The organism is Lactobacillus sp. UMNPBX4 (assembly GCF_002554115.1).
GTDB classification, from domain to species: Bacteria; Bacillota; Bacilli; order Lactobacillales; family Lactobacillaceae; genus Lactobacillus; species Lactobacillus gallinarum.
The window spans coordinates 1-57,671 of the sequence record NZ_PCZF01000003.1; the positions used below are offsets into that span (position 1 = coordinate 1).

The following is a 57,671-nucleotide window of genomic DNA, read 5'->3' on the forward strand; positions in this document are numbered from 1 at the left end:
TTCAATATACAGAATTTAATTTTCAAAAGTGTTCAATTTGAAATTGCAATTTTCGTTAACTGAAAAATAAAGAGTTCATTTTTTCACATTAGCTTATAATTGAGTATGTAAAGAATAAAAAACGAGGCAAGAAAAATGGATGAAACACCAATTTTTAAAATTACTAAATTAAATATTGCAGAAAATGATCGCGATGAATATATTCGCAAGGCTGAAAAGTATATGCGCGATTCTATCCCAGCTGAAGAAGGAACTTTAGTAATTGGTAGCGCTCATGATGATGCTAAGGGTGAAGACAATTACAAGATCGAATTATTCCGTAACAAGGAAGCTGAAGACGTGCACATCGCATCAATGTCAGCAGTAGATTTTGAAGAAACTGTAGATAGCATTAGCACTGACAAGAAGATCATCAACTTAAAGCCAGAAGTAATCACTACTCATGCACAAAAGGCTTTGAACAGCTATGCAGATAATTTCGTTATGCGTCTGGTAACTGTTGAAGTTAAAGAGAAAGATGCTGAAAAGTTCTCACATTCAGTTAAGAAGGAAATGACTACCAGCATTGCATCTGAACCAGGTATGGAAATTATGATGTCAGGTACTAACAAGGATAATCCTAACGAATGGAACTTTGTTGAAGTTTATGCAAACGATGACGCATATGATAAGCATGTACAAAGTCCTCAATATAAGGAATATATTGAAGAAACTGATGGTATGGTTATTAGAAGAGATGTTAAGACTCTTGTACGTGATGCATTGGCAACTCAAGGTGCAATTGTGTTAGATTAATTTTGAAAAAGGGATGCTGCCGTAAGGTGGTATTTTTTTGTAGGGTAAAATATGACAGAAACAATTATTTTTGCTCACCGAGGCTTGCCGGTGAAGTTTGCAGAAAATTCTTTAGAAGGGTTTCGCTATGCAGCAAAGCATGGTGCAGAAGGCGTTGAGTTTGACGTGCATATGACTAAAGATAAAGTCCCCGTAGTTATGCATGACGAAGAGATTGATCGGACAACTGATGGTAGTGGCTATATCAAGGATTATACGTTGAATGAGATCAGGAAGTTTCATCTGAAAAATGGTGAGCCTGTACCTATGTTGAGAGAACTTTTTGAAATTTTGCAGGATAAAGATTTGTACATTAACTTAGAGTTCAAGACTAATAAGATTCACGATAAGGGAATCGAAGCTATTGTTTTGGCATTGGTAAAAGAGTATCGCTTCGTGCATCCCATTATCTTTTCGTCTTTTAATTATCAAACGTTAAAAAACTGCCAGCAAATCGATCCGCATCAGCAATATTGCTTTTTAACCAAAGTTCCGGTTATTTTTCCACAAAGATTTGTTAGAAAAAATCATTTTGCGGCAATTCATCCACATTGGTACTTGCCAAGCAAAATTACACAGCGCATTTGGACTGTGGATAATCCTAAATTGGCTAAAAAATATATGAAACGCGGCGTAGCAGGCATTTTTACCAACAATTTTGAATTAATGAATTAGTTGAAAAAAGATTATTGAAGTATAATGAAAAAGAAAGTGAAAAAAAGAGGTGATAAAAGTGGCAACTATGAAGGATGTTGCTCAAAGAGCAGGGGTAGGAGTAGGTACGGTTTCTCGTGTGATTAATCATGTGCCAGGAGTTAAAGAAAGTACTCTAGTTAAGGTTAATCAAGCAATTAAAGAATTAAATTATATTCCAGATGAATATGCTAGAGGATTGAAGACCAATTCCTCAAGAACCATAGCTCTTATTTTGCCTTCAGTTTGGCATCCATTTTTCTCAGAATTCGCTTATTATGTAGAAAAACGTTTAGATAATGAAGACTATAAAATATTATTATGTAATTCTAACGGTAATCCAGCAGAAGAAGCAAAACATATTAAGATGCTGAAGCAAAATAAAATTGATGCAATTATTGCGATTACCTACAGTGATATTGGTCAATATATTTATTCCAATATTCCATTCGTTAGTTTAGACCGTTATTTTGATAAAAAAGTATCTTATGTTACATCGGATAATTATGAAGGCGGAAAATTAGCTGCTAAAGAATTGCTAGAGCATGGTGCTAGAAACTTAGCTTATGTTGGTAGTCATAGTAAATATCTTAATGGGACTATGCTAAGAAGAGATGGTTTTAGAGATTATCTCGAGGATATGGGAATTGATTATAAAGAGATCTTTTTGCAAGAACCTGTAAAAGACTTTACACCGTATCTTTTAGAGATGTTAAAAGATAATCCAGAAATTGATGGAATTTTTTGTCATACTGATTCATTATTGTTGAAATTAAGAAAAATTTTAAATCAATATGGATATAGAGTTCCTGAAGATATTCAATTAATAGGATTTGATGGGATGAATTTGTCCTCAGATCTTCCATTAGGGATATCTACAATTGCCCAACCTGTTGAGCAATTGGTCAATGGTGCAGTTGACTTAGTTTTACGCAAAATTGCGGATCCTAGTTTGAAAAATGAAGCTAAAATGTACCCAGTAAGATATGTTGATGGAAATACCACAAAATAACTGTTGACAAGTTATGAAAGCGGTATTATTATTTAAATGTAAGTTGAAACGTTTCCAAAAAAAGAAATGAAAATAGTTTTGTGCTAATGATTATTTTTTAAGGCAAAATAGAAACGTTTCAATTAATTAGAATTATGTTAGAGATAAGAAGCGTTTTATTTTTTTGAATAGAATTGAAACGTTTCAAAGGAGAGATACTATGGAAAAGTGGAAATTAGGAGTTGCAACAGTTGCCGCTATTGCAGCACTAGTTTTAGCAGGATGTAGCAATAACCAAGGGAGCAGCAACAGTAAGAACGTGACAATGTGGGTACACGTTTCAAATACTGACCCTGAAGGTAAGGCTCTTCAAAAGAATGTTAATGACTTTAATAAAGAAAACAAACACGGCTATAAAGCCAAAGTTCAATTTATTCCACGTTCTGGTTCAGGTGGTGGTTATGAAGATAAAGTTAATGCCGCTTTGAACTCCGGAAGTTTGCCAGATGTTTTAACTTTGGATGGTCCTAACACTGCTGCTTATGCTCATTCAAAGATTATTCAACCAATTGATAAATATATTACTAACAAGAAAGATATCTTACCAACCATTATTAAACAAGGTACTTATAAAGGTAAGTTATATGCTGCTGGCTATTCAGAATCAAGCATCGGCATCTATTACAACAAGAAGATGTTCAAAGAGGCTGGGATTAAAGATTCAGAAATTGCTACTTTACAGCATCCATGGACTTGGACTCAATTTAAAGATATTTGTAAGAGACTTAAAAATCACTTCCATGAACCAGCAATTAATATGAACTTGAATGACCACTCAGAAATGGCTCTTTATTCATTAGCACCATTTGTATGGTCAGCTGGTGGTAGCATTACTAATCCTGCTGGCACTAAGGCAGTTGGCTACTTTAATTCCAAGCAAACTACTTCAGCCTTCCAATTAATTCAAGACATGGTTAAGGATGGTTACACTACTATTTCACCAAAGGATAAAGGTTTTGAAACTGGCAAATATGCCATGATGATGACTGGTACTTGGGAAGTTCAAACTTTGCAAAACCAATACAAGAATTTGCAATGGGGCGTAATGCCATATCCTGTATCTCCAGCTACTCATAAGCAAGTTTCACCAACAGGCTCATGGCAATACGCAATGTCTTCTACAGCTAAGAACAAGAAGGCAGCTGGTGCTTTGATTAACTTCTTAATGAGTAAGAAGTGTATGTACCGCACCGATATGGCTAACACTGTTTTGCCAGCACGTAAGAGTGTATCTAAGATGATGATGCCTAAAGTTAATGAACAAATGAGATTCTTCATTAAGCAAAACCAAACTACGGGTCATGCTCGTCCAGTTTTAGTTAACTACCCACAAGTAACTAGAACATTTGCTGATACTGTTCAAAATGTAACTTTGTACAAGAAGAATCCTAATGTACAAAAGGTAATGAACGAACAAGCTAAAGTTATTCAAAAGTACCTTGAGAAATAGAGAAGTAAAGGGGAATCTTTATGCAAGTTAAAGGTATAAAGAGACAAATTGGGTGGCTGTACGTTTTCCCAGCTATTCTAATTTTACTAACATTTTTAATCATCCCATTTTTGATGTCATTTAGTTATTCTTTTACGAACTATAATATTTTGACACCATGGGCTAAGCAATATGTAGGTTTTACAAATTACATTAATACTTTTAAAGATCCTGTCTTTTTACAAAGTTTAAAAAATATTGCACAATTCGTTATCTTTATTATGCCGATTCAAGTTGGTGCGGCTTTAGGATTAGCTTTAATTGTTAATAAAAAGCGTCCCGGAAATACATTCTTTAAGATTTCATTCTTTGCACCACAAGTTGTATCTTTGACTGTTGTCTCAATTCTTTGGATGTATATTCTTAATCCTGACCAAGGCTTGTTAAATGGTATTTTGGGTATTTTTCACATTAAACCACAGCCATTTTTAACTTCACCTAAGCAAGCTATGTTTGCCATCATTGGGGTATCTGCTTGGCAGGGTGCTGGTTATCAGATGTTAATCTTTTTAGCAGGATTACAAAATATTCCAGATTCACTTTATGAAGCAGCTGAATTGGATGGAGCAAATAGTTGGCAAAGATTTTTACATATCACTTTGCCAATGCTTAAACCTACTTCAATGATGATCTTAACGACGACTTTCATTAGTGCTTTCAACTTGATGATTCAACCAATGATCATGACCCAAGGTGGCCCACAAAATGCAACTATGACACCAATCTATTACATTTATCGTACTGGGTTTACTGATCGTCAATTAGGCTATGCAAGTGCAATGAGTGTAATTTACGGCATTATCATTATTATCTTTACTATTATTCAAAGAAAGATCACAAACGCCGGAGGTGACGAGAATGCATAAATTTATGACACGTAGAAGATTTCACGTGATCTGGACTACAGTGTTAATTACAATTTTAGCTTTATTCTTCTTGTTCCCATTGGTTTGGATGATCGTTTCTTCAATGAAACCTGAATCTCAAATTTATGCCAACATCAGTAACTTTAAGGCATTCTTGCCTTCAGGTCATATTTCTGATTGGGGCAAAGCTTATGTAAGCATCTTCCATAGATTTCCAGTAATGAGATACATTTTAAACAGTGTATTTTATGCAACAAGTGTAACGATAGGTTCAATTGTAGTAAATGCTTTAGCTGGTTATGGTTTCGCAAAATTCAACTTTACAGGACGCAAACTACTCTTTGGTTTATTAATTGCATTATTGGTTATCCCAGGTACTACACTTTTAATTCAGCAATTCCAAATTGCTAAAACTATTGGTATTTTGAATACGCCTTTGGCAGTTATTTTGCCAGGTATGTCTAGTCCATTCTATATTTACATGTTTAGAAATGCTTTCGCAGCAATTCCAGATAGTATTACAGAAGCTGCTGAACTAGATGGGGCAAGTAATCTAAGAATTTTCTGGAATATCCTTTTGCCAATGACGCTTCCTACAGTTGCAACAGTTGGAACACTATCATTCATAGGTAGTTGGAACGACTATGTATGGCCATTAATGGTTTTGACCAATTCTGATCAATTTCCATTGCAAGTAGCTATTACAAATATTAACAGCACGAACCCAGTTTACATGAATCAAGTTATGGCTATTTTGACCATTTCTACTGTTCCTTTGGTTTTAGTTTATATCTTCTTCCAAAAGTACCTTACTCAAGGAATGGGTTCTGCAGGTAATGGTGATAAATAATGAAAGAAAATTCTTACTTATATGAAAAAATAAGAAAAATTGATAATGATGAATTGCGGCCACTTTTTCATTTCACTGCTCCAGTGGGTTGGATCAATGATCCTAATGGATTGATTCATTATAAGAATTACTGTCAACTATATTATCAATATAATCCTTATGCCCCACATTGGGACAACATGCATTGGGGACACGCTCGCAGCAAGGATGGTCTTCATTGGGAAGACATGCCAATTGCTATGAAACCTGATCATGAATATGACAAAACCGGTGTTTTTTCAGGTTCAGCTATTGAAAAAGATGGCAAGTTATATGTTCTTTATACAGGACATGTAGATGAAAATGGTCAAATTACGGAAACTCAATGTGTAGCTGTTTCGGATGATGGTGTTGATTTTAAGAAATATGAAAATAACCCAGTAATGACGGTAGCAGATTTGCCTGGAGAAACAGACGATAGCAACTTCCGTGATCCTAAGGTCTTTAAGCACGGTGACAAGTATTATTGTGTGGTTGCCGCAGCACTTGAAAAACATGGTAGCTTAGTTTTATTTGAATCAGATGATTTGCTTCATTGGTCATTTAAATCTGTTTTGCTTCAAGGTGAAGAATACGGCATTATGACCGAATGTCCCGATTACTTTAATATTAATGGTCAAGATTATTTAGCCTTTAGTGTAATTTTAGGCGATGGCAGAAATAGTGTTGTTTATCTTGCTAAGGGACATATGGATTGGCAAAACTTTAAGTTTAAGTTAGAAGAACAACATCGTTTAGATGATAGCGATGACTTCTATGCTTCTCAAAGCTTTGTAGATGAAAAAGACAATCGAATTATTATTCCTTGGTTGAGAAGTGCTGATCATGTTAACTATCTTGAAGAATCCGGTCATCTTTGGAACGGTATGATGGGGATCCCAAGAATGCTGACTACAATTAATGGTCAATTAATCCAAAAACCAATTGGAACAATAAATGATATGTCATTATCTGACAGTCAAGATATTGATTTAGGCAGTTATAAATTAACTGAAGAAATTCCTATTGATCATAGTTTGATATTAAAAGGCGATAATGGTGAGATTCACATTACTCGCAAAAAAGAAGATCAATATGTAATTGAAATTCATTCACCTGTATTTATTAAAACTGTTTCATGGCATCCAGATAATCATAAATTGACATTGGTGATTGATAATTCGAGCTTTGAACTCTTTAGTCAAAGTAAGACTTTAAGTATTGTTACTTTTGTTGCTGGAATAAAACAAGCAATGCTTAAAAAGGTAAATTAGCAAGGAAATGAAAAATGACAGAAGTAGATTTAAACCATATTTATAAAAAATATGATGGCAATGACAAGTATTCTGTAAATGACTTTGATTTGCACATCAAAGATAAGGAATTTATCGTTTTTGTCGGTCCTTCAGGTTGTGGTAAATCAACAACATTAAGAATGATTGCCGGTTTGGAAGATATTACCGAAGGTACGCTTGAGATTGATCATAAAGTCATGAATGATGTTGCTCCAAAGAACAGAGATATTGCGATGGTTTTCCAGAACTACGCTTTGTATCCACATATGACTATTTATGACAACATGGCCTTTGGATTAAAGCTTAGACATTATTCTAAGGAAGATATTGATAAAAAAGTAAAGCACGCAGCTGAAATTTTGGGTTTGACTAGCTATTTAAAGAAGAAACCCGCAGCTCTTTCAGGTGGTCAACGTCAGCGTGTTGCTTTGGGACGTTCAATTGTGCGGGATGCACCAATCTTCTTGATGGATGAGCCTCTTTCAAACCTTGATGCGAAGTTGCGTGTATCAATGCGTGCTGAAATCGCTAAGCTACATCAACGTTTAGGAACAACGACTATTTATGTAACACACGATCAAACCGAAGCGATGACTTTAGCTGACCGAGTAGTGGTTATGTCTGTAGGTAAGGTGCAACAGATCGGTACGCCATTAGAAGTTTATAACAAACCAAAGAACATGTTTGTAGCAGGTTTCATTGGCTCTCCACAGATGAATTTCTTCAATGTTCACTATAAAGATGGCCGAATTTCGGATGGTAAGGGTTTGAATATTGGCATTCCCGAAGGTAAGGCCAAAATGCTTGATGACCAAGGCTATAATGACAAAGATATTGTATTTGGTATTAGACCAGAGGATATTCATTCAGAACAAGCCTTCTTGGAAACTTGGCCAGATGCAGTAATCGATTCTACAGTAGTAGTTTCTGAATTATTAGGTGCTACAATTCAACTGTATCAAAAAGTTGACGGAACAGAATTCGTAGCAGATGTAAATTCACGTGATTACCACAAGCCAGGTGATCATGTAAAGATGGGCTTTGATGTTAACAAGGCACACTTCTTCGATAAAGATTCAACTATGGCCATTTATAATAATTAAAACTTTCCCCCTCTCTTTATAAATCGGCTTTTTCCTCAATGATCAAAAATAATTTTAAGGTTCGATCTTATTTTGAAAGATTGAGCCTTTTCTTGTAAATAGCAAAGGAATAAAAGATGAAGTTACAAAATAAAGCAATGTTGATTACTTATCCAGATAGTTTAGGACACAATCTTCAAGATTTATCTGATGTCATGGATAAATATTTTAAAAAGGCAATTGGTGGAATTCATTTATTACCAATTTTTCCTTCAAATGGTGATCGTGGCTTTTCACCAACGAGATATGATGTGGTTGATCCTAAATTTGGTACATGGCAAAATGTGGAAAAGTTAGGTCAACAATATTATTTAATGTTTGATTTTATGATCAATCATTTATCAAAACATTCTGAGTATTTCCAAGACTTTCAAAAGAAGCATAACGAAAGCAAGTATAGTGATTTGTTTTTAAGCTGGGACAAGTTTTGGCCAATAGGTCGTCCTACTCAAAGGGATGTGGACTTGATCTATAAACGAAAAGATAAAGCACCATACCAAGAAATAAAATTTGTAGATGACAGTCAAGAAAAAATGTGGAATACATTTGGCCCTGATCAAATGGACTTGGATGTTCGAACTAAAGTTACTCAAAACTTTATTAAGGAAAATTTGCAGAATCTTGCTAAGCATGGGGCAAGTTTGATTAGACTAGATGCTTTTGCATATGCGATTAAAAAGCTAGATACTAACGATTTCTTTGTAGAGCCAGAAATTTGGACATTGCTTAATCAGGTAAAAGATTATTTGAAAGACACTCCAGCCACTATCTTCCCGGAAATTCATGAGCATTACACGATGCCATTTAAAGTTGCTAAGCATGGCTACTTTATCTATGATTTTGCCCTTCCAATGGTTCTCCTGTATTCACTTTACAGTGGTGATAGTACGCAACTAGCTAAGTGGCTAAAGAAGTGTCCAATGAAACAATTTACTACTCTAGACACGCATGATGGCTTAGGAGTGGTTGACGCTAAAGATGTTTTAACGGATGAACAAATTGATTACACTACCAAGAAGCTTTATCAAATTGGGGCTAATGTTAAGAAAAAGTATTCTAGTGCTGAATATCATAATTTGGATATTTATCAAATTAATACGACATACTATTCTGCTCTAGGAAATGATGATCGAAGATATTTCTTAGCTCGATTACTACAAGTCTTTGCACCTGGTATTCCACAGATTTATTATGTCGGGTTATTAGCCGGACAAAATGACATCAAATTGTTGGAAAAAACAAAAGAAGGCAGAGATATTAATCGGCATTACTATGAATTAGATGAGATTAAGAAGGAAGTTCAAAGACCAGTAGTTAAGTCATTGATTAAACTTTTGGAATTCCGTAATTCGGCTGCTGCATTTGATTTGAATGGTTCAATCAAGATTAAAACGCCAAGCGATCATGAGATCATTATTACTAGAACTAATAAGGAAAACACCTCTGTTGCACGTGCATATGTTGATTTGAAAGAATTGAAATATCAAGTAAAACTGGATGAACAAGTTTTCATTTTCTAAGTAGAAAGCAAAAGAGCAGGTTGTTAATAACCTGCTCTTTTTTAGAAGATTAAAGAATTACTTCATTTATTGAGGTAAACCAAAAGCCCGCTATTAATTCATCCAAAAGTTAAACAGCGAGCTTTAAATGACAATTTTGTAATTTAGGTTTTCCGCTTTAATCATGGTCGGTATACCCCGGCGTGTTGTTCCAGCAACACGTCTTTTTTATTCCTCGTCGTTATAGCATGAAAGCCAAAATAAAACTATTTCTCTGCTAAAATAATCATTATCATTGTGTTGAAGGAGAAAATATGGCTGAAAAAATTAGTGTACACCGATTGCATATTCTAACAGCAATGTTCGTGCTAATTGCTTTCATGTTGGGATGCAACGAATTTATGGTAGTGGGCAACTTATCTTTGATTGCCAAATCTTATCATGAATCCCTTAGTCAAATATCATGGTTAGTTTCAACTTTTGCTTGGACTTATGCTATTGTGACGCCACTATTAGCGTTGTTTACAAATAAAATTCATAAGTATTATTTGCTGATAGCTCTTTTGTTGATCTTTTTAATAGGGACAATCTTGAGCTCATGCGCACCCAATATTGGCTGGTTGCTATTATCTAGAGTAACTACTGCTTCAGTGGCAGGGATGATTGAATCGCTTCTCTCCGTAATTGTTTACCAATTGTCGCATAATCAAAAGCAACGCTCGATGACGATTGCGTGGATTTATACCGGCTTTAGTATTGCCTCCGTAGTTGGCGTGCCACTCGGTACCGTAATTGCAGATCATTGGCGCTGGCAAGATGCCTTTATTATGTGTGCGGTGATTACCGCCGTGGCAACGATCGTTGCTTTTACAATTTTGCCTAAAAATCTGCAGGCTGGTGAAGGCAATTATCGAGATCAGACTCAAATCTTCAAAGATAAAACGATTTGGTATGGCATTATTTTCGTTATCTGTGGAGCGGCAACTCTTTATGGCTACTATACTTATATTCGTCCACTGGTTCACCAACAATTGAAGTTTGATTTAAGTACTTTGAGTTTGATCTTGCTTTTGCTTGGCGTTGTCGATATTTTTGCTAATCAAGTGGCAGGCAGGATAGCAGCTGGGAATGGTTTTAAGAAGCTGCGCTTTGTTTATGTATTAAATCTGATATTGTTAGCCATTTTCGGTATTATGTTGCAGAATCAGGTGACTGGGATTACCTGGATCTTTATCCTTGGTTTTACTGTAGCGATTTTTGGTTCAACTGCACAAGTTTTCTTCTTAAATGAAGCAACAAAAAAATATCCAGCCGCAATTAACTTAGCTTCAACGCTAAATGCAATTTTCTATAATGTAGGGATTGCCTTATCATCGATGACGGCAGGGCAGGTGCTAAAGCATAGCAGTCTTACAAATTTAAATTGGAATTCATTTACTTACTGTGTGGTAGCGACTGTGATGTGCTTTATTTTGGCTAAAAAGTTAGAATAATTACGATTATACTAATTACGATTAGTATAATCGTAATTAGATAAAGGGCTTTTATATTAAAAAATAAAATATCAAGAAAAAGTAAAATTTCCCCTTGCATTTTATTTTTGATTCCCCTATACTATTAATTGTTGAGCGGTTGAGAGATCGTTCAAATAGAACCAATCAAGTAAAAGGTTTGAAGATTGGGTTATAGCCAAGTGGTAAGGCAATGGTTTTTGGTACCATCATGCGCTGGTTCGAATCCAGCTAACCCAATAGAGTTATGGTTGTCTTAATATCAATGCTGTAAAACGTTGATGTTAAGGCATTTTTTATTTTCTGAATTGTTTTCAAACTTCATGAAATTATTGTTTTTAGCAATATTTTTAGCAATATAGGGAGTTGCGGACGGGTTTATTTAAGGCTGTTAAAATTGGTATAGCGTAGCAACATCGGCTCGCTTTTTTCATGTAAGAAATTGGCTAGAATGCTATAATACTAGGTATCATCATTATGTTAATAATTTAAATTGTCTGAATGTTGTTACAGTTTGTAGCAACATTTTTATTTTTCACTGCTGAATTTTCAGCCGTGAGATTCGACTGCCTAATTTTTAGCAGTCGGATTAGATTCCCTCAAAATTGTGGGGATGTCCTTTTTAGCATCTTAAATTTGTTAGTGGGTCGACTTAATAAAACCCGAAAAATTATTCTCATATTCAAGTAATTGTAAATACTGGTGGATTAATATTTTTAAACAAAAAGAAGCCCCACAAGTTGTATAGTTGTTGAGCGTAGTTTGTTAATATTATTTATAGATTTATGTCAGGCTTTAACAGGTTATGCATCCCTCAATGAATAGAATGTTTAAAATTTATAGCCTGTTTATCGTTTTTAAGTAGTTCATGTGTAATCATACGTGGACTATTTTATTTTGCTTAAATGAGCTTAAATTGATTTTTAGGATTAACATTTAATTTGATGATGCTAACTTTTGCTAACGTCTTAAAAGTAAAGCTGTAATTAATTTGATTGAGGTAAAAATATTTATGTCGAATAAAGAGATAGAAACAATTAAGACAAGTGATTACTTGAAAAATACTTTTAATGAATTAATTGCTATTTCTGGTAGATGCTACACTGAATTACTACCAGAAAACTTTACTAAGTTAAAACCATATCCTAAAAGTTGGAATAAACTAATAAGAGATGCTGAAAGATTGACATATATCACGGTTAAAGCAATGTATGAAATTGAAGATAGACCCAGAACACCATATAGAACTATCTTGGTTTCTTGCTATGTAAAAGGAATGTGGAATTATGAGGTACAGCATTTAATCGGATATTCGAAAAGTCGATACCAAATTTTCAAAAAGCAAGCTATAAAAGAATTTACGATTAGGTTTAATAGCAATATGACAAGATGCACGGATTTACCCCAAATTATATTAATTAATTGAGGCTAGAATTAAACACTAAAAAACAACAGCCGTATATTTAAATACAGCTGTTGCCAGTTAAATTAATTCGAATTAGTTTTACTTAGATAGTTTGGTAGATTGTTAGCTAGATCTTTAATAGATATTGTTTTGCCTTGCTGAATCAAATAATTAATAGCACTTTCAAAGTCATATAAGGTTAATCCGCTTTCTAGTTGCTTTTTTATTAAAGGTATTTGATCAAAAGAGATAATATAATTTTTAGTGGTGTAGCGTCTCAATATTTGCTGTAATACTTTACACTGATAGCCAATATTAAAACCATCATATGCAATATAATTAATCTCTTCTTTAACAGATTGAGCATCTTTATTATTAGATGTTTGATCTGTTTTTACTTTGGATGCTGAATTGTATGGAGTTATCTCTTTGCCCTTTTCTGAACCACTTTTCACAGTAATATTATATTTTTGTGTTTTAGGTGGGTGAGAAGTGCTTTGTTCAGCATCTAATTTATTTAATTCATAAATATCTTTTAAGCTTTCAGGTATAACAGAATTGACGCCCACTAAATCTTTATTAGAAGAAGACGAATGAAAATGAGTCTCTTTATTAATATTAATTAATACTTTATTAGTTGCTCGTTTTTGTCCTAGCTGGCTTCTCATTTTTGTCATAGGTGGCTTCTCATTTTTGTCATAGGTGGCTTCTCGTTTTTGTCCTACCTTTTGAAGTTTTCCACAGTCAATAGGTGGTAAATTAACTTCAATTCCTACACCCGTAATTGAGTTGAATATAATATAATTCTTTGATGCTAATTCTTTAATAGCACGCCCAATCGTTTTAGGTGTTTTGTTCAATTCCTTTGCTATATCTGTTTTAGAAACAATAAAGATAGGGCTAATATCGGGTATCTTTCTATCCTTATTAATTTTTGTTTGCTTTTGACTTCTAGAATAGAGCGAACCGTAGACCAGTAAAGCGTTTTGAGATAAATTTTTATTACGTATTATTGAAATTGGAATAAGAATATATTTTTTCTCGTTTACTTGTGCTACTTTGATGCTACGACCTTTGTAGTTAGCTTTTTGCTTGCTACTTATTAGTTTTGATCTTTTTAGATCATGCATTGAGCGTTGAATAGATGCAATAGACCTATTAAGCCGTTTAGCTAGTTCATTATCTGTAATATCGCACTTATGATATTTAGAATATAGTCCATTCAATTCTCCATATACCAATAAAGTAAGCTTAGACAGTTTATATTTTTGAATTAAAGCAAGTGGGATTTTTAAATTAGGATTAGTCATAATTCACCACTTCTCTTAGTAAAAAAACATCCTTGTTAGGGATGTTTTGATATACGTGTCAACAGCCTTAAATAAGCTCGTCCGCAATATTTCTTATTCAATCTGTTATAATTTGTTCTGTAAAAATTATTGCAATGGTTTTTACTTATTGCCTTTAACTACGCCAATAGTTAAAGGCTTTTTTGTTTGGTGTTTTGGTTTTTGTGACGGCATCTCATGATCTTTGAGCCATTGAGTTATTGACTGTTTACCATAGAGCTTGCGTCCGCCAATAACCGCCACGGGCATTCCTAATTTAGCCCAATAGCCTATCGTAGATTCAGCAACGCCAAAATATTTTGCTATGTCTTTACGATTTAAGTATGGTCGGGTATTAGTTACTTGCTGAATACCGTCTTTAACAATGGAAAATACCAGCGTTTTAATTTCTGCTGTTTGTTTATCATCTAATTTGACTTGCATGGTTTAAACTCCTTTTCTTAAAAATCTAGGCTTTCTAAGTAAGATTAAAAAGCATTGAGGTAAAGACACATAACCGCCCACGCTGTCGAGTTCTGCAAACTCTATTCTTATAGGCTTTATATGCAATCTATGTAAAATTCGTTTAATCATGATTTTCTTCTTTCTCGTTAACGCAATAATTGAAAACTTCACTTTGATCTTGTAAGCTTTCAGCACAAAAAATTAAATATTGCTTCAATTCATTTGAATTAATAGCTTGCTCTTTTTTATCGGAACTTGGCTTTAAATTAGCGGGACAGGTTACAACGTCCATGATTGTTTTAGCAATACTAGACGTAAATTCGCTGTTTTTCTTGAAGAAATCAGATAAAACCACATCATTCTTAGCTAATTGCTTCATAGAACCAGCGTATAAGGCTAATTCGAGTGAAGTCCCTTTAATTCTGTCATCATCTAAATTGAAATTTGATTCTTTTGTTTGTTGCATCTTTAGGCTTCCTTTTTATTAGATATAATGGCTATTTGTTGAGCCATTGGAGTATTTTCCATAGCTTTTAAAACTTGACCACGGCGTATATATTCCATTTGAGCGGTTTTTATGTATTCCGCGTATTCTTTTGGAGTTTTGAAACGATAATAGCCATTGTTAGTAGTACTACCAACGTCAAAATGTTTAAGCCGTAGCTTTCTAACTATGCTGATAACTGTACGTTTGTTTATATGCAAGATATTAGCAAGATATGAACCCTGTACGGCGTTCTCTTTACCAACGGGGAGAAGATCATATAATTTCTTTTCTTGCTTTGTGAGTGTGGCTTGTTGGCTAGGGAACGTTAAACCATTAAAATTTAAAGCTGTTTGCATGAAATTCATGTTATTCACCTCTTTTCTATTGGGATGCATCCCAGAAGCTAGGGCACTTGTTGAGCGCTCTTTTTATTTAATTAACTGTTACGTATTGGTCAATAATCCAGTCATTAACTTTCTTTACAGTAGTTGAAGTTAAATTTTGAGAATCATTATGAAGAATACGACTAATGGTAAAACGACTTGTACCTACTTCATTAGCTAATTCATCAATGGTCAAATTTCTTTCACCACGTTTGCGTTTTAGAGCAAGTACTTGTTTTGAACTTAGTTTCATGGCTTCAACCTCCTTATACAACCATAGTTGTTTTCAAAAAAGAAGTATATCACAACCAGTGTTGTTCAACAACCGCTGTTGTTTATTTTTGATAAAAAGTATAATATTCTTGATATATAAAGAAAGAGGTGAAAGCTTTGAATAGAATAAAAAAATTAAGAGAACGGCAAAATATAGGACAAAAAGAATTAGCCCAAAAGATTGGCGTTACACAACAAGCTATTAGTTTATATGAAAAGGGACAACGTAAACCTAAATTTGAGACATATATAAAATTAGCTAAATTTTTTAATGTGCCAGTTACTTATATCACGGGTATGTCTGATGTTAAAGATATGAAAGTTTATGATAATTTCGAGAATTGGTTAGAGCATGTAGCTGTAGAGTATTCGGATTCAAAAGGCGCAAAGGTTGCTCGTAATGAAGCGATGGCGTTAGCAAGAGAAATTACACTTAAACAATTTGACGCGTTGTTTAAAGCCGTGGAATATAGTGATTCGGTTACAAATGAAAAAGAATTAGAGAAATTACGCGATAAAATATCTAGCTCTTCTGAAATGTCTGATGTTGTTTTCTTAACTGGTAGTACATTTCAATTAGCTCTTAAAGCAAAAACAGGGGACGGCAAGGCACAAAAAGCATATAACCAAATTAATAAAATTATTAATAATTATTTTGGATACGATGATGAAGAAGAAATATATGAAATTCAGGGTAAAGATAATAAATAGTTGAAATTATATTACGTATTCAAAAATTATTCATCATGTTAACAGCTTTAAATAAGCTCGTCCGCAACAAGGCAATTTAAAGAGGTTATTAACATGAATGATGATATTAAGGTATACACCACACCTAGTGGCAATAAACGTTATAAATTCACTATCTATCTTGGTAGGGATGCAAGGACTGGTAGACCACGCCAAATAAGAAAGCAAGGGTACAAAACCGAAAAACAAGCTAAAAAAGACTTCTTACAAATTCAAGTTCAAATTGCCAACGGTGAGTATTCACCAGACAAACAGCAACGCTTGAAGTTTAAAGAAGTCTATGAAAAATGGCTTGATATTTATTCTAATGGCATCAAAGAAAGTACATTAGCTACCACAATACGAATTATTGAGGGGCATGTTTTACCAGATATAGGCAAGTATTACATTGATAGTATCAATATGCTTGAATGTCAGAAAGCCGTTAACAAATGGTACAAAGATGCACCACGAACATATAAAAAGTATATCCGCTATGCTAATAGGATATTCCATTATGCTATGCACCTTGAATTAATTGATAGTAGTCCAATGGATAAAGTCATGAGACCACGGGTAAAGCCTAGAAAGAAATATATCGACTTTTACACTAAAGACGAATTAAACAAATATCTTGAAGTAGCATATAAGTTTGGCATTGAAGCTTATACGTTGTTTTATGTTTTGGCGTATACAGGCTTGCGTAAAGGTGAGGCTCTAACGCTTGAATGGAAAGATATTGACTTTAAAAATAAAACTTTGAGTGTACAGCGCACTTTATCAAAGGGCATTAAAGACCGCCTATTAATTCAAACGCCAAAAACAATAAATAGTATCAGAACTATCTCATTAACTGCTGATACTGTGAAAGTTTTGAAGGAGTGGCAAGCGGAACAACGCAAGGAAGTTAATGTAATTAGCATTAAAGGTGGCGGCATCAATCAGGATAATTTTATTTTTAATGGCATGATTGATAACTACCCCGACAACATTCCACTTTCTTACACCACCGTTAGCACATGGAACAGCAAAATAGCCAAAAAAGCTAAGTTACGGCATATAAGAATCCATGATTTTAGGCATACTCACGCTTCTTTGTTGTTTGATGCTGGTATTTCTATGCAAGATATAAAAGACCGTTTAGGGCACGCCTCAATTAAAACCACAATGGATATTTACACGCACCTACCAAAGAAGAGACGTGAAAAAACAATGAATAAGTTTTCGGATTATATGGAATCGTAAGTTTTAAGATTATAATTTTTTGTAGCAATATTAATTGGAGTTTTTTGGAGTTTTTCAGGAATAAAAACCCGTTGAAAACATCAATTTGTAGCAATATTTGTAACAATATCATTTTGCTAATTGTGGCATCCCTTGATATTAGGGCACGTGGAGCGTTGGGAGTATGATCCCAGCTAACCCAATAAGTCAGATCAGGCAGTGAGCCTGATCTTTTTTTGTGCAAAAAATAAAGGCGAAGCCATTTATATACGACTGGCTGTAAATGCTTTTCTTTACATATGTATCATGCATTAATAAATTGTGTGCATATATGACCAAACTATTGAACTCCTTTAGTTATGAAATTACGATAATGGTGTTTTAAATGATTAAGTAATTCTAGTGGGAGTTAAGAAATGAGAAAAAGATATAGATATGGTGTTTTTATTGTCAGCACTATTTTGGCTGCGCACCTTTGGCAATGAATAATAATGTTGTTAAAGCTGATGCTATGGAAAAACCAGCTCAAAGTAATAATGCCAAAGGCGGTCAACAAGGTGCCACTGGTGAAGCTAATGGTACCCAAGGTGATCAACAACAAGGTAAGAGTACTAATGGTGTTGGTGAACAACAAAATGGTACTCAAACAGCTGGCAGCACAAGTGGTAAAACCCAAACTCCAGCGAATTCAGGCACTGGTACTGCGACTGACGAAAAAACACCATAAGGTGATTCAACCACTAACCCCGTAGCAAAACCCGATTCTGAAAATTCAGCAGTTAAAGTGCAACATGCTGGTACAAAGGAGGATGCTCATCAAATTACCGAAAGCCATGATAATTTAGATCCTCAAAAAGAAATTGATATTGATGCCACCAATTCAACCGAGTGGGATGCAGTAAAATATATAAAAGACAAATACGGTAAAAACATCCATATTAAAATTGATGATAGTGACGTAGAGTATGATTTTATTCAAGTAGTTGCTGTGCCTAGACAATTGGATTCAAACAAGTGGTATAGTTGGACACCTGTAGATAATCAATTTGGTAGTAAGGGTAATCAAGGTGATCCAATTAATCATGCAAAAAAGCTAATGGGTGGCGATCTCCCTGATGATATTGCTAATAGGGTAGTAGATGATAAAACTACTGGTAAATTAATTGAACAAACCGATGAATATGGTAATTTACCCACTATTGTAAGTGCTAAAAATGCGGATGGAAAAATTTTTAATTGGGTAGAGATAGATTTACACCCGCATTTAAATTCGTGGTTTCTAAAGGTGCTAAAGAAGTAGTCCCTATCTCTATGATTCAAGGTAGAAAACGCAATTCAATAAACGGCGAATTAGTAATTGATCCTACTGACCCAAGTTATCGTGAAGAAGTTTCTCCAACTACTCCAGCTGATATTTATAATCACCATAATACGGTGACTGTAGATCCAAACCAAAAGCAAAAAGATACAATTAATATCACTGATGATCCAGCTGCAACAGACAATCCATCAGCTTGGAAGGAGCCTACTGGTACAGATGATGGTGCTGGCTTTGATCTCACTCCAGCTGGAACTACTAGCATTAAAACCTCTAATGTTTCAAACACAACTGAAGTTCCGGAAAAAACAACTATCAATTCTGTATTTGTTCCTGATGACACAAAGATCAATGTAACTAATTTGAACAAGTTGATTTTCGTACACAATACCTTCATTTATGATGAAAATGGTCATGTTGTTCAAGAAGACGGTGCATATCAAATTAAGACTCAAGGTCAAAAAGTCAAGATTCTTGATAATGGACGTGTGTACAAATTTAACGGTCAAGAATATTACAAGATCGATTCAGGTGATCCAGATCATCCATACTATGTAAGAACAAGTTCTGTAGGTAAGGCCCCTAAGAAACAAGCCGTTGTAATGCGCGGTACTCTTAAGAGTTACAGAATTAATGTTTACAGTAAGAATGGTAAAATTATCGGTACTTGGAAGAAAGCAAAATAAGCTCAAACTAAAAAATAAATTCTAACCACAAATCAAAAGAGCATCTACTGCCAATTTCGCAATAGGTGCTCTTTTCGTTTTTAAGTATCAAATATTTCATGTTATAATCTGTATGTGAAAAGAAGCCAACGGATTGCAGCCGATGACTTCAATCGTAGTTTTAGATAACTGTATGCTTAGCTAATCCTTGTGATTAGCTTTTTTTGTTATTGCGTAGGCTATAGCCAAATTAATAGCTAATTTAACCAGAGTACCTAGAACGATGCTGATTGCAATAGCTCAAGCTAACACAGAGCACTAACCCTTCAGACTATCCAATTATGCATAACTCTCACCTCCGTAGTTTATAAAATGTTGAGGGGTGGTTAGTCATGCTAAAACTACTAAACATGGCAGTTGCAATCCACCCTTGTCTGTAAAATAGTATATCAAATTTCACTATAAAAAACGCATGTTCATTTTAAACGTACTTTTTTTATCTTTTCTTAAATTCTTTTACAATTTCTAACGATTTAGTAAAGATAATTGCATTGTCAAATAATATGCATATAATAAAAATAAAAATTGAAAAAGCAAATAAACTGTTAGGTGAGGCTCCTACGTGAACACAAGCTATCGCCCGGAAACATCCAGAGATGCCAACGAGTAAAATAGTTCTTGTCGAGATAAGGCGAGATCCAGATAGCTAGCCTGTGCTTACGTCACGTAGTGTCAAAACTGAACGACGAGAAAAAATCGCTTAGATAAGGAGTTAATACTAATTGGTATTAGCTCCTTTTTAGTTTGTTTGCGTGTTTAATCAGAAAGTGTGATTAACATGGCAAAAAACAAGTTGCTGATGAATAAGAAGACGACCAACACGGATTTTGTAAAGCGCATAGCCCAGCAAACTCCTGATGAAGTTCTAAAGACGATGCACAGTTCGCTGAATGGTCTGTCTTCGACGGAAGCTAAAGAGCGTTTAGAAAAGGATGGCCCCAATGAGGTAGCCACTAAGAAACGTAATACTAAATTGCATTTCTTTATTGAATCTTTCTTCACTCCTTTCACAATGGTCCTGTTGCTGCTAGCAACGGTGTCGCTGTTTACCGACTACGTTTTTGTACCAGCAGGGCAAAAGGACTTGAGCACCGTAGTCATCATGATTACGATGATCATCATTTCTGGACTCACATCCTTTATCCAGAACGTAAAAACTAATGATGCGGTTGAGGATCTACTGAATATGGTTTCTGTGACCACCAATATTCGGCGTGATCAAAAGAATAAAGAAATTTCTACTAAAAAAGTTGTCACAGGAGATATCATCAATATTCACGCTGGTGACATGGTTCCAGCAGATATTAGATTGCTTCAAACTAAAGACCTGTTTTGTTCATCAAGTTCTTTGAACGGTGAATCAACACCTGTGGAAAAGATTGCGACTAAGAAGCCTGATCAAAAAGACATGGATCAATATTTGGACTATCCTGATGTAATCTATCAAGGAACAACTATTGTTTCTGGTTCAGGTGTCGGTGTCGTTTTAGCTACCGGTGAACAAACTGTCTTTGGTCGTTTGGCTAAGGATATTTCAAACAACGACGTTAAGGAAACTAACTTTGATGTCGGTATTAAGAACATTTCTAAATTATTGTTAACAATGACTGCCATCATTGCACCTTTAGTTTTGATCATTAACGGTTTGACTAAAGGTAACTGGCTCAACGCTTTGCTGTTCGCCATCGCTACAGCCGTTGGACTTACTCCAGAAATGTTACCAGTTATTGTTACTAGTAATTTGGTTAAGGGTTCGCTCGAAATGTCCAAGCACGGCACCATCGTTAAGAAGATGAACTCCATCCAAAACTTCGGTGCTGCCGACATTCTTTGTACTGATAAAACCGGTACTTTGACCCCAAAACAAGGTTGTATTGGAACGTCACTACAACTTGGATATGAAGGAAAATCCACAAGTTTTGCGGTTGGCTTATTTGAATTCGTACTTCCAAACGGGGATGCACGATTTGATGGACCAAGCCATTATCGATGCCGCTAGCGATGAGCTAGACGTTGAAGAAATTAAGCATGACTACACTAAGGTCGATGAAATTCCATTCGACTTCAAGCGTCGTCGTATGAGTGTTGTTGTAAAACGTCATGGCGATGGTCGTATCTTGGTAACAAAGGGTGCCGCCGAAGAAATGCTCGCCTGCTGCAATCGTGTGCAAGTCGGCGATCAAATTAACGATTTAACTGATGACTACAAGCAAAAGGTTTTGAAGCACATTGAAAGTTTAAACGAAGATGGTTTGAGAGTTGTTTTGCTTGCTTACCAAAACAATCCTGCTCAAGCCGGTGAATTCAATGTTAGCGATAAAAAGGATTTGATTCTAACCGGATTCTTGGCCTTCCTTGATCCACCTAAGGATGATGTTAAGGATGTACTTAAGCAGCTCAAGCAAGACGGCATCACCGTTAAGATTTTGACTGGCGATAACGCCACCGTAACTAAGAGTGTTGCTTCAAGAGTAGGCTTGAACACCAAGTACATTTATAGTGAAAAAGACTTTGTCGGTAAGAGCGACGATGAAGTTAAAAAGATGGTTGAAGAATGTAGCCTCTTTGTTAAGCTTTCACCAGAATACAAGGCCAAAATTATTCAAATTTTGAAAGAAAATGGTCACACCGTTGCCTACATGGGTGATGGGATCAACGATACGCCAGCTATGAAGAAGGCCGACGTGGCAATCTCAGTTGATACTGCCGTTGATATTGCTAAAAAGAGTGCCGACATTATCTTGCTCCACAAGAGTTTACGTACTTTGGAACATGGTGTAAGAATTGGGCGTCAGATCTTTGCTAACACGATGAAATACATCAAGATTACCTTGTCATCTAACTTTGGTAATATTTTGTCAATCTTAGTGGCATCATCATTCTTGCCATTCTTGCCAATGCTGCCAATGCAGTTATTGATCTTGGATTTGATCTACGGCACCTCTTGTCTATCAATTCCATTCGATACTGTTGGTGAAAAATATTTGGAAGTACCACGTAAGTGGGAGACAAGAAAGTTCCTAAGTTCATGTTCTACTTTGGTCCAACTTCTTCAGTCTTCGATATTATTACGTTTGCCTTGCTTTACTTCTGGATTTGTCCAAGCATTGTCGGAGCAAGTTACATGGCTGCTACTCCAAGTCAAAAGGCAGTCTTTATGGCAATCTTCTGGAGTGGTTGGTTCATCGAATCACTTTGGACACAAGAAATGGTTATTCAAGCATTGCGAGATCCAGCCGTTCCATTTATCCAACAACATTCTTCACCAGTTGTCATGCTCGCTACGATTGGTGCAGGCTTGATCGGTACCGCAATGCCTTACATCCCAAGCTTGGCCAAGGTAATGAAATTCGGTCCAATCCCAGAATTCTACGTTTTGGTAGTGTTAGTACTTTTGATTTTGTACATTGCACTTACTACTTTGGTAAAGCACTGGTACATGAAAAAAGAGGAGTTCTTAATTTAGATATTCATAGGATAATTACATTCGTTTAGAAAAGAAAAGGTCACGTTCCTAATCAACAATGCCATTGAGTTAAGACATTGTTAGAAAAGGAGTGACCTTTTTTGATTTGTAGTAAATATTTTTTTACTTTTGGTAAAGAAAATTACAAAAAAGTAAAAAAATTATTGAAAGGTTATAAAGGAGATGATATTCTTATATCAATTTAATTTAATATTAAGATTTTCTCATCAGAGAAGGGGGAATGATGTATGAGCAATTATAGCTGGCCAAAAGGTCACAACAAGTACTATTATGTTTTCAAGACAAGGGAGGACTTAAATAAGATTGAAACACAAAGACACGCTAGAGGTGTCTTGAACATGCGAAAGAAATGGGTGGCTACAGCTATTATTGCTTTAGCATCTGGATCGACAGTTTTATTAAGTCAAGCAAATTCTGCTCAGGCTGCAACTGAGAATCCATCGGTTTCAAATGTTAAATTCTCTGTGGTTGAAAATGAAAATGACTCACAGAATTCTAATAATACTAATCAAGAGACTAACCAAGAAGATACTCAAGCTGAGAACGCTGATCAAAATAAGGTTCAAGCTCAAAATGAGCAAAGTGCAGTACAGTCGCAAAAAAATCAAGATACTGCTCAGTCTCAGGATCAACAAACTCAGGTTGTACAAGACAATAAGCAATCAGTACCTGAACCAGCTAATCAAGCTGATCACGTGAAGGGAAATGTGCAATCGGCGTGGAATCAGGGTTATAGAGGTCAAAATACAGTAGTAGCTGTAATTGATTCTGGTGCAGATCCTAATCATAAAGATTTTCAAACGATGCCATCTGATCCCAAACTAAAAAAGGACGATGTGCAAAAGAAGATTGATCAGCAAGGTTACGGAAAATATGTGAATGAGAAATTTCCATATGTTTATAATTATGCTGATAGAGATAATGATTACATTACCTCTGATGATACAAATCCAAATGATAGTCCTCACGGCCAACACGTTTCTGGAATTATCGCAGCAGATGGACATCCCGATGATAATAAGCAATATGTAGTTGGGGTAGCTCCCGAAGCACAATTGATGCAATTGAGAGTTTTTGGTCAATTTTCTGACGAAAAAACTGACGATGTTGCAAGAGCAATTTATGATGCTACTAATTTAGGCGCGGATGTCATTCAGATGTCTTTAGGTCAAGGAGTTGCTGATCAACAATTGACTAACATTGAACAAAAGGCGGTTCAATATGCTATAGATCACGGAGTTTTTGTTTCAATTTCTGCATCCAACAACGGTAACTCAGCTTCGGTTGATAACCCAAGTAATATTACTGTGAGAGGTTATAATTCAGGCTCTGAAGCTGGAAACTATGAGCCACTTAATTCTGGTACTGTCGCCAATCCTGGGGCTTCGAAGAATGCTTTAACTGTGGCAGCTGAAACTTCAGACACTGGTGCAGATAGCGATATGGCTTACTTCTCATCATGGGGACCTCTGTCAGATTTTAGTTTAAAGCCAGATTTAGCTGCACCAGGTTATCAGGTTGTTTCAACTGTGAATAATAATCAGTATCAAACGATGAGCGGTACCTCAATGGCTGGACCCTTTGCTGCCGGGAGTGCAGCCTTGGTAATTCAGCGTTTGAAGAAAACCAATCCAGAATTAAAAGGTGCTGAACTTGTGGCTGCTACTAAAGCATTATTGATGAACAGTGCAAAGATTCAAACTCAAAAAGGCTATACTACACCAGTTTCTCCAAGAAGACAGGGAGCAGGACAAATTGATGTTGGTGCCGCTACTGCTAATCCGGTTTATGTAACAACACCAGATGGCACCAGTTCTTTATCTCTACGTCAAGTTGATGAAAAAACAGCTTTAACTCTTACTTTCCATAATTTAACTGATGAAGCACAAACGTACACTTTTGATGATTTAGGTGGAGGTTATACCGAAAAGCGTGACGAAGATACTGGAGTCTTTTATGATGTTCAACTGGCTGGTGTTCATGTAAATGGCCAAAATAGTTTTACTTTAGCTCCAAAAGAAGTTAAAGATTTTCAATATACTTTGGATTTACAAGGTTTAACTAAGAATCAGCCGGTAGAAGGTTGGCTTCACTTTACTAACGACAAAGATAAATCGACAGTGGTTGTGCCATATTTAGCTTACTATGGTGATCTAACTAGTGAAAATGTCTTTGATCAAAATGCTAATGAAGACAAGCCGGATGTTCAAGGTAATCGTTTAGTTAATGAAAATAATTACCCACTTGGCGTAGCTGATCAGGAATCCTTGAAGCAGTTAGTAAATATCGATGGTAATTATGATTGGCAAGAAGTTGCTAAATTGTATGAAAGTGGTAAGGTAGCCTTTTCACCGAATAATGATCACCAAAGTGATCTCATCAAGCCATATGCTTACTTGAAGCAAAATGTAAAAGATCTCAAGGTTGAGATTTTAGATGCAAAAGGTAATGTAGTTCGTGTGGTATCTGACATTCAAGGTGTTGATAAGTCCTATGATGAAAATGGTGTAACTAAAGATGCCAGTCTTTCAGTTTCAATGCGTGATAATCCTGATGCTTTTGAATGGGACGGAAAGGTTTATGATACTAAGACTGGTCAAATGGTAACAGCTCCTGATGGAAAGTATACTTACCGTTTTGTAGCTACTTTATGGAATGAAGGTCCAAATCAAAAGCAAACTGCGGACTTTCTAGTTGAAGTTGATACTCAAGCTCCTAACTTAAGTGTTAAATATGATGCAGCATCTCATACTTTATCAGGTAATTATGAAGATGCAGGTGCTGGATTTACAAATTATTCATATGCAACAGTTAAGGTAAATGATAAGGTCTTTGGCTATAAGTTAAATGATGGTGAGTCTGGTTTTGACAATAATGTCAAAACTAAGGGACACTTTAATTTTGTCCTAAGTCCAGATACCTTAGCTGCATTGAGCGGAAGTTTGAATAAAGTATCTGTTGCATTGAGTGATGTTGCAAACAATACTACTGTTCAAACTATTGATGTAGCAGGAGTTAAAGATAAACCAGCAGTTTCTGTTTGGAATGCAACTGATGGTTTAGAATTTGATAAAAATTCAGCCGATTATAATAAGGAAAATAATACCTATACTTTGTATGGCTCAGCTAATGAAGACTTTTACTTAAATGGTAAATTAGTTCAGGTTCATGATGGAAAATATGAAGTACCTGTTAAAGCAGACAATACGGAATTGGTATTTTCAAGTGATCAAGCTGGTAAAAATGTTTTGAAATCATTTACTCCATTCACTCCACAAGCATTCTTCAATTGGCAAAATGTTGATGGCTTTGATGGTAACTTTGGTGTAAGTATCTACTCAGTTGAAACTAATGATCCAAACGATGCAGTTGTCCAAGCAGCTGTACCAAAGGGCAACAATGTTAAAGCTTATGCTCAAGATTACTTTACTGGTGAATTATATGAAGGGAAAGTAGAAAATGGTGTAGCTACTTTCCATGTTCATACTTCAATCAATAAAGGAAAAGATGGTATCTTTAGGCGTGCGCTTTTAACTGGTTGGACTGAAGTTAGCGGTCCATCTTATAATGATAAACAAGTTACCAGTAAGGATGGTGTAGCTAGTTCAAATCACTTAGGTGTTTACTACACCGCCGATAAAGTTGACAGAAAGCTTTACACTAATCGTTATGATTTAGGGGTAGATGTACAAGATGAAGCAGCTGATGTTAGTGCATTTGGCCCAACTGCATATCCAGGACATGCTTTATCTGATTTAACTACGCGCACTGATCCTAACCCAGCAATCCATTTTGATTATTTAAACGATAACAATACTACTCGTTTTGGTCAAAACGCAGTAACTAAGGGTTACTACGATCCTGCAACTAAGAAGTTTACGGTTATCGGTCACGTTGATTCTGATGTCAAATCATTGACTGTATTAGCTGATAGTTCAGATGAAAATGCCCCACAAAATCAAGTTAAACTAGATAAAGATGGTAAATTCAGCTTTATCTTTACCGCAGAAAATGTCGGTCAACGTCCAGTTGCATATATCTATACTGATGAAAACGGACAAAAGGTTCGCGGTACTTTAAATATTATTTTAGATACTGTGGTACCAACTTTAAATGTTGATCAAGTTAATGGAAATGAACTTCATGTTAAGACCAATAACCCTGTCTTTAAACTTACGGGGGTTGTCAACGATAATTTGGATGGTTACAGACTCTATGTAAATGGGGATAATATCTATCGTGAATTCTTAAACTCAGGCTACAATAAATTGGCCGGCTTGAATACTGATAATGAAGATGTAAATTCATATGGACCACATAATTTTGAAGAAAGTTTCAATTTAAATGATGATAATAATCAACCCACAACTCATGTATTTACTGTTTACGTGGTTGATCAAGTAGGTAATAAGGTTGAAAAGAAGATTACTGTTGATTATGATCCAAATTATGTGGCAGAAGTTCCAAATTCCAATCAAGATAATAACCAAACTACAGTATCTGGAGTAGTTCCAAACAATAATCAATCTGTAGTTTCAGATACTACTTCAACTGTTTTAGATAAAAATGGAGAAAAGAAGAATGATTTAAGCGATGATGTCTTAACTACAAAATCATTCCCACTTCTTCACAATGCTTACTTATATGATGAAAACAGCGAAGTTGTTTTAACCAGCAACCCAAACAAGAAGTCAAGTTTGAAGAAAGGACAAACAATTAGCGCCCTTCAAAATGGTCATGTTTATGTCATCAAAGGCGTAAAATTCTATCAAGTTGGTAAGAATCAATATGTAAAAGTTGCCAATACTGTTTTACAAGCCGGTAAGAGATTGCAATTGAAACATAATGCTTTTGTTTATGATGCTGAGGGTAATGTGGTTAAGAAACATGGCAAGAAAGTTGTTTTAAGTAAGAATAAGTGGATCTCCGCTTTAAATAATGCTGATAAATTTACGGTTAAAGGAGTCCAATACTATAAACTTGGTGATAATCAATTTGTTAAGGTTGCTAATACTGTTGTTCAACCAGCTAAAAAGCTTAAGTTGACACGTAATGCTTTTGTCTATGATCAAAATGGAAAACGTGTGAAAAATGCTAAACTTTTAAAGAGGGGAACAAATATCTTAGCTTTAAATAATGCTGAAAAGTTTAGATTTAATAATAAGACTTATTATCAAATTGGTAAGAACCAATATGTAAAAGTGGCTAACACACTATAATTTAAGCTTTCCTATAAAGAAGGCATACATTGCCAAATTGATATTTTAAGCTTCTAGATCATTCATTTACGATTTATCGTATTTGAATGATCTTTTTTAAAAGGTAATCAGTTCTATTTAGATTGGTTAGAACGACTGTCTGATTTAGGATCATTGATTCTAAATTTATGCACCAAGTTTAATAGTTATGAGGTTCTAAATTAAGCACAGAAGTAGTGCAATGTGTAGAGTTATGGACACTTTGACAGATTTGTAGTGGAGTTTGTGGAAAAACATAAAAAGTAAGAATTAATTTTTCTTTTGACAAGGATTAAAAAGACTCCTATATTTGAATTAATTTAGTTCGATATAGGGAGGAAAAACTATGGTCGACTTAACAAAACACATGAAAAAAGGCTTGGTTGAACAAAAGCCAGGGCAGATTTTAGCCTTTGCGGCTTACACCAACAAAATTCCCGACATTATCAAATTCACAATTGGTGAGCCTGACTTTAACACACCAGAGCATATTAAAAAAGCGGCCGAAGCCAGCATCGCTAACAACCATTCGCACTATGCGCCATCTAACGGGACTCCAGGTTTGCGCAAGGCGGCAGCCGATTTTTTAGCTGAAAAATATGGACAAAAATACGACCCAAGCGAAATTTTGATCACCAATGGGGTAACGGAGTCGATCTACGACTTTTTGACTGCGGTGCTTAATCCAGGCGACGTTGTTTTGGTGCCAACACCAATTTTTCCGCTTTATATTGGGGATGCCCTATCCATGGGTGCAACGGTTGAACAAATTGACACTTCTGACGATGACTTCAAATTAACGCCGGATAAATTGCAAGCAGCTTTGGACAAATACGGCGATCGAGTAAAGGCATTGGTGATGAACTATCCAACAAACCCAACGGGCGTTATGTACACGCAAGATGAGCTCGATGCATTAGCTGATGTGGTGCGTGACAAGCCAATCTTTGTTCTTGCCGATGAAATTTACAGCGAACTTAATTATGATCAGTCACATGCTTCGATGGAAAAGACCTTGCATGATCAAGTCGTATTGATGAACGGTGTGTCCAAGGCATGGGCGATGACAGGTTACCGGATCGGTGTGGTGGCTGCACCTAAGCCGATTTTGGATCAAATTGCCAAGATTCATCAAGCGATTACCACGACGGAGCCAACGCCAATGCAGGATGCGGCTGAAGAGGCCCTGGCTAACGGCAAAGACGATGCTTTGCCAATGAAAAAAGAATTCCAGAAGCGTCGCGATGTGCTTTATGATGGTTTAACCAAATTGGGCTTTGAATGCGTCAAGCCAAAGGGTGCCTTCTACATTTTTGCGAAGATTCCGGCAGGGCTTGAACAAGATGATACCAAGTTCATCTATGATTTAGCTGAGAAAGGCCGCGTGGCTGTGGTTGCTGGTTCATTCTTTGCCAAGGGCGGCGAAGGCTACATTCGTTTGTCTTACGCAACTTCGATGGACAATATCAAGGAAGGTTTGAAGCGGCTGGAGAAGTACGTTAAGGAAAATATGGATTAATTAAATATAACTATGAAGAAAGCTCCAGAGATATGCTCTGGGGCTCTTTATTTTTAACAAAACGAGGAAAGGACCTATGCGAAAAGATTTCAAGGAAAACCTTTTGAATATATTAAACGGCGTCAGTTCCGGCGTTGTGATCGCGCTGGTGCCGGGTGCGCTGATTAATGAGCTGATGAAAGGGATGTCTAGCTTCTGGCCAGGTGCGCAAGAAATATTGACGATGACGACGCTGATGCAAAACTTACTGGCCGTGTTCGCCGGGATGTGCGTGTCATACCTGCTCAAGTTCAACTTGATTCAGTCGGGTTCGGTTGCGGCAGCTGCGATGATTGCCAGTGGTGCGTTTGAAATGAAAAACGGCCACATTATGTTGAACGGATCAGGGGATGTCATCAACATTGCGCTTACAATCTTTATTGCGGCAACGCTAGTGAAGTACTTAACGCCAAAATTGGGCAGCTACACGGTGCTCTTCTTGCCATTGTCAGTAGCTGTGTTTGCTGGAGGGCTTGGTCAATTTGCACTGCCTTACACCAAGATGATTACAGGCATGATTGGTAGCGTCGTTTCTGTTTTGACTGACTTCCAACCACTTGTGATGGGTATGTTTATGGGTGCGATCTTTGCGGCATTGATCGTTTCTCCGATTTCCTCTGTGGGGATTGCGATGGCGATCGGAATCGAAGGTATTGCATCAGGTAGTGCCAACCTGGGCATCACCGCCGGTGCGTTTACTTTGGCTATTATGAGTAGCAAGGTTAACGGCTCGGGACAACGATTGCGCACTTTTTGGGTACGCCTAAGATTCAGATGGCTAATATTTTGAGAAATCCTAAGTTGTTCGGCCAGTGGTTGTGTCCGCTGGGATTGCCGGCTTGGTTGGTGCGATCTTCAACATCACAGGTACGGCTAACTCTGCTGGCTTCGGTTCAGCAGGATTGATTGGTCCGCTTGCGGCTTACCAAAATATGGCGAGTGGTCCGATTACGATTGGGTTCTTGTTGGTTATTTTTGCGGGGATGCCACTACTGCTTGGCTACCTCATGCATTACATTTTTATTCAAAAGTTGGCTTTCGTTAAGGAAGAAGATCTTTTAGTTAAAAATGAATAAAAATAACTCATTGGTGGATTAAAAGTCAATAGTTTGAGACGGAATTCACAAAACTGTAAATTTATGAATTATTTTTGTAATGGTGTGGTAACTACAGTTTAACTTTTTCGTTGTAGCATATCTGTAGCGATTTAAGGGAAGGGTAGTCCTGAAAATCGCGTACCTGATCTAAGTGTTGTTTTTATACAATAATAGGAAAAATGGTATAATAGATTCACAAGCGAGTAAGAGATAAAGATAACGAGAATATTTCTTATCGATTGCTTGCGTAGTGAATTTTTCTGAAAAGGAGACCACATAATGAAGAAGAATTTAAGAATTGTTAGTGTTGCAGCTGCCGCATTATTGGCAGTCGCTCCGGTCGCAACTAGTGTTGTACCTACTGTTGGTGCTAACGTTGTTCAAGCTGCTGACAGCAATGAAACTGGTTTGGGTAGTAGTACTGGTACACCTACTCCATCAAACAGTAATGCCGTAACTGGTAGTACACCATACTTTTATATGAATGGTGGAGAAGCCATTTATAACGGTGGATCATTCAGAACCCCATTTAATGCAAGTGGTTTTACAAAGGTCAGCCAAATTGTTAGTGCTATTAATGACAACATTAACTTTGCACCTGATGGCTCAAATGGTAATGGTCGTAAGGAAGACATTACAATTGCACAAGTTAAGAAGCAATTGGATGCTTTAAAGATTAAGTATACAGCTATCAAAGATGATAAAAATGGTGATGCTACTTTAGATAAGAGTACTTTACCAGCTAACTTTGACATTACTTTGCAACACACTGTTGGTAATACTGCTTATAGAGTAACTGTTCCATTCTATACTACAGCTACTCCAACTCCAGTTACTGGTGCTCCAGCATTCTACGTTCAAAAGGGTAATGGCGCTGCTGCTGAAACTACAAGTGGCCAAACCTACCAAGTAGTTGCAGGTTCAAACTTTAACCCATTGAGCTTTACTAACAGTAATGGTGAAACCGTAACATTCTCAGCACGTCAATCAAGTAACAATGGCGCAGCTGCAAGTATCTCAGTTGCTTCAAACCCAGTAGACACTACTAATGCAGGTCGTTTCTACACTGTTAGATTAACTGCTACTAACAATGGTGGTAAGACTAGCTCACTTTCATACACTGTTTTGGTAGTATCAAACGGTTTACAAAAGGTATATGCTAACGGTGCAACTTCAGTACCAACTTACAGCATCTACGGTAACCAAGTTTCATCAAACTCAACTACCTTTAAGGATGGTCAAGAAGTTTACGTAGGTAACACTACTAGAGAAATTAACAAGGTATCATACACTAAGGTTTCAACTACTTCAAAGGCAAACGCTGATTCTTCAAGCAACAACCTTTGGATCCAAACCTCAGCTTTGACCCAAACTACTCCATCAGACAGCAACACTGAAACCCATGCTGTAATGGTTGACTCAAGAGCTTACGACAAGAACGGTAACTACTTAGGTCACATGTACTATGCTTACAATGACATTGAAATTGTTCCAACTATTGTAACTATCAACGGTAAGACATACTACAAGGTAGCTAACAAGGACGAATACGTTCGTGTAACTAACATTACTGGTACTCAACGTAAGTTGCGTCACAATGCCTACATTTACTGGTCATCATACCGTCGTACCCCGGGTACTGGTAAGATGTACAAGGGTCAAACTGTAACTACTTACGGTGCTTCATACAGATTCAAGAATGGCAAGAAGTACTACAGAATTGAAGGTTGCAGAAACAACAACAAGCGTTACATCAAGGCTGTAAACTTCTATTAAAAAGTAGAATTTAAATAAACGAAAAAGTCGGTGTAAAAATACATCGGCTTTTTTGCTGTACAATTAAAGAAATGTATTAAGTAATAAGAGGCAAAGTTATTAGCTTATGGATATTTTTAATTATCTTGATTTATTCTTTTTTGAAAACTACGGTTGAGTATGAAACAGCGACCAGATTATCATTGATCATCATTCCGCTATATTCTGCGATTATGATGATTTTAAGCATAGGTCAAAATTTTACACCTCTAACTATGCTTGTTACGTTGTTCTTGATTTTGTTTGGTATTGCAATAGGACTGTTTCAAACACGCAATGTTAAAGTTAAGATTAGTAATGAAAAAGATAAGCTAGGATTACCTAAAGTTAAAATTAAAAGAGGTGGGCATTACTTAGTTGGTTGGATTATTATCTTCATTCTTGGTATTCTGGTCGAATTGTTCTACGGTGCAGAAATGGATAAAACAGAACTATCAGAAAAACTGATTATTGAAATCTTACGAGATATTTCTAGTATTGTCATGTTCACCAATAAGAGTTCTTGGTTCATTTGGGTACTCAACGTTAGTTCTAGTTGGACTTATGATACATATTTATTATTGGAATATCCTAAGTTGCGGCAATATGTAGTTTTACGTCAAAAGGATTAATTTATTTGCAAAAAAATTGAAAATACCCTTGCATTTTACCTGGATATTAGTTATTATAATTAAGTCAGCTAACGGAGGAGTAGCGAAGTGGCTAAACGCGGCGGTCTGTAAAACCGCTCTCTCTGAGTTCGGCGGTTCGAATCCACCCTCCTCCATTGTTGAACGACAAGTAAAAAGTTCAGCTGGTATTGGGTTATAGCCAAGTGGTAAGGCAATGGTTTTTGGTACCATCATGCGCTGGTTCGAATCCAGCTAACCCAATAGTTCTAAAAGAACACCCAACCCAAAGAAAAAGCATCATATGGTGCTTTTTCTTTTTTGCGTTTTTAGTTAAAACTGTTTGAAATATTTCTAACATAATGTATACTTATAAAATGTTAGCATTATACAAAAAGTAAGTAAAGGGGGAGATGAAAATTAAAAAATTTAAGCGATTTTTTTCCGGATTAATGGTCATAGAAATGGGATTGGTGTTAGCTGCATGTTCCTCTAACAGTGGATTATCTCAAGCTAAGACTCAAACAATGAATACTTACGTCTCAAATGAAATTTCTACTTTAGATTCAAGTAAGTATGGTGATACTACTAGCTCAGAAGTATTACAGAATTCAATGGAAGGTTTGTACCGATTTGATAAAAATAATAAAGCTATTTTAGCTGGAGCTACTAGTGTTAAGCATTCTAAAGATCAACGCGTCTATACGTTTGATTTGCGTAAGAATGCAAAATGGTCTAATGGAGATCCAGTAACTGCAACGGATTATGTAACTGCTTGGCGCAGGACTGTAGATCCAAAAAATTCTTCATTAGATAGTGATAGCTATGCGATTATTAAAAATGGTACTAAAATTACACAAGGTAAGGCACCAGTTAACTCTTTAGGAATTAAGGCGTTAGGTAAATATAAATTACAGATTACTTTGGCTTATCCTATACCATATTTACCAGAAATTTTAGAGGGTGCACAATTTTATCCACAAAATACTAAACTCGTTAAAAAGTTAGGCTCTAAGTATGGAACTAGCAGTAAGAATTTAGTTTATAATGGACCATTTACAGTTACCGGTTGGACTGGCTCCAACTTAAAGTGGGTATATAAAAAGAATCCTAATTATTGGAATAAGAAAGATATTGCTTTAAATAAAGTCAACGTTCAAGTGGTACAAACACCATCGACAGGAGTGAACCTCTTTAGAAGTGGTCAACTTGACTATGCGGCTTTAACTTCGGATTTTGTTAAGCAATATGAAAAGAATCCTAATTTTCATACGCGTACAACGCCAACAAATGGTTACCTTTCATTCAATATTAAAAAGAAAGTAACCGGCAATGTTCATATTCGTCGAGCTATTAGTCAAGCGATCGATAAGCAGCAATTGGTTAAAACTATTTTGCATCAAGGTAAAGCAGCTAATGGTATTGTAGCGTCTGATTTTATCACTGATCAGTCAACTGGTAAAGATTACCGCCAAGATGCAGGTGATTTAGTAACTTATAATCCTAAGAATGCTCGTAAGGAATGGAACTTAGGCAAAAAAGAATTGGGCAAGGAAAAGATTAACCTAGAATTATTAACCTCTGACGTTGATGATTCTAAGCGTGTTGGTGAATTCATTCAAAGTAATTTGATGAAGAATCTTCCAGGTCTTAATTTAACAGTTAAATCGATTCCACTTAAATCACGGTTAGCTAATACCACTAATCATAATTATGATTTTGTCTTTGGTACTTGGCAGCCTAGTTATGAAGATCCGCTTGATTTCTTGACGGTGGGTGGTTTATTTAACCTGCAACCAGATTATCATAATGATAATTTCTGGCATCAAATTGATATGGCTAAAACCACTTATGCTACTAACCCAAAGAAGAGATTACAAGCTTTGATCAATGCCGAAAATCAATTGATCAAAAAGGATGCTTTTGCGGCACCGCTTTATCAAGCTGGTGTATCATACCTACTTAATAAGAAAGTGACTGGTTTCCAATTGTCACCTTACGGTAATGTCGCATATTATTGGAATGTAAAAATTAAATAAGATGTAATTGAGCAAATGCTTCAAAGCGTTTGCTCTTTTGGTGTAAAATATAAAATTGCGCCTTAAAAGAAAAAACAGGTAAAATAGAGGCTGACTTTTGACTAGAAAGGATTATTTATGGCTAGAATAATTAGAGTTGGCGGCTCTAGCAGCGCTACTAGTTGGCATGATGCATTAAATGATTTGCGTGCCGATGATGTATTGATGTTGGGACCCGGATATTATTATTTGCCTAGAGGTCGAGAATTAACCGATATTACAATTAAAGGAACTGGTAGTTTAGCTGAGGATACAACTATTTATGGTAACATCAGCGTTTCGGAAGATAGTCGTTATGTCACATTAGAAAATCTCTGCGTGAATACGACAACAGATAATAATAGTATTTTTGTACCAATAGAAACTAACGGTTACGTTACTTTAAGAAACTGTTGTGTTAAGGGGTATGGTACAGATACGGCAGCTATTGCCATTAATGGTAAAGTGACTCTTGAACTTTATTCAACTAAGATAACTGGTGGATCTGTTTCTATGTACGAAAATGCAGATTTTCGTTTAGAGATGAATGATTCACAAATTGATTATCCATCTGAAAATTATTGTGCTCTAGCTCTTGAAGGGCACGGAACGGCAATTATTAATAATTCTAATATTCGCGGCAGTATCAATACCTTTTTGAAAACAAATGCGGAATTAGATCTCAATAACTCTGAGGTCGATTATGTGTTATTGCACGGCCAAACTTGGATGAATATGCTTAATAGTACTCTTACTGCTAAGGATGATTCATGCCTTTATCTAAGTGATAATTGTTGGAGCAACATCGTTAATAGCAAATTTAACGGTGGGATTTATATCGATAAAAAGACGCATACTATTATCCAAAATTCAACTATTGATCGCATGATCGTAGTTGATGAGGCTAAGGTGACAATGAATAATTCCATTGTGATGGAGCATGCTGATTTTCAAGATAAGAGCAGTTGTGAGGCTACGCGGGTAACCTTTATCGGAAATATGAATTATGAATATTTTTTAGCCTTAAGTGGACATGCTCAATTGAATGGCCATGATTTAATTCTTCATCCTAACCAGGCGGATTTGGCAGTGCAGGACGAAGCTAAATTAAAGACCAACGTCTTAGCTGCGCAAACTGATACATTGAATGTGGAATATAATAAGCGTCCAAACGTTTATATTTTAGGGATGCACTGGACCGCTAAGAAAAAATAATCAGGCAAAATTAACTTAGTGTATGAAATGCAATCTAGACCAATTTAGCATATAATAATAATTGGTATTAAACTTTGGGGGTGTAGTTATGGAAGAACCAATGTACATCAAGATCCACAACCAGATTAAACGCGATATTGAAAACCACGTTTATAAAGTAGGGGACCGAATTCCAGCAGAACGCCAGCTATCAGTGCGCTTTGGCGTTTCACGGATGACTTTGCGCCAAGCAATTAAAACATTGGAAGAAGAAGGAATTCTTGAACGCCGACTAGGTAGCGGGACTTATGTTGCCAGTCAAAAAGTGCAAGAAAAAATGTCTGGTATCATGTCGTTTACTGAAATTACCAAAGCTAATGGCCAAGTACCTTCAAGTAAATTAATTTCCTATCAAGTAGGGAATCCATCTTTATCTGAAAAAGAACGCTTAGCTCTTAACCAGGATGAAAATGTATTGCGCATGGAAAGAATTCGTTATGCAGATGATATTCCAATTTGTTATGAAGTAGTTACGGTGCCATATTATTTGGTTAAAGACTTTTCTAAAGAAGATATTTCTAGCCATTTGTATGAAACCTTGGAAAAGCGTAGCGGTTTTGAAATTGGCAAAGTAACGGAACACATTTCTGCGGCTATTGCTAATGAACAAGATGCGCGTTTATTGAAGGCCAAGAAGGGCGAACCTTTAATCACTAGACGACAGGTAACTGAACTGGCATCTGGACAACCATTTGAATATACGCGTGCTCGTTACGTGGCTGAACGATTTGAATTTACTTTTTCTAAGTAGAATTAAAAGGACAAAATAAAAACTCCAATTTCACTCAAAAACTTGAGTGGAACTGGAGCTTTTTTTATTTTAGATCTTCTTTGATTTTAGTGGTTGAAATCCCTGGTGTTCTTGGCAAGTAAACAACCTTACAATAAGGCTTTAAGAAGTCAAACTTGCCTTCCCAATCGCTGCCCATTACAAAAGTATCGACATTGTACTTTTTAATATCGTCGATTTTTTGATCCCAATCTTTTTCAGGGATAACCTCATCAACGTAGCGAATAGCTTCCAAAATATATTTGCGTTCGGGATAAGTATTGTAAGCTTCCTTGTGCTTTTTGAATTCATTAAATTCATCAGTAGAAAGTCCTACAATTAAATAATCGCCTAATTCTTTAGCTCTTTTAAGCAGACGAACATGACCATAGTGAAGCAGGTCAAACGTGCCATAAGTAATTACCTTTTTCATTTTTTCTCCTTTTAACAAGACAATCTTATCATGTTTGAAGAAAAGATAAAACTTGAATATCATACGCGTACTTGCTTATTCCAATGGTAAAATAGATACTAGATGAAAAGACGCGTGAGGTGTGTGGAAATGGATAAAGTTAATATTTTAGGCGTTAATTTTGATAATAAAACTTTTAATCAATTTCAAAATGAATTTATTAGTCGACTGAATGATCACTTATCTACTTTTGTAGTAACTGCTAATCCTGAAATCGTAATGGCAGCTAACGAAAACCCAGAATTCATGAAAATTTTAAAAAATGATACAGATTATATCACTGCGGATGGTATAGGTATTGTTAAGGCGGCTAAGATGATTAAGCAGCCACTACCTGAAAGAGTGACGGGTTATGACTTGTTCACTTGGTTAATGAGTGTGGCTAACGACCGCGGCAGTCGCGTCTACCTGATTGGTGCTAAGCCGGCAGTAATTCATGCTGTGCAAGCTAAGGTAGCTAAAGAATACCCTAATATTAACTTAGTCGGCGCAGAAGATGGCTACTTTAAGGGAGACTTAGATTTAGTGGCTCGTAGAATTCAAAAAACTCAACCAGATATGGTCTTCGCAGCGCTAGGTTTTCCTAAGCAAGAAAAACTGCTAGCTATTTTACGTAGAAATGAAACTCCAGCCTTAATGATGGGCGTAGGTGGCAGTTTTGACGTTTTCTCTGGCATGGTCAAAAGAGCACCGGAAATTTTTCAAAAGACGCATCTAGAATGGTTCTATCGTTTGATTACTAATCCATCTCGTTTTAAGCGAATGATGGTATTGCCTAAATTTGTTGTACGCGTTAAGCAATCGAAGAGAGGAAAATAATTAATTGATGAAGGTTTTGCATGTAAATGCTGGTCTTGAAAATGGTGGCGGTTTATCACATATTGTTAATTTATTAACTGAAGCCAAAAATGAAGGTAAAGATTTTGAATTATTGACTTTAGCTGAAGGTCCTGTAGCTCAGGCGGCTCGTGCAAAGGGGATTACTACCCATGTGCTTGGTGCTAATAGTCGTTATGATTTGGCTAGTTTACGTAAGTTAACCCAATTTATTAACAATGGACATTATGACATTGTGCATACGCATGGGGCTAGAGCCAACCTTTTTCTTTCTCTAATTTATAAAAAAATCAAAGCAACTTGGTGCATTACTGTGCATTCAGATCCATACTTGGATTTTGAGGAGCGTGGCATTTTAGGAAAAATTTTCACCAAGCTTAATTTGCGTGCGCTAAGAAAAGCTGATTGTGTTTTTGCAGTCACTAATCGTTTTGCACAGCTGCTCATTAATAAAGTCCAAGTGGATAAAAGTAAGGTACATGTAATTTATAATGGTATCTTTTTCCACAGCGATAGTGAGATTCCCGCTAAATATGAGCATACTTATTTCAATATTATTAATGTTGCCCGTACTGAAAAGGTTAAGGGCCAAGAATTGCTTTTAAAAGCTGTTAAAAAACTGGACGACCAACATATTCGTTTGCATATTGCAGGAGATGGTAGTCAGCTTGAGGCTTTAAAGGCTTTGACCAGACAATTAGACATGGCACCGCAAGTAACCTTTCACGGTTTTATGACTCATCATCAACTTAGCGGCTTATATAAGCGAATTGATTTGGCAGTTCTTACTTCATATTCAGAGAGTTTTCCACTTGTGCTTTTAGAAGCCACAGATAATTTAATCCCAATTTTGTCCACAGATGTTGGGGATATTCACAAGATGATTCCTGGGCCAGAGTACGGCTTTATTGCTAAAACCGGTGATATTGATTCGATTGCAAAGGCAATTGGCGAAGCGGTAGATAAGTCAAACAAAGAATTGCGTCAAATTGCCAATAATGAGAAACGTTATGCGGAAGAACACTTTTCTGTAAGAAATCAATTAGAGACAATTCAAAAAGTTTACGACACATTGTCAAAAAACGTCTAAGAAAATCAAGTTCAAAAATAGCAATGTGATAGTATTGGCTGTATAATAATGAAAAATGAAATTTTAATTACAGAAAGGGAAACAATGTTTTACCCAGAATTAGACAAAGACGATTCACTCGCTTTGCATACTGATTTATACGAAATTAATATGATGTATACCTACTTCAAGAAAGGGATTGCCGATCGCAATGCTGTTTTTGAAGCTTTTTATAGAACTGAGCCATTCGGCAACGGTTATGCTGTTTATGCTGGTTTGGAACACATTATTGATTATTTAAAGAATTTAAAGTTTAAAGAAAGCGACCTGCAATATCTGAAAGAGCAGGAAGGCTATGATGATGACTTTATTGATTACTTGCGCAATTTAAAGCTCAAGCTCACCATCCGTTCAATGAAGGAAGGGGAATTGGTATTTGCGAACGAACCAATCCTTCAAGTTGAAGGTCCTCTTGCTCAATGTCAATTAGTTGAAACTGCTATTTTGAACATCATCAACTTCCAAACTTTGCTTGCTACCAAGGCTGCAAGAATTAGATTGGCAGTTAAAGATGATAGTTTGATGGAATTCGGTTCACGTCGTGCCCAAGAAACTGACGCAGCTATCTGGGGTGCACGTGCCGCTTACATCGGTGGTTTTGACTCAACCAGTAACGTTCGTGCCGGTAAATTATTCGGTATTCCAATCACCGGTACTCATGCTCACGCTTTAGTTGAAGCATTCGGCAGTGAATACGAAGCCTTCAAGGCATACGCTGAAACCCACAAGGATTGTGTCTTCTTGGTAGATACTTACGACACTGTTAGAAGTGGTGTGCCTAACGCAATCAAGGTTGCTAACGAAATGGGCGACAAGATCAACTTCTTAGGTGTTCGTATCGACTCCGGCGACATGGCCTACATTTCTAAGCAAGTTCGTAAGGAATTGGACGATGCCGGTTATCCTAATGCTAAGATTTTTGCCTCAAACGATTTGGACGAAAACACCATCACTAACTTGAAGATGCAAGGTGCCAAGATCGATGTTTGGGGTATCGGTACTAAGTTCATTACCGCTTATGACCAACCAGCCCTTGGTGCAGTTTACAAGTTAGTTGCCATGGAAGACGAAATGCACGCAATGCGTGACACCTTGAAGATTTCTTCTAACGCAATCAAGGTATCTACTCCAGGCAAGAAGCAAGTATGGCGTATCAGTGCTAACACTGCTAAGAAAAATGAAGGTGATTGGGTATCTCGCTATGACGAAGACCCACGTAAGTTTGACGCATTGTTCATGTTCCACCCTCAATATACTTACATCAACAAGGTGGTTACTGATTACACTGCTATTCCGCTTTTACACGACATCTTTAAGGAAGGTAAGCTCGTTTACAATCAACCTAGCCTTGATGAAATTAAAAAGTTTGTTGCTGATAATTTGGATGGCTTATGGGATGAATACAAGCGTAGCTTGAACCCACAAGAATATCCAGTTGATTTATCACAAAACTTGTATGAGAGTAAGATGGATCTTATTCAAGATATTCGTCGTAAGATTAGAGAAAGAAGCATTGGTCGATGAGAGAGTTACAAAAAGAAATTATTGCCTATGAACATGTTTTACCTGAAATTGATCCTAAAAAAGAAATCAGACGTTCAATTGATTTTTTAAAGGATTATTTAAAGGCTAATCCATTTTTGAAGTCATATGTGTTGGGCATTTCTGGTGGTCAAGATTCTACTTTAACTGGTAAGCTTTGCCAAATGGCAATTGAAGAAATGCGTGAAGAAACTGGCGATGATTCTTACCAATTTATCGCTGTACGTTTGCCATACGGCGTTCAAGCTGATGCTAGTGATGCTGCAGATGCTGTAGCTTTTCAAAAGCCTGATCAAGATTTAATTGTTAACATCAAGGAACCAGTAGATGCTATGGTGAAAGTAGTTGAAGCTAGTGGCCAAAAGATTACTGACTTTAACAAGGGTAATATCAAGGCTCGTCAAAGAATGGTTGTGCAATATGCCATTGCCGGTGCTAACAAGGGTGCCGTAGTTGGTACTGATCATGCTGCTGAAAACTTTAGTGGTTTTTACACCAAATTTGGTGATGGTGCCGCTGACTTAACTCCACTGTTCCGCTTAGACAAGCGCCAAGGCAAGATGCTTTTGAAGGAATTAGGTTGCCCTGCTCATCTTTATGAAAAGGCTCCTACAGCTGACCTTGAAGAAGAAAAGCCAGATTTGCCAGATGAAGTTGCTTTGGGTGTAACTTACAAGGAAATCGATGACTACCTTGAAGGCAAGGAAGTTAGCGATAAAGCAGCTGATCAAATCGAAAAATTATGGAAGAAGAGTGAACACAAGCGTCATTTGCCAGTTACTGTTTTTGATGATTTTTACAAGAAATAATCATTCACTAAAACTTGTTAAAGATTCAAAACCTTCTTATAATGAACTTGATCATAAGGGAGTAACGGCAATTTGCTTGCGGTAAATCCAACAGCCGAAGTAATCACTTCTGGATTTACCTTAATTTGTGAGACTTATGTGCTACAAGCATGTAAGTCTCTTTTTTATTATGAGAAAGGATGAAATAAAATGGCTCGAAAATATTACACAGAGACAATTCCCGATGTCGTTGATAATTTGAATACCGCCATCGACACTGGCTTGTCTAGTGAAGAAGCCAAAAAGAGATTAACAAAGTATGGTCCGAATTCTCTTGCTTCTAAAAAGAAGAAGAGCATGTTCATGCGCTTTGTTGATCAATTTAAAGATTTTATGATCATTGTTTTGATCATTGCTGCAATTCTTAGTGGGGTAGTTGCCCATGAATGGACAGACGCCGCAATTATCATGATCGTGGTTATTCTGAACGCTGTTTTAGGGGTAATTCAAGAGGCACGTTCTGAAGCTGCGATCGACGCATTAAAGCAGATGGCAACGCCGAGTGCGCATGTGCGGCGAGATAATGCTATTGTACAAATTCCAAGTACAGAACTTGTACCAGGCGATATTGTCTTGCTTGAAGCTGGAGATGTTGTTCCAGCTGATCTGCGGTTAATTAGAGCACATAGCTTAAAAATTGAAGAAGCTGCTTTAACCGGTGAATCGGTTCCTGTTGATAAAAGCGATGAAACTCTTCAAGGTGATGACATTGCCTTGGCTGATCGAATTAACATGGCTTATTCTAGTACCAATGTTACTTATGGTCGCGGTGAAGGGATTGTCGTTGGAACAGGGATGAATACCGAAGTTGGTAAGATCGCCACGATGCTTAACAATGCCGATGAAACCGACACTCCTTTGAAGGGAAACTTGAACCATTTAGGCAAGATCTTGACGATCATGATTTTGGCTATTTGTGTGATTGTGTTTGTTGTCGGGATGTTTACCAAGCAAGGCACGGAGCCAATGAATGCTTTGCTGATTGATATGTTCTTAGTTGCTGTTTCACTTGCCGTAGCTGCTATTCCAGAAGGACTTCCAGCAATTGTTACGATTATTTTGGCTTTAGGTACGCAAACAATGGCCAAACACAAGGCTATCGTCAGAAAATTGCCAGCTGTTGAAACTTTAGGTGCTACTGACATTATTTGTTCAGATAAGACTGGTACTTTGACCCAAAACCGGATGACCGTCGAAAAGATTTTTTATCGCGGCAGTTTGCATGATGATAATGATGAAATCGAGGAGGACAATCCGGCCTTATTATCAATGGTCTTGGCCAATGACACAAAGATTGAAAATGGTGGGGACTTGCTAGGTGATCCTACCGAAACGGCTTTGATTCAATATGCTTTTGATCAAAACATTAATGTTCATGACTTGCTTGAAGAACACAAGAGAGTGCAAGAAGTACCATTTGATTCAGAACGTAAGTTAATGAGTACCGTTAATAAGTATGGCGATAAGTTCTTTGTTGCCGTTAAGGGTGCTCCTGATGAATTACTTAAGCGCGTAACTTTGGTCAAAATTAATGGTGAAATTTCACCAATTACTGCAGAGCAAAAACAAGATATTTTACAAACTAACAAAGATATGGCTAAAAAAGCCTTGCGTGTCTTGGGTCTAGCTTACAAGATAGTTGATCAGACTTACGATGATCCAAGTACTGATAACGTGGAACAGGATTTAATTTTTGCAGGACTTGTTGGCATGATTGATCCAGAACGGCCTGAAGCAAAAGCTGCCGTAGCCGAAGCTCACAGTGCTGGTATTAGAACCGTTATGATTACTGGTGACCACCAAGTAACGGCTCAAGCGATTGCGGAAAGATTGGGGATCTTAGAGCCAGGACATGACGAACGTGTTTTGACTGGTGCACAGCTTGATCAATTAAGCGATGATTACTTTACTAAGCATGTTGGTGACTATAACGTTTATGCTCGTGTGTCGCCAGAGCACAAAGTAAGAATTGTGAAGGCATGGCAGGCAAATGATAAGATCGTTGCCATGACTGGTGACGGTGTTAACGACGCTCCAAGTTTAAAGCAAGCTGATATCGGGATCGGTATGGGAATTACCGGTACTGAAGTGTCTAAAGGTGCTGCCGATATGGTCTTAGCCGATGATAACTTTGCGACAATTGTTGAAGCAGTTAAGCAAGGACGCAAAGTCTTTAGCAATATTCAAAAGGCTATCCTTTACTTAATGAGTTGTAACGTCGGTGAAGTGTTAACCGTCTTTATGATGACGATGCTGGGCTGGGATATCTTAGCTCCAGTGCAGCTTCTTTGGATTAACTTGGTAACTGATACCTTGCCAGCCATCGCCTTAGGTGTGGAGCCGGTTGAAGATGGTATCATGAAGCGTAAGCCTCGTGGTAAAAAGTCCAACTTCTTTAGCGGCGGTGTAGCTAGCTCAATTATTTATCAAGGTATTTTGGAAGGAATCCTAGTATTAGGTGCTTACCAATTTGGTCTGCATGTTGGTCCACATATTGATAATCCTGCTTTGCAGCACGGGGATGCTTTAACTATGGCTTTCTTGACCTTAGGCTTGATCCAATTGTTCCATGCAATTAATTCAAAGTACTTACACCAATCTATTTTTAGAAGACATACTTTTTCTAACAAATGGTTCAATGGTGCGATCATTATCTCTGCTTTAGTGATGTCAGCTGTTGAATTGCCATTTATGACTAGATTCTTTGATGTCACTGAACTTAATGGTGCACAATGGGCAGTTGTTTTAATTGCCGGGCTGTGCATGATTGTGATTGTCGAAATTGTTAAATTCTTTGAAAGAAGAGCCGGAAAAAGATAAAGTTTGCCAAAATAAACGAAAAAAGCTTGAGTAAACTCAGGCTTTTTTTGTATGCTTAAATCAGATTATTTTGAGGAAGTTATCAGATGAAAAGTTTTTTATTCCGCCTATATTTATCATTGATGAAATTTAGAGCGCATTTTACGACGATGGAAAATAATAATATCGTTATCTTAAATGGCTCAGGTCGGTCAGGTTCAAATGGCTATGCCTTTTATAAATGGCTATTGCTTAATCATCCCGAATATAACGTCAGCTTGATTGAACCATGGCCATCATCTCACTTGAAATGGGAAGCCTGGCAAAAGATCGGTGCGGCGCGTTACGTCATTACAACGCACCAACCATTTAAAGTACGCAAGCATCAAATTAACGTTCAGCTTTGGCACGGTGTTCCACTTAAGCGGATGGGGATCATGGCAAACAATACGCGCTATCGTGATAATAAGCGTAATGAAAAATTGTGGCATAAGAATGCAGATATCGTCGCTTCAAGTTCAGATTTGTATGAGACGCTCATGAGCGCCTGTATGGCGATCGAAACTGAAAAGTACCATAAGTTAGGCTTTCCTCGTCTAGATCTACTAGATAAGCCTGTTATTAGCAAAAAGCAATTATTAAAAGATTTGTTTAACACTACTGATTCAGAAGCACAGATCGGGATTTACATGCCTACGTTTAGGTATGAGTTAGAAGATAAGACGATTATGGATAAAATCAAAGAAGGTAACTTTTTTGCATTTGAAGACTTCGATGGGGAAAAATTAAACGCCGAATTAGCTAAGCGACATCAATACTTAATTGTGAAATTGCATCCCTACGAAATGCGCTTATTCGCTAACTTCAAGAGTAATTATTCCAACATTGCCTTTTTAAACAATGATTACTTATTTGACCACAATTATGATTTGTATGAACTCTTGGGCGATACCGATTTCTTGATGACCGATTTTTCATCGATTTATTTCGATTATCTGCATCTTAATAAACCGATTGTCTTTGTCACTAACTTCTTACAGCAATATAAAAAGACGCGTGGACTTCTGCTTAGTCCGTATGATGAAATTACACCGGGTATTTGCGTTAATTCAGAAGCGGAATTAATCAATAATTTGGATCATCTTGATAATCAACAAATTGTCAATCGGCGTCTTTACTGGCTGCATTTAACCAGTGAGGCTAAGGGTGATTCATACTGTCAAAATGTCTTTGAATATATGATCAAGAATATCGAGGTTAAGGTATTGCGTAAAACATTTTTAAATATCTTATATAATGCGGTTTATCAGATCTTTATCGTTTTAGTACCGCTGATTACAGTACCCTATCTTTCAAGGGTATTAGGGCCAAAAACTTATGGAATCTACAGTAGTGTTAATAACACAGTCCAATTTTTGATGATCTTTTGTATTTTGTCAGTTTCTTATGTGGGGATGCGGACGATTTCAAAAACACGGACGTATGGTACACCTGAAGATTTAACTAAAGCATTTTGGGGATTATGGTATTTCCAGGGGATTGCTGGGATTATTACTATTGCTTTTACTGTTTTTATTACTACAGTATTCCATATTCAATATTGGTTTTATCTATTATTAATGGTGCCATATTTGATTTCTGCACAAGTGGATATCTCATGGTTCTTCCAAGGGTTAGCCGACTTCGGCCGAGTTGTTTTGAAAAATACTTGTGTAAAACTAGTCAGCGTTGTATTGATCTTATTATGGGTAAAATCACCAGCAGACTTGTGGAAGTATTTGTTAATCATGTCGGTTTCGACTATGCTTGGGTCCTTTGTCTTTTGGTTTGACATTCACCGTTATGTAGGCAAGCCAGTCGCTCATTTTTATAAGTTCAAAAAGACGGCAATTGCGATTGGTACGCTAATGATTCCGCAGATTGCGACCCAAATTTATACATCGTTAGATAAACCAATTTTGGGGCTTTTTTCAAGTTCAACCCAGGTTTCTTTTTATGATAATTCGCAAAGAATCTCAAACATGATCTTAGGCGTAATCACTAGTATTTCGCTTGTTATCATGCCGAAGATGGCCAGTGAAGGAAAAGAAGCACAAAAGGTAGTGATGAAGAAGTCCCTAGAAGCCACGGTAATGTTGGGGACATTATTTGCAGTAATCATTATGGCTAATACTAAACAATTCGTGCCATTCTTTTTCGGAAATCAATATATTCCAATGACACCGTTGATGTTTTGGTTTACCTTAACCATTATCATGATTCCAACCGGTGGGGTTTTTGCTAATCAGTTTGCTCTGGCTAATAGTCGGGACCGTGATTATGCTTTTCCGGTCGTAATTGGAGCGATTTTAGAAATTGTTTTAAGTTACGTGCTAGACCGTCCATATGGTGCGATGGGAGCAATGATCGCCATTTTAATTACTGAATTTGTTGTGTTGATACTTAGACTGTGGGTAGTACGCGATGGCTATCAATTTACATATGTCTTTCATGATGTGCCTAAATATATTGCAATTGCTTTGATTACCTTAGCTGCAGGGATGCTGATGCCTAACTTTATTTCATCTGCATTTTTCAATATGGCAGTTAAATCAATTATCATGCTCGTAATTTATTTGGGCTTGATGTTCCTGTTTAAGTTGGACTTTAACGAAGATATTGTTAAACTGCTCAAGAATTTCTTTAAACGAGGTTAAAAATGATACCAAAAATAATTCATTATGTTTGGGTAGGTCATAATCCTAAGTCAAAAATAATTAAAGAATGTATTGCGACCTGGAAGAAAAATTTGCCTGCTTATCAATTCATTGAATGGAATGAAGATAATTTTGACATGCATGAAAATAAATATATTGAGCAGGCCTATCAGGCTAAAAAATGGGCCTTTGTTTCTGACTATATTCGTGCACGGGCAATTTATGAGCAGGGTGGTATTTATTTGGATACCGATGTGCGCGTAATTGATGATCTAACTACTTTGTTAAAAGATCAGGCTTTTATTGGCTTTGAGAACAAAGATTATCTCTCAGCCGCAATTTTTGGTGCGGAGAAAAAGCATCCCTTCATGCAAGATATTTTAGATTATTATCAAGATCGCAGTTTTGAATTCGATTCTCATAATCAAATGGCAGGAGTCAACAGCATTTCGGTTACTGACATCTTGATAGATAAATATGGTCTAAAAATTGGTAATAAAGAACAAATGCTTAAAGAGGGCATTCATGTTTATCCAGACGGCGTATTGTGCAATCCTTCCAAAGATTCCAAGTCTATCCATCTTTTTACAGGGACTTGGATGAACGGCAAGCATTCTTTTAAGCATAAGATCGTAACGGATTTAAAACGTCATATCAATACTCCAAAACAGGCTGGGCGATATGCTAAATGGATTCGGTAGAATTACAAAATTTAATAGAGCAAATTTCTCTGCAATGTTTTAATAGACCATTTTTGCATCAGATAAAAATCAATCGCCGAATGACGACAACAGGTGGACGTTACCACCTTGATGATCATCATATTGAAATTAATGCGCATTTTTTAGCGCCACAATATCATGAATATTTGGTAGGCATTATTAAGCATGAATTGTGTCACTATCACTTGCATTTATTGCATCGTGGTTATCATCATCGCGATCGTGATTTTAAAATTTTGCTCCAAAAAGTAGGTGGCAGTCGCTATGCACCCGATATAGGCTTGCGTCGGCGTAAAAAATTTAATTATATTTATGTCTGTGAAAATTGCGGCTTGCATTATCCGCGTATGCGCCGAATTAATACTAGAAGGTATAGATGCGGTAAATGCAAGAGGCAGCTGCGTTTAGAGCAAAATTTTAAAGTTTCTAATAAATAAATTTAAATTATTTTCAATTTTCCCTTGCACATCTCTTAGATTTAGTCTATTATAGTTGATGTGCCGCGGGCGTGGCGGAATGGCAGACGCGCAAGACTAAGGATCTTGTGATCGCTTTAGATCGTGGAAGTTCGAGTCTTCTCGCCCGCACCAATTAAGAAGTCGCAGTGAGCGACTTCTTTTTTTTACACAAAAATAGGTTATACTTTACTTAATGAATTAAAGGAAATAAGTATTATGGCAAAAAAGCGTAAGTCAAGGATACCTAAAAGCGTAAAGACCGTTGTACGTGTGTTTATCATTTTGTTTATTTTGTTAGTGGCATATGTAGGTTTTCATTACTACAGAAGATATGCAATTCAATCTGAACAAATTAGACAAGCACAACTGCAGCGTGAACAAGAAGCCGCAAAATTATTACGGCAAAAGAAAGCATTTATTAAAAAGATTGGGCCGATTGCCCGTGAAGTAGATAAATCATACGATTTATTACCAAGTATTACTGTTGCCCAAGCTTGTCTTGAAAGTAATTACGGGCAAAGCGATTTATCACAAAAATATAATAATTTATTTGGAGTGAAGGGAACTAATCCTAATACTTCTGCGGTGATGACAACTAAGGAATATGTTAAGGGCAAGTGGATCACTGTTAAGGCACGCTTTCAAATTTATGATTCATATGAGGCATCGATTAGAGCCCATGCGCGTCTATTCCAAAATGGAACGACTTGGAATCATCAACAATATAAGCATGTCTTAGCTTCTAAAGACTATAAGACTCAGGCGAAGGCTTTGGTTACTGATGGCTACGCTACCGATCCTGATTATGCGGATAAATTGATTAATTTGATTGAACAATTTGATTTGGAAAAATATGATAAGTAAAAGTAAAGCAGCAAAATGAATGCTGCTTTTTTTGGTATAATATTCGAGTTGCATTAGTAAATTTATTTTTGTGAAGGGGACAATAATGAGCGAAAAATCTATCTTAGCCGGTTTGAATCCGCAACAGAAAAAAGCGGTTGAAACTACAGAAGGACCACTGTTGGTCGTTGCTGGGGCAGGTTCTGGTAAAACTTCTGTTTTAACTAGACGAATAGCCTACTTAGTTGAAGAAAATCAAGTTGCACCATGGAATATTTTAGCCATTACCTTCACCAATAAGGCGGCTAATGAAATGCGTGAGCGTGAACAAAAATTGCTAGGGCCAGCCGCTCAAAATATTTGGATGTCGACTTTCCACGCCCTTTGTGTTCGAATTTTGCGTAGAGACGCTGATAAGATTGGCTATAGTCATAACTTTTCTATTGCGGATTCTGCAGAACAATTGACTTTGGTAAAACATATTGAAAAGGATTTGAACATTAATCCTAAGATGTACGATCCACGTGGAATTTTGTCTGCTATTTCTAATGGAAAGAACGACTTGCTTGATCCTAAGGCTTTTGCTGCAAGTGCTAGTTCACCTTTTGATAAAATGGCAGCTAAGGTATATGAAGAATATCAAAGAAGACTGCGCCGTGATCAAATTATGGACTTTGACGATTTGATTATGCAGACTTTGGTTTTATTTAAAAAAGATCCAGATACTCTTCATTATTATCAAAATAAGTTCCGTTACATTTTGGTAGATGAATATCAGGATACTAACCAAGCTCAGTATGAACTCTGTCATGCATTAGCTGCACAATATAAAAATATTTGTGTAGTTGGGGATGCTGATCAGTCAATCTATGGCTGGCGTGGTGCTAACATGGAAAACATCATGAATTTTGAGCAAGATTACAAAACTGATGGAGTTAGAACTGTTAAGCTAGAACAGAATTACCGTTCAACTGGTCATATCTTATCAGCCGCAAACTCAGTGATTAAAAATAATCAGAACCGTAAGGCAAAGAATTTATGGACTGATCAAGGCGAGGGTGCCAAGGTTACTTATTATCAAGCTCAAAGTGGTGATGATGAATCCCACTACATTATTTCGAAAATTAAGGAAGAAGTAGAAGCTAAAAAACGCACTTACAAAGATTTTGCCATTCTTTATCGAACTAACGCCCAATCACGTACAGTCGAAGAAGCTTTTGTTAAATCAAATATTCCTTATCAAATCGTGGGAGGTCACAAATTCTACGACCGTAAAGAAATTAAGGACATTATGGCTTACTTGAAGTTGGTCGCAAATCCTGCGGATACAATGAGCATGAATCGTATTATCAATGTGCCTAAGCGTGGTATTGGTGCAGCGACTGTGGATAAGTTGTTGGCATTTGCGGATGAAAATCACTATAATGCCTTGGATGCCATGGATCATGTGGCAGAAAGTCCAATTAATACCAGAGCTGCTAAAAAGTTAAGCGATTTTGGCACAAAATTGAGGGATGCAATAGCTTATGCACAAACGCATGGCGTAACTGGTTTAACTGAAAAGATCTTGTCTGACTTTGAATATACTGATGCTTTAAGAGCAGAAAATACTATTGAAGCTGAAACTAGATTAGAGAACTTGGATGAATTCTTATCAGTTACTAAGCGTTTTGATGATCATTATGAGCCCGATGAAGATGAATCAAATCCGTTGAGTGACTTCTTGGCAGAAGTTTCATTATTGAGCGATCAGGATGATTTAGATGAAGATGATAATCAAGTTGCTTTAATGACTTTGCATGCTGCTAAAGGTCTAGAATTCCCAGTTGTTTTCTTGGTCGGCATGGAAGATGGGTTGTTCCCATTGCAGCGAGCAATGATGGATGATAATGAACTTGAAGAAGAGCGCCGTTTAGCTTATGTAGGAATTACTAGAGCTAAGAAGGAACTTTATTTGACTAATGCATATTCACGGATGATGTACGGTCGTATGCAAAATAATCCACCTTCAAGATTTTTGGATGAAATTGATCCTAAAGATTTGCAAAAAGAAGAAAGCAATCAACTTCAAAGTAGCTTTATTAAATCTAATTTTCAATCACAACCTGCACCATTTGCGCGTAAAGCTGAACGAGCTCGTGCCCAAGTTTATACTGCTAAAAAGGCTTCTGGTGCTGTAGGTGCCGAAAAGAAAGGCTGGAGTGTTGGCGATCAAGTTGAACATAAAGCTTGGGGCCGCGGTGTTGTAACCAAAGTCAATGGCACAGGGGAAGATATGGAATTAGATATTGCCTTCCCAGATAAAGGAATTAAGCGTCTTCTAGCAGCTTTTGCGCCTATTAAGAAGGTATAATAAAGATAAAAATAAAAGGATTTTTAATCAGGAGGTAAAAATGGCTAAGATTACTCTTGATGAAGCTAAAAAAGAAGCAGCTTCTCTTAGAACCCAGCTAGATGAATGGGCCGATGCGTATTACTCTAAAGATGCGCCTGAAGTTGAAGACAATGTTTATGATCAAAATTACAACCGTTTGCTTGAATTAGAAAAAGCTTTCCCTGAAATTGTTACGCCTGATTCAATCACTCAGCGTGTAGGTGGAGAAATCGATAGTGATTTTACAAAGGTTAACCATCCAATTCCTATGCTTTCAATGGGGGATGTTTTTTCTAAGGAAGAACTTAAGGAATTTGACCAACGAATGCAAAAGCTGGTTGGTCACCCCGTGGAATATAATGTCGAATTAAAGATCGATGGCTTATCTTTATCACTTGAATATCAAGATGGTAAATTGGTTCGTGCATCGACTCGAGGCAATGGTTATGTTGGTGAAGATGTAACGGCTAATGCACGTTATATTGCGGATATTCCTCAAGTTTTACCAGAACCTTTAACTACTGAGGTTCGCGGCGAATGTTATATGGGAAAAGAAGCTTTTGCCAAGTTAAACCAAGAGCGTGAAGAAGAAGGCTTGAGCGTTTTTGCAAATCCACGTAATGCGGCTGCTGGCTCACTTCGTCAGCTTGATCCTAAGGTTACTAAGAAACGTCAACTAAGTACTTTTATTTATACATGGGTTAATCCACCGCGCGAGATTACCAGTCAGCACCAAGCGATTGAACGCATGCATGAATTAGGTTTTCATACTAATGAAACAGGTCGCAAATTAGCTAACCTTGATGAAGTGTTTAATTTTATCGACGAATACACGGCTAAGCGTAATAGTCTAACATATGGTATTGATGGAATTGTTCTAAAAGTTGATGATTTAAGTCTTGAACAGCAATTAGGAAATACCGTGAAGGTGCCACGCTGGGAGATTGCTTATAAGTTCCCACCAGAAGAGCAAGAAACGATCGTGCGTGATATCGTTTGGACAGTTGGCCGAACCGGTGTTGTAACGCCAACGGCAGTCATGAATCCTGTCCAACTGGCAGGTACAACCGTTGCAAGAGCTTCACTGCACAATCCAGATTATTTGAATGAAAAAGGCGTTCGGATTGGTGATACCGTTAAGCTTCATAAAGCCGGCGATATTATCCCTGAGATTTCTGAAGTGGTTTTATCAAAGAGACCAGCAGATTCTGTGCCTTATGAAATTCCTACTACTTGTCCGTCCTGCGGGCAAAAATTAGTCCACTTAGAAGATGAAGTAGCCTTGCGTTGCATTAATCCATCTTGTCCAGCTCAAGTGGAAGAAGGCATTACTCACTTTGCTTCTCGTCCTGCCATGAATATTGCAGGTTTAGGTCCTAAAATTGTTAAGCAATTGATTGCTAAGGACTTAGTGCATAATGTAGCTGATCTTTATCATTTAACAAATGAAGATCTTGCCCAACTTGATCACTTTAAAGAAAAATCCATCAATAATTTGTTAACGGCAATTAATAATTCCAAAAATAATTCTGTTGAATTATTGATTACTGGTTTAGGAATTGACCATGTTGGAGCTAAGGCAGCTCGCTTAATTGCGCAAAAGTTTAAAAATCTAGCAAAGATTATGTCACTAGGGGTGCAAGATATTGCTTCAATCGATACAATAGGCATGACGATTGCAGAATCAATGACAACATATTTTGCTCAACCTGAAGCACAAAAATTAATTGAAGAATTAAGAGAAAGCGGACTTAATATGGACTACTTAGGTGCAGATGAACCAGAAGCAGCACCAGATAATCCATTTAAAGATAAAACCGTTGTTTTAACAGGTAAATTAGAGCATTATACAAGAAGTGAATTTACCAAGAAATTGCAGGCTTTAGGTGCTAAGGTCACAGGATCTGTATCGCGTAAAACTGATTACGTAATTTATGGAAAAGATGCTGGATCTAAGTATAATAAAGCTGAGCAACTGGGAGTACCACTTCTGACTGAAGAAGAGGCAATCGCACAAATTGAATAAAGGACAATTATTGTGAAAAAATATTTGCAGATTATAGCTTTAGCTGGGGCAATGCTCACTCTGAGTGGTTGTGGTAAATTAAAAGATTCAAGTTTAGCAAATAATGCCACTACTACTTCAACAGCTAAAAAGAAAAGTTATCAAACAACCAATACAGGTAAAAATGGCTACACCGTTTTAATGAAAAATGGTCGCTATGTAATTAGTCCAATTGCTGGTTTAACCGCAACTGATAATGATAATTCAGTTGATACGCGTGAATTAGAGCGTGGCCTAATCCAGATTTCTAAAAATCAATTTTCACCTAACCAATATGTGTTCCAAGAAGGACAATACTTAGATACTTCAACAGTAACAGATTGGCTGATTAGAAAGTCTAAGAGCAATCCAAAGGGCTTGAATCCAGCTGATAATGGTAAAAATGGTCCTGATACTCGTAATCCAATTTATTTGGAAGAAATTGTAGAGCAAGACTATTTAACTGGTTCAGGTTCAAAGTATCAACTTGGTGGAATGAGCTTAGGTTTAGCAATGAATTCTGTCGACTATTACCAAAAAAAGCGTGATGGTGCAGAATTTAAGACTGAAATTTCAAGAGCTGAACAAAAGGCTCAAGGTGAAAAAATTGCTAATGAAATTGTAGCTCGTTTGCGTAAGAAGAAGGCTTTGAAGAATATTCCAATTACCATTGGATTGTTCTCAAAGACAGAAAAAGATTCATTAGTTGGCGGAACTTACTTTGCTTACGGGACAGCGACCGCTAATAGTAGTAAAATAACTAAATGGAAATCCGTGTCGGAAAAAATGCAAGTTTTACCGACAACTGGTAATGAAAAAGCAATTAATAGTGATGATGCATCTCACTTTAATGATTTTAAGGCAGCTATTCAAAATTACTTCCCTAATATTAGTGGAGTAACAGCAACTTTGCGTTATGATAATGGCAAGCTTGCTCAAGAAAATATTTCAATTACCACACAATTTTATGGTTATGAGCAAATTCAGAGTTTTACTCGTTTAGTTTTGTCATCGGCAAAGAAATATCTGTCTAATAATGTTCCAATTGAAATTAAAATTGGATCGGTTGATGATGTGCAAGCATTAATTGCTAAGGAAACCGGCGACAGTGATTATCAAGTCCATGTATATGGCGGCGAATAGGAGGTATTTGCGTGGAAATCACAAAAGATACCATTAAACACGTTGCGACTCTTTCGCGACTTGCGTTTAATGAAGAGGAATTAGATAAATTTACAGATCAAATGGGATCAATTATCAACATGGCAGATCAACTTAGTGAAGTTGATACTGAAGGCGTTGAAGAAACTGTGCAAGTTGTTGATCGTGATACTGTATTTAGAGAAGATAAACCTGAACACTGGCAAGGACAAAACAGAGAAACATTAATGGCTAATGTTCCTGAAAAGGCTAACGGCTACATTAAGGTTCCTGTAATTATTAATAAGGATGAGGACGAGTAATGAATTACTTAAACGAAAATATTGATTCATTAAATAAAAAGCTTGCCAGCGGTGACTTGTCAGCAGATAAGTTGGCTCAAGATACTGTGGCAAACATTAAAGACACAGATAAGAAGTTAAATGCTTGGATTACTGTAGTAGATGATGCAAAGCCTGCAGAAAACCTTGATTTTTCAAAGAGTAAATTAGCAGGTATTCCAATTGCCATTAAGGACAACATTATTACTAATGGTATTAAGACTACTGCAGCAAGTCATATGTTGTACAATTACATGCCAATGTATGATGCAACAGTTGTTTCTAAGCTTAAGAAGGCTGGCGTAACCTTTGTAGGTAAGACCAACATGGATGAATTTGCTATGGGTTCTTCAACTGAACACTCATACTATGGTGCAACCCATAACCCATGGAACTTAGATAAGGTTCCTGGTGGTTCATCCGGTGGTTCTGCAGCAGCAGTTGCTGGTGGTCAAGTTGTTGCAGCCCTTGGTTCAGATACTGGTGGTTCAATTCGTCAACCAGCTGCATTCAACGGTATTTTTGGTATTAAGCCAACTTACGGACGTGTATCTCGTTGGGGTCTTATCGCATTTGGTTCTTCACTTGACCAAATCGGTGTAATGACTAAGCGCGTTAAGGACTCAGCAGAAGTATTGAACGTTATTGCAGGTGCAGATGAACACGATTCAACTGTTTCAACTCGTGAAGTTCCTGACTTTACTAAGTTTATTGGTCAAGACGTTAAGGGCCTTCGCGTAGCTGTTCCTAAGGAATACATGGAAGCAGTTGACGGTAAGATGCGTGAAGTTATCCAAAAGCAGATCGATGCTTTAAAGGATGCTGGCGCAATTATCAATGAAGTATCATTACCACATACTAAGTACGTTGTTCCTGACTACTACATCATTGCTTCAAGTGAAGCTTCATCAAACTTGCAAAGATACGATGGTATTCGTTACGGTTATCGTGCAGAAGACACTAAGAACTTGCTTGACGTTTACGTTAAGTCACGTTCTGAAGGTTTTGGTGCAGAAGTTAAGCGTCGTATCATGCTTGGTTCATTCGCACTTTCAGCTGGTTCATACGACAGATTCTTCAGACAAGCTGCTAAGGTTAGAACTTTGATTTGCGACGACTTTGACAAGATCTTTGCTGAAAACGACGTAATCGTTGGACCAACTACTACTGAACCTGCATTTGGTATTGGTGAAGAAGTTTCTGACCCAATCAAGATGTACAACAACGATATTTTGACTATTTCTGCAAACTTAGCAGGTATTCCTGCAGCTAGTGTTCCAGCTGGTTTAGTTGATGGTATGCCTGTCGGCTTACAAGTTATGGCTAAGCGTTTTGATGAAGGTAATGTCTTCAAGACTGCTGACTTTATTGAACGCACAAATAAGTTTTATGAAAAAACACCAACTGGAATGGAGGATTAATTGAATGAATTTTAAATCGACTATCGGACTTGAAGTCCACTTCGAATTAAAGACAAAGAGTAAGATTTTCTCTCCTTCACCAGTAACTTACGGTGCTGAACAAAACACGGAGACGAATGTTATTGACTGGGCTATGCCTGGTACCTTGCCAATGGTTAACAAGAACGTATACCGTTTAGGTATTATGGTTGCCATTGCAACTCATGCTCACATTTTGCCAACTACTCACTTTGACCGTAAGAACTACTTCTATCCTGATAACCCAAAGGCTTATCAGATTACTCAATTCTTCCAACCACTTGCTCGTGATGGTTACATTGAAGTAGAAGTTCGTGGTAAGAAGAAGAGAATCGGTATTCATGAAATGCACATCGAAGAAGATGCCGGTAAGAACACTCACGGAACTAACGGCTTCTCATACGTTGACTTAAACCGTCAAGGTGTTCCACTTCTTGAAGTTGTTTCTGAACCTGATATGGAAGACCCAGAAGAAGCTTACGCTTACCTTGAAAAGTTACGTAAGATTGTTCAATTTACT

At 36.8% G+C, this 57,671-nt stretch carries 44 protein-coding genes, 4 tRNA genes, 3 pseudogenes and 1 riboswitch (1 of these 52 running past the window's edge); of the genes and pseudogenes, 45 read left to right on the forward strand and 6 right to left on the reverse strand.

Annotated features, from left to right (window positions below; genetic code table 11):
- Positions 1–135 precede the first annotated feature (135 nt).
- The 12 genes from CP355_RS00995 (at position 136) to CP355_RS01050 (ending at position 12,674) form a co-directional block, all read left to right on the forward strand.
- Positions 136–795 carry a putative quinol monooxygenase gene (locus CP355_RS00995; RefSeq protein ID WP_098036877.1) on the forward strand — a complete coding sequence of 220 codons (660 nt, stop codon included), beginning with the start codon at positions 136–138 and terminating at the stop codon, positions 793–795.
- A gap of 51 nt (positions 796–846) precedes the next feature.
- On the forward strand, positions 847–1,509 hold the full coding sequence (locus CP355_RS01000; RefSeq protein WP_098043697.1) for a glycerophosphodiester phosphodiesterase family protein: 663 nt from the start codon (positions 847–849) through the stop codon (positions 1,507–1,509).
- A 58-nt stretch (positions 1,510–1,567) separates the two neighbouring features.
- On the forward strand, positions 1,568–2,539 hold the full coding sequence (locus CP355_RS01005) for a LacI family DNA-binding transcriptional regulator (protein ID WP_199161196.1): 972 nt from the start codon (positions 1,568–1,570) through the stop codon (positions 2,537–2,539).
- A gap of 199 nt (positions 2,540–2,738) precedes the next feature.
- Positions 2,739–4,028: a sugar ABC transporter substrate-binding protein gene (locus tag CP355_RS01010; RefSeq protein WP_098043698.1), complete on the forward strand. Its 1,290-nt coding sequence runs from the start codon at positions 2,739–2,741 to the stop codon at positions 4,026–4,028.
- Between the two features lie 20 nt (positions 4,029–4,048).
- Positions 4,049–4,933: a carbohydrate ABC transporter permease gene (locus CP355_RS01015; RefSeq protein ID WP_098043699.1), complete on the forward strand. Its 885-nt coding sequence runs from the start codon at positions 4,049–4,051 to the stop codon at positions 4,931–4,933.
- Complete coding sequence (locus CP355_RS01020) at positions 4,926–5,783, forward strand: carbohydrate ABC transporter permease (RefSeq protein WP_098043700.1); 858 nt, start codon at positions 4,926–4,928, stop codon at positions 5,781–5,783. Before CP355_RS01015 ends, CP355_RS01020 begins: the two co-directional genes overlap by 8 nt.
- Positions 5,783–7,075 (forward strand): glycoside hydrolase family 32 protein, encoded by a 1,293-nt coding sequence (locus CP355_RS01025; protein ID WP_098043701.1) that lies wholly within the window; start codon positions 5,783–5,785, stop codon positions 7,073–7,075. Before CP355_RS01020 ends, CP355_RS01025 begins: the two co-directional genes overlap by 1 nt.
- 14 nt (positions 7,076–7,089) lie before the next feature.
- Positions 7,090–8,199: an ABC transporter ATP-binding protein gene (locus tag CP355_RS01030; protein WP_098043702.1), complete on the forward strand. Its 1,110-nt coding sequence runs from the start codon at positions 7,090–7,092 to the stop codon at positions 8,197–8,199.
- A gap of 116 nt (positions 8,200–8,315) precedes the next feature.
- Positions 8,316–9,758 carry a sucrose phosphorylase gene (gtfA, locus tag CP355_RS01035; RefSeq protein WP_098043703.1) on the forward strand — a complete coding sequence of 481 codons (1,443 nt, stop codon included), beginning with the start codon at positions 8,316–8,318 and terminating at the stop codon, positions 9,756–9,758.
- Between the two features lie 293 nt (positions 9,759–10,051).
- Positions 10,052–11,230: an MFS transporter gene (locus tag CP355_RS01040; RefSeq protein ID WP_098043704.1), complete on the forward strand. Its 1,179-nt coding sequence runs from the start codon at positions 10,052–10,054 to the stop codon at positions 11,228–11,230.
- A 186-nt stretch (positions 11,231–11,416) separates the two neighbouring features.
- A tRNA-Gln gene (locus tag CP355_RS01045) sits at positions 11,417–11,488 on the forward strand.
- 772 nt (positions 11,489–12,260) lie between these two features.
- Positions 12,261–12,674: a hypothetical protein gene (locus CP355_RS01050; RefSeq protein ID WP_098037145.1), complete on the forward strand. Its 414-nt coding sequence runs from the start codon at positions 12,261–12,263 to the stop codon at positions 12,672–12,674.
- Between the two features lie 62 nt (positions 12,675–12,736).
- On the opposite strand, the gene CP355_RS01055 is transcribed toward CP355_RS01050, so the two are convergent.
- From CP355_RS01055 to CP355_RS01075, 5 genes are all read right to left on the reverse strand, one after another.
- Positions 12,737–13,963, reverse strand: a complete 1,227-nt coding sequence (locus CP355_RS01055) for a helix-turn-helix domain-containing protein (RefSeq protein ID WP_098037146.1) — start codon at positions 13,961–13,963, stop codon at positions 12,737–12,739.
- A 141-nt stretch (positions 13,964–14,104) separates the two neighbouring features.
- Entirely contained in the window at positions 14,105–14,425 is a 321-nt protein-coding gene (locus CP355_RS01060) for a DNA-binding protein (RefSeq protein WP_199161197.1), read from the reverse strand.
- Between the two features lie 142 nt (positions 14,426–14,567).
- Positions 14,568–14,912 (reverse strand): hypothetical protein, encoded by a 345-nt coding sequence (locus CP355_RS01065; protein WP_098037147.1) that lies wholly within the window; start codon positions 14,910–14,912, stop codon positions 14,568–14,570.
- 2 nt (positions 14,913–14,914) lie between these two features.
- Positions 14,915–15,298, reverse strand: a complete 384-nt coding sequence (locus CP355_RS01070) for a hypothetical protein (protein WP_098037148.1) — start codon at positions 15,296–15,298, stop codon at positions 14,915–14,917.
- A 67-nt stretch (positions 15,299–15,365) separates the two neighbouring features.
- Complete coding sequence (locus CP355_RS01075) at positions 15,366–15,569, reverse strand: helix-turn-helix domain-containing protein (RefSeq protein ID WP_098043705.1); 204 nt, start codon at positions 15,567–15,569, stop codon at positions 15,366–15,368.
- Positions 15,570–15,706: 137 nt separating this feature from the next.
- On the opposite strand from CP355_RS01075, the gene CP355_RS01080 reads away from it, so the two are divergent.
- The 16 genes and pseudogenes from CP355_RS01080 (at position 15,707) to CP355_RS01155 (ending at position 37,449) form a co-directional block, all read left to right on the forward strand.
- A complete protein-coding gene (locus tag CP355_RS01080; RefSeq protein ID WP_098043706.1) occupies positions 15,707–16,300 on the forward strand; it encodes a helix-turn-helix transcriptional regulator in 594 nt (197 codons plus the stop codon).
- Positions 16,301–16,393: 93 nt separating this feature from the next.
- Complete coding sequence (locus CP355_RS01085; protein ID WP_098043707.1) at positions 16,394–17,563, forward strand: tyrosine-type recombinase/integrase; 1,170 nt, start codon at positions 16,394–16,396, stop codon at positions 17,561–17,563.
- 454 nt (positions 17,564–18,017) lie between these two features.
- On the forward strand, positions 18,018–18,269 hold the full coding sequence (locus CP355_RS01090) for a hypothetical protein (RefSeq protein WP_143468919.1): 252 nt from the start codon (positions 18,018–18,020) through the stop codon (positions 18,267–18,269).
- A 57-nt stretch (positions 18,270–18,326) separates the two neighbouring features.
- Positions 18,327–18,842, forward strand: a complete 516-nt coding sequence (locus CP355_RS01095; RefSeq protein WP_098043709.1) for a hypothetical protein — start codon at positions 18,327–18,329, stop codon at positions 18,840–18,842.
- A gap of 11 nt (positions 18,843–18,853) precedes the next feature.
- Positions 18,854–19,546, forward strand: coding sequence for an SLAP domain-containing protein (locus CP355_RS01100; RefSeq protein WP_098043726.1), 693 nt, complete (start codon positions 18,854–18,856; stop codon positions 19,544–19,546).
- Positions 19,547–20,119: 573 nt separating this feature from the next.
- Positions 20,120–20,283: riboswitch (M-box (ykoK) riboswitch) on the forward strand.
- 80 nt (positions 20,284–20,363) lie between these two features.
- A pseudogene (gene mgtA, locus CP355_RS01105) lies at positions 20,364–23,051 on the forward strand (magnesium-translocating P-type ATPase).
- Between the two features lie 248 nt (positions 23,052–23,299).
- Positions 23,300–28,291 carry a S8 family serine peptidase gene (locus tag CP355_RS01110; protein ID WP_098043710.1) on the forward strand — a complete coding sequence of 1,664 codons (4,992 nt, stop codon included), beginning with the start codon at positions 23,300–23,302 and terminating at the stop codon, positions 28,289–28,291.
- A gap of 364 nt (positions 28,292–28,655) precedes the next feature.
- A complete protein-coding gene (locus tag CP355_RS01115) occupies positions 28,656–29,828 on the forward strand; it encodes an aminotransferase class I/II-fold pyridoxal phosphate-dependent enzyme (RefSeq protein WP_098043711.1) in 1,173 nt (390 codons plus the stop codon).
- A 76-nt stretch (positions 29,829–29,904) separates the two neighbouring features.
- Positions 29,905–30,943, forward strand: a pseudogene (locus CP355_RS01120) (PTS transporter subunit IIC).
- 300 nt (positions 30,944–31,243) lie between these two features.
- On the forward strand, positions 31,244–32,740 hold the full coding sequence (locus CP355_RS01125) for an SLAP domain-containing protein (RefSeq protein WP_098043712.1): 1,497 nt from the start codon (positions 31,244–31,246) through the stop codon (positions 32,738–32,740).
- A gap of 140 nt (positions 32,741–32,880) precedes the next feature.
- Positions 32,881–33,390: a hypothetical protein gene (locus tag CP355_RS01130; protein ID WP_233186967.1), complete on the forward strand. Its 510-nt coding sequence runs from the start codon at positions 32,881–32,883 to the stop codon at positions 33,388–33,390.
- Between the two features lie 73 nt (positions 33,391–33,463).
- Positions 33,464–33,545, forward strand: a tRNA-Tyr gene (locus tag CP355_RS01135).
- Between the two features lie 34 nt (positions 33,546–33,579).
- Positions 33,580–33,651, forward strand: a tRNA-Gln gene (locus CP355_RS01140).
- 188 nt (positions 33,652–33,839) lie between these two features.
- Complete coding sequence (locus CP355_RS01145) at positions 33,840–35,426, forward strand: peptide ABC transporter substrate-binding protein (RefSeq protein WP_098043727.1); 1,587 nt, start codon at positions 33,840–33,842, stop codon at positions 35,424–35,426.
- A gap of 117 nt (positions 35,427–35,543) precedes the next feature.
- Positions 35,544–36,659, forward strand: coding sequence for a hypothetical protein (locus CP355_RS01150; RefSeq protein ID WP_098043714.1), 1,116 nt, complete (start codon positions 35,544–35,546; stop codon positions 36,657–36,659).
- A gap of 88 nt (positions 36,660–36,747) precedes the next feature.
- The gene (locus tag CP355_RS01155) at positions 36,748–37,449 is read left to right on the forward strand and encodes a GntR family transcriptional regulator (protein ID WP_098043715.1); all 702 of its coding nucleotides are present in this window, start codon (positions 36,748–36,750) and stop codon (positions 37,447–37,449) included.
- Between the two features lie 64 nt (positions 37,450–37,513).
- On the opposite strand, the gene tagD is transcribed toward CP355_RS01155, so the two are convergent.
- Positions 37,514–37,900 carry a glycerol-3-phosphate cytidylyltransferase gene (tagD, locus tag CP355_RS01160; protein WP_025005397.1) on the reverse strand — a complete coding sequence of 129 codons (387 nt, stop codon included), beginning with the start codon at positions 37,898–37,900 and terminating at the stop codon, positions 37,514–37,516.
- A 129-nt stretch (positions 37,901–38,029) separates the two neighbouring features.
- Between tagD and CP355_RS01165 the strand changes: the two genes are divergently transcribed.
- The 17 genes and pseudogenes from CP355_RS01165 to gatB form a co-directional block, all read left to right on the forward strand.
- On the forward strand, positions 38,030–38,758 hold the full coding sequence (locus CP355_RS01165; protein ID WP_025005398.1) for a WecB/TagA/CpsF family glycosyltransferase: 729 nt from the start codon (positions 38,030–38,032) through the stop codon (positions 38,756–38,758).
- Between the two features lie 7 nt (positions 38,759–38,765).
- Positions 38,766–39,866: a glycosyltransferase family 4 protein gene (locus CP355_RS01170; protein WP_025005399.1), complete on the forward strand. Its 1,101-nt coding sequence runs from the start codon at positions 38,766–38,768 to the stop codon at positions 39,864–39,866.
- An 84-nt stretch (positions 39,867–39,950) separates the two neighbouring features.
- Positions 39,951–41,429 carry a nicotinate phosphoribosyltransferase gene (locus CP355_RS01175; RefSeq protein ID WP_025005400.1) on the forward strand — a complete coding sequence of 493 codons (1,479 nt, stop codon included), beginning with the start codon at positions 39,951–39,953 and terminating at the stop codon, positions 41,427–41,429.
- Entirely contained in the window at positions 41,426–42,256 is an 831-nt protein-coding gene (gene nadE / locus CP355_RS01180) for an ammonia-dependent NAD(+) synthetase (RefSeq protein WP_087175884.1), read from the forward strand. The genes CP355_RS01175 and nadE overlap by 4 nt, the downstream gene beginning before the upstream one ends.
- 189 nt (positions 42,257–42,445) lie before the next feature.
- Positions 42,446–45,115, forward strand: coding sequence for a calcium-translocating P-type ATPase, PMCA-type (locus tag CP355_RS01185; RefSeq protein ID WP_098043716.1), 2,670 nt, complete (start codon positions 42,446–42,448; stop codon positions 45,113–45,115).
- An 86-nt stretch (positions 45,116–45,201) separates the two neighbouring features.
- Positions 45,202–46,355 (forward strand): annotated as a pseudogene (locus CP355_RS01190) (CDP-glycerol glycerophosphotransferase family protein).
- Between the two features lie 4 nt (positions 46,356–46,359).
- Positions 46,360–47,790: an oligosaccharide flippase family protein gene (locus CP355_RS01195; protein WP_087363290.1), complete on the forward strand. Its 1,431-nt coding sequence runs from the start codon at positions 46,360–46,362 to the stop codon at positions 47,788–47,790.
- 2 nt (positions 47,791–47,792) lie between these two features.
- Entirely contained in the window at positions 47,793–48,491 is a 699-nt protein-coding gene (locus CP355_RS01200; protein ID WP_087175888.1) for a glycosyltransferase family 32 protein, read from the forward strand.
- Positions 48,479–48,949, forward strand: a complete 471-nt coding sequence (locus tag CP355_RS01205) for a SprT family protein (protein WP_087235693.1) — start codon at positions 48,479–48,481, stop codon at positions 48,947–48,949. Before CP355_RS01200 ends, CP355_RS01205 begins: the two co-directional genes overlap by 13 nt.
- A 65-nt stretch (positions 48,950–49,014) precedes the next feature.
- Positions 49,015–49,102: transfer RNA gene (locus tag CP355_RS01210), tRNA-Leu, on the forward strand.
- A gap of 84 nt (positions 49,103–49,186) precedes the next feature.
- Positions 49,187–49,834 (forward strand): glycoside hydrolase family 73 protein, encoded by a 648-nt coding sequence (locus tag CP355_RS01215; protein WP_025005407.1) that lies wholly within the window; start codon positions 49,187–49,189, stop codon positions 49,832–49,834.
- Between the two features lie 85 nt (positions 49,835–49,919).
- Positions 49,920–52,166, forward strand: coding sequence for a DNA helicase PcrA (pcrA, locus tag CP355_RS01220; protein WP_098043717.1), 2,247 nt, complete (start codon positions 49,920–49,922; stop codon positions 52,164–52,166).
- Between the two features lie 40 nt (positions 52,167–52,206).
- Entirely contained in the window at positions 52,207–54,213 is a 2,007-nt protein-coding gene (ligA, locus tag CP355_RS01225) for an NAD-dependent DNA ligase LigA (protein ID WP_098043718.1), read from the forward strand.
- Between the two features lie 12 nt (positions 54,214–54,225).
- Complete coding sequence (locus CP355_RS01230; RefSeq protein ID WP_098043719.1) at positions 54,226–55,374, forward strand: CamS family sex pheromone protein; 1,149 nt, start codon at positions 54,226–54,228, stop codon at positions 55,372–55,374.
- Positions 55,375–55,385: 11 nt separating this feature from the next.
- Positions 55,386–55,694: an Asp-tRNA(Asn)/Glu-tRNA(Gln) amidotransferase subunit GatC gene (gene gatC, locus CP355_RS01235; RefSeq protein WP_025005411.1), complete on the forward strand. Its 309-nt coding sequence runs from the start codon at positions 55,386–55,388 to the stop codon at positions 55,692–55,694.
- Positions 55,694–57,133: an Asp-tRNA(Asn)/Glu-tRNA(Gln) amidotransferase subunit GatA gene (gene gatA, locus CP355_RS01240; RefSeq protein ID WP_098043720.1), complete on the forward strand. Its 1,440-nt coding sequence runs from the start codon at positions 55,694–55,696 to the stop codon at positions 57,131–57,133. The genes gatC and gatA overlap by 1 nt, the downstream gene beginning before the upstream one ends.
- 4 nt (positions 57,134–57,137) lie before the next feature.
- A protein-coding gene (gene gatB / locus CP355_RS01245; RefSeq protein WP_003626901.1) for an Asp-tRNA(Asn)/Glu-tRNA(Gln) amidotransferase subunit GatB crosses the window boundary here: on the forward strand, positions 57,138–57,671 show its start. 897 nt of this gene lie beyond the right edge of the window; only the first 534 of its 1,431 coding nucleotides appear in the window; the start codon lies at positions 57,138–57,140; its stop codon lies off the right edge, out of view.

What these genes read in the sequence shown, in the direction of transcription:
- CP355_RS00995 (WP_098036877.1), top strand. Translation starts at nt 136, where the DNA reads ATGGATGAAACACCAATTTTTAAAATTACTAAATTAAATATTGCAGAA.
- CP355_RS01000 (WP_098043697.1), top strand. Translation starts at nt 847, where the DNA reads ATGACAGAAACAATTATTTTTGCTCACCGAGGCTTGCCGGTGAAGTTT.
- CP355_RS01010 (WP_098043698.1), top strand. Translation starts at nt 2,739, where the DNA reads ATGGAAAAGTGGAAATTAGGAGTTGCAACAGTTGCCGCTATTGCAGCA.
- CP355_RS01015 (WP_098043699.1), top strand. Translation starts at nt 4,049, where the DNA reads ATGCAAGTTAAAGGTATAAAGAGACAAATTGGGTGGCTGTACGTTTTC.
- CP355_RS01020 (WP_098043700.1), top strand. Translation starts at nt 4,926, where the DNA reads ATGCATAAATTTATGACACGTAGAAGATTTCACGTGATCTGGACTACA.
- CP355_RS01025 (WP_098043701.1), top strand. Translation starts at nt 5,783, where the DNA reads ATGAAAGAAAATTCTTACTTATATGAAAAAATAAGAAAAATTGATAAT.
- CP355_RS01030 (WP_098043702.1), top strand. Translation starts at nt 7,090, where the DNA reads ATGACAGAAGTAGATTTAAACCATATTTATAAAAAATATGATGGCAAT.
- gtfA (WP_098043703.1), top strand. Translation starts at nt 8,316, where the DNA reads ATGAAGTTACAAAATAAAGCAATGTTGATTACTTATCCAGATAGTTTA.
- CP355_RS01040 (WP_098043704.1), top strand. Translation starts at nt 10,052, where the DNA reads ATGGCTGAAAAAATTAGTGTACACCGATTGCATATTCTAACAGCAATG.
- CP355_RS01050 (WP_098037145.1), top strand. Translation starts at nt 12,261, where the DNA reads ATGTCGAATAAAGAGATAGAAACAATTAAGACAAGTGATTACTTGAAA.
- CP355_RS01055 (WP_098037146.1), bottom strand. Translation starts at nt 13,963, where the DNA reads ATGACTAATCCTAATTTAAAAATCCCACTTGCTTTAATTCAAAAATAT.
- CP355_RS01060 (WP_199161197.1), bottom strand. Translation starts at nt 14,425, where the DNA reads ATGCAAGTCAAATTAGATGATAAACAAACAGCAGAAATTAAAACGCTG.
- CP355_RS01065 (WP_098037147.1), bottom strand. Translation starts at nt 14,912, where the DNA reads ATGCAACAAACAAAAGAATCAAATTTCAATTTAGATGATGACAGAATT.
- CP355_RS01070 (WP_098037148.1), bottom strand. Translation starts at nt 15,298, where the DNA reads ATGAATTTCATGCAAACAGCTTTAAATTTTAATGGTTTAACGTTCCCT.
- CP355_RS01075 (WP_098043705.1), bottom strand. Translation starts at nt 15,569, where the DNA reads ATGAAACTAAGTTCAAAACAAGTACTTGCTCTAAAACGCAAACGTGGT.
- CP355_RS01085 (WP_098043707.1), top strand. Translation starts at nt 16,394, where the DNA reads ATGAATGATGATATTAAGGTATACACCACACCTAGTGGCAATAAACGT.
- CP355_RS01100 (WP_098043726.1), top strand. Translation starts at nt 18,854, where the DNA reads ATGATTCAAGGTAGAAAACGCAATTCAATAAACGGCGAATTAGTAATT.
- CP355_RS01110 (WP_098043710.1), top strand. Translation starts at nt 23,300, where the DNA reads ATGAGCAATTATAGCTGGCCAAAAGGTCACAACAAGTACTATTATGTT.
- CP355_RS01115 (WP_098043711.1), top strand. Translation starts at nt 28,656, where the DNA reads ATGGTCGACTTAACAAAACACATGAAAAAAGGCTTGGTTGAACAAAAG.
- CP355_RS01125 (WP_098043712.1), top strand. Translation starts at nt 31,244, where the DNA reads ATGAAGAAGAATTTAAGAATTGTTAGTGTTGCAGCTGCCGCATTATTG.
- CP355_RS01145 (WP_098043727.1), top strand. Translation starts at nt 33,840, where the DNA reads ATGGTCATAGAAATGGGATTGGTGTTAGCTGCATGTTCCTCTAACAGT.
- CP355_RS01150 (WP_098043714.1), top strand. Translation starts at nt 35,544, where the DNA reads ATGGCTAGAATAATTAGAGTTGGCGGCTCTAGCAGCGCTACTAGTTGG.
- CP355_RS01155 (WP_098043715.1), top strand. Translation starts at nt 36,748, where the DNA reads ATGGAAGAACCAATGTACATCAAGATCCACAACCAGATTAAACGCGAT.
- tagD (WP_025005397.1), bottom strand. Translation starts at nt 37,900, where the DNA reads ATGAAAAAGGTAATTACTTATGGCACGTTTGACCTGCTTCACTATGGT.
- CP355_RS01165 (WP_025005398.1), top strand. Translation starts at nt 38,030, where the DNA reads ATGGATAAAGTTAATATTTTAGGCGTTAATTTTGATAATAAAACTTTT.
- CP355_RS01170 (WP_025005399.1), top strand. Translation starts at nt 38,766, where the DNA reads ATGAAGGTTTTGCATGTAAATGCTGGTCTTGAAAATGGTGGCGGTTTA.
- CP355_RS01175 (WP_025005400.1), top strand. Translation starts at nt 39,951, where the DNA reads ATGTTTTACCCAGAATTAGACAAAGACGATTCACTCGCTTTGCATACT.
- nadE (WP_087175884.1), top strand. Translation starts at nt 41,426, where the DNA reads ATGAGAGAGTTACAAAAAGAAATTATTGCCTATGAACATGTTTTACCT.
- CP355_RS01185 (WP_098043716.1), top strand. Translation starts at nt 42,446, where the DNA reads ATGGCTCGAAAATATTACACAGAGACAATTCCCGATGTCGTTGATAAT.
- CP355_RS01200 (WP_087175888.1), top strand. Translation starts at nt 47,793, where the DNA reads ATGATACCAAAAATAATTCATTATGTTTGGGTAGGTCATAATCCTAAG.
- CP355_RS01205 (WP_087235693.1), top strand. Translation starts at nt 48,479, where the DNA reads ATGGATTCGGTAGAATTACAAAATTTAATAGAGCAAATTTCTCTGCAA.
- CP355_RS01215 (WP_025005407.1), top strand. Translation starts at nt 49,187, where the DNA reads ATGGCAAAAAAGCGTAAGTCAAGGATACCTAAAAGCGTAAAGACCGTT.
- pcrA (WP_098043717.1), top strand. Translation starts at nt 49,920, where the DNA reads ATGAGCGAAAAATCTATCTTAGCCGGTTTGAATCCGCAACAGAAAAAA.
- ligA (WP_098043718.1), top strand. Translation starts at nt 52,207, where the DNA reads ATGGCTAAGATTACTCTTGATGAAGCTAAAAAAGAAGCAGCTTCTCTT.
- gatA (WP_098043720.1), top strand. Translation starts at nt 55,694, where the DNA reads ATGAATTACTTAAACGAAAATATTGATTCATTAAATAAAAAGCTTGCC.